This window comes from Alsobacter sp. SYSU BS001988 (assembly GCF_054796215.1).
Genome location: NZ_JBTAMK010000006.1, coordinates 1 through 57671, shown reverse-complemented (window position 1 = coordinate 57671; position 57671 = coordinate 1). Strand labels below are relative to the sequence as shown.

Genomic DNA, 57671 nt, shown 5'->3' with positions numbered 1-57671 from the left:
TGCGCTCCTCCCCGGTCCGCCGCCTCGGCAGCCGGCGCAGCGTGTAGCAGAGCTCGCCGGCGCTCCGGCCGTCGCTGGCGGGAGAGTAGAGCGGCCTCACCGGCGCTTTCTCCGAGCCTCCCGCATAATGGGCATAGACGTCCAGGATCCGGTGCGGCTCGAAATCGAGGTAGCGGCTCCGGTCCGGGATGACCTGGAACTCGTACTGGCTCGCCTTTACGGGGATCCGGTCGGTCGTCATCTCGAACAGGTTGACCGCCGGGGCGGCGTAAAGGGCGAACATGTCGGGCTGCACGGCCGCCGACAGCCGCGCATGGACCTCGTCGAAGCCGAAGATCACGTCGACCTGCCTCACCGGCAGCCTGCACAGGACCTCGTCCAGCTTGCCGAGGGTGAAACCGAGGAACTTGCGGGGAAAGACGAAGAACTCGTTCAAGAGATCGAAGCCGCGAAACACGCGGTTGTCCGTCGGCAGCAGCGAATCCGCTTCGTCGAAGCCCACGCTGTCCAGGGAGCCCTGCGGCGCAGGCGTGACGACCGGATTGCCGAACGCATCGGCGTAGCGGAACCACACGCCCCGGCAGTGCCCCAAGATCTGCTCGCACAGGGCGTCGCAGTCGGGCTCGGCCCCCGTGAGGTGGATCGGCAACTCGCGCGCGCCGCAACCGGCGAACCAGTGGTCCGGGCGCGTCGCGGCCTCGGCGGCCGACGCCTCGTCCTCGACCCGTCCCGTGGTGCGGACCGTGAGCGACAGCCGAAGCCCCGCGATCACGCCTCGCCCGCCCGGAACGCCTGCGGCCTGCACGGCGCTGGGCGAGGATAAGTACTCCGCCCCGGTGAGCTCGAACGGCCACAGCGTGACGGGCGCGGTCGTCCGGAACCGGCACGAGACCCGGCGTTCGAGTTCGACATAGGCCGCGTCCAGCGCGGACCGCCGCGGGATCGTGCGCCCCTCGCGCAAGGCCGGGTCGCCGTAGGGCGGAGCGACGGCGACCAGCATCGCGGATGGAGTCGGGGCCAGGAAATGCGGGACCAGCTGCTCGAGAAGGTTGTTGGTGAACTCCGGGAACTCGTGCTTGAGCTTCAGCTGCACCCGCGCCGCCAGGAACGCGGAGCCTTCGAGCAAGCCCGCCACCATCGGGTCCGTCCTGTCCCGCAGGATGCCCCCGAGCCGCCCGGCGATGCCGGGATACTCCTCGGAAAATTCGGCCGCATGCTCGTAGAGCAGCTCGAGCTCGCGGTTGTAGAGGTCGAGGAACTCCCGATCCATGGGCCTATAACCGGTCGATCTGGATCTTGCCGGTCGTCAGGTCGACGTCGGCGACGAATTCCAGCGGGAGGTTGAGGGGCTCGCATTGAAGGTCGCTCTGGACGATGTAGCGGATCTTCAGCTCGTCCTCGTCGACGGACTTGTCGCGCGTCACCCTCAGGCTCGCGGTGAGCAGGCGCGGCTCGAACAGGCGCAGGATGCGCTCGATCTCCACGTCGAGGTCGGAGGCCGCCAGTTCGTCGATCGTGCGATGCGCGATGTCCGGGAAGCCGTAGTTCAGCACCGACCGCCTCACGGCCGGGAAGTCGGAAAGGTCGATGGTGGATTCCATCGCCACGCAGTTCAGCAGGGTCTCCAGGTCGCGCGAGACCTCCCGCCGCAGGTCGCGCTCGGTGATGGCCACCCTCTGCGACATGCGCGAGCGCGCCGCGTTCAGCCGTCCCTTGGCCGAGGCCTTGGCGTCCCGGGCGGCGTGAGCCGCCCTGAACACGAACATCAAGGGAGGGCTGAGCCGGTTCTTGCGTGTGGCGTCGACCATGTCAGCGCTCCTGGCCAGGTCTCGGGAAGGCCCCCGACCCCGGCGGCGAAGTTCAACGGTTCGAGTCGAGTTCGTCGCTGAACATGACCGCGCCGGCCCCGCCGCCGCTGCGATGCTGCTCCGTGTATTCGACGTCGATCTTGCGGAAATTGATGGAGAACTCGTCACGGGGGATCGTCCCGAACTCGTCGTCCAGTTCTTCGCCGCAAATCTTGTAGGATGAGATATAGGCGTCCGACAGGATGAGCCTGTAGTAGATCAGGGGCTTTCCGTCGGCGTCCTTGTCGCCCGCCTTCTCCACGGTGAGCGTCGCCTTCTTGATCTTGCCGTTGGTGGCCAGCAATTGCTGGATCGACGGGCTGGACCGGTCGACCAGCTTGGTGAAGGTGACGTCCGTATAGCGCCGGCGCTGCGACGCCTGCCCGGAGGCTCCGTCGCGCGCGACCTCGACGCCGAACTCGAAGGAGCGGACCTCGATCTGGTCCGTCTTCCCGTCGCGCTTCATCTCGCCGCGGACGCTTTCGATGGTCAGTTGGTAATTCGTCTGCGTCATGTCGCGACCTGCCTGAAGCGCGCCCGCCCGGCATGGGCGGACCGGCCCCGCGGAGGAGGCCGGAATGAGCTCAACCCGTTTGAGGGGGCGCGGCCGCGTGGCCGCCAGCCCCCCTCGACGGCGATCAGACCTTCTCGTTCTTCTTCACGTCCCAGCCGACGCGGCCGGCCGTCTCGCCCGTGCCGTCCTTCTTCTGCTCGAAATATTCCTGCTCGAACTTGGCGAAGTTCAACGCCAGCGTCTCCATCGCCTTGTCGTCGTGCCCGGAGCCGGCGTAGTTGACGGCGCTGACGAGGACGTCCGTCAGCTTGATCTTCAAATACTCGAGCGGCTTGTCGCCGGCCTTGCGGAGCGTGATGTAGCCGTTGGGAATGTGCTTCCCGCTGCAGCAGTTGTAGAAGAGGTCGGCCGAAGCGCGGTCCACATGTTTGGTGATGTGGATGTCCTGGATATGGACCTTGCCGCTGCCGCCGCCGCCGCCCGTTCCGTGTGACCCGATCTGCTGGGCGCCCCACGTCACGGAATGTATGTCGATCTCGCCCGGATGCTTGCTGTCATGGCTCTCGCCCTTGATGCCATCAAGCTTCAGGAACATGTCTACGGCCATTTTCCACTCCTGTCTTGCGGCTGAGCCGCTGTCCGGTGCGACCAAGAAGGTCATCTTGATCATTCAGGAATTCGACTGGGGAAGCTGTGCGAGCCCACACAATCAACTTGCAGGCGCAGGAAGTCGCGAGACCAGGCGCAGCCCGATATCCATCCCCTCCAGCTGGAAGTGCGGCCGGAGATTGAAGGTGGCCGAGTAGTAGCCGGGATTTTCCTCGTTCGGCACGATGGTGATCTCGGCCCCGGCGAGCGGCCTCCGCGCTTTCGTCTCCTCCGACGACAGCGCGGGGTTCCCGTCCACATAGTCCTGGATCCAGTTGTGCAGCCAGCGCTGCAGCTCGTCCTGCTCCTTGTAGGACCCGACCTTGTCGCGGACCATGCACTTCAAGTAATGGGCGAAACGGCACACCGCGAACATGTAGGGCAGCCGGGCCGACAGGTTGCTGGACGCCGTCGCTTCAGGATTGTTCTGGTAGGCCTTGGGCCGGAAGACCGACTGCGCGCCGATGAAGGCCGCCTTGTCGGTGTTCTTGCGATGGATCAGCGGGATCAGCCCGGACTTGGCGAGTTCGGCCTCCCGGCGATCGCTGATGGCGATTTCGGTCGGGCATTTCAGGTCGACGCCGCCGTCGTCGGTCGGGAAGGTGTGCGTCGGCAGGTTCTGGACTTCCCCGCCCGACTGCACGCCCCGGATGCGGGAGCACCAGCCATACTCTTTAAAGGCCCGGTTGATGTTCGCCGCCATCGCGTAGGCGGCGTTCATCCAGGCGTATTTGTCGCCCTTGTGCCCGTCCGTATCCTCCTCGAAGGCGAACTCCTCCACCGGGTCGGACTTCGCCCCGTAGGGCAGCCGCGACAGAACGCGCGGCAGGCATAGCCCCAGATATTTGGCGTCGTCGGAATCCCGCAGGCTCTTCCAGGCCGCATAGTCAGGCGTGTCGAACAGCTTGGAGAGGTCCCGGGGGTTGGCGAGCTCGGTCCAGCTGTCCATGCCCATCAGGATCGGGTCGGCCGCGGCGAAGAACGGAGCGTGGGCCGCCGCGGCGATCTTGCTGAGGTCGCGCATCAGCTGCACGTCGGTCGCGCGGTGGCTGAAATAGTAGTCGCCGATGAGGCAGCCATAGGGTTGTCCGCCGAGCTGGCCGAACTCTTCTTCATAGATGCGCTTGAACAGCGGGCTCTGGTCCCAGGCCGCGTTCGGATACTGGCGCAGGTGGCGGTGGAGCTCGGATTTCGACGCGTTGAGGAAGCGGATCTTCAGCTGCGCGTCGGTCTCGGAGTTGTAGACCAGGTAATGGAGGCCGCGCCAAGCGCTTTCCAGCTGCTGGAATTCCTTGGCGTGGACGATCTCATTCATCTGGTCCGACAATTTCTTGTCGATCTGGGCGATCATCTCGGTGATCGTGTCCAGGACGTCGTCCTTGATGAGGGTCGTGTCGGCGAGAGCCTGTTGGACGAGCGTCGTGACGGCGTTCTCGACTTCCGTCGCGGCGCGTTCGGTTCTGGGCTTGAAGCTCTGCTTCAGCACGGAGGCGAATTCATCCGCGGTCGTCGTTTCGACGGCCGGCGCCTTGTCCTGCTGGATTCGATGTTGTGCCACGGCAGCCTCGCTTGTCGTGAAGGGGCGGCGATAAGGGGTGGATGCGGCGCGCCGGGCGCCGAGGCCTATGTCTCGGGCTCGGTCTCCGGCGCCTTGTCGCGCAGCGCGGCCATCAGGGCGGGATCGCTGAGCAGCTTCTTGAGCTGGCTTTCGGCTGCGACCTTGCCGTCCATGTAGCGCATCAGGTTCGCCAGCTGGGTGCGGGCTTCCAGAAGCTTGTTCAGCGCCGGAACCTGCTTGGCGATGCTGGCGGGGCTGAAGTCGTCCATCTTCTCGAAGCGGAGAGTGACGCCCAGTTGCTCGCCCTCCTGGTCGCCCAGCTTGTTGGCCACGCGGAACGTCACGCCCGGCGCGATCGCGGCCATCCGCTTGTCGAAGTTGTCCATGTCGAGATCGAGGAGCTTGCGGTTGGCGATCTCCTCCTTCTCCACCCCGGGAGAATTGCCGGACAGGTCCGCCATCACGCCCATCACGAAGGGAAGCTCGATCTTCTCTTCCGCGTTGGTTGGGTTTTCGTAAGTAATATGAACGCGCGGAGGCCGGTTTCGGCGGATGAAGCGTTGTCCACTGTCTGACGCCATGGCTGCCCAACTCCTGTTCGAAGTCTAGTCCGCCGCCGCGGTCAAGATTAGAGACCCCCGCGTTGGCGGCGTCAATCGAGATCAGCTCCCCTGATCAAGGTCGCTCAGCGCATCGGGCGGCAGAACCGCCCGCAACACGCTGAGAAAGTCTCGCCCGGCGAGAGCGCTCGCGCGCTCGATCAGCCAGGGAACCGGGCTGGAGGGTTCCTGCGCCCGCATCCAGGCGGCGACCTGGTCCAGCGCGGCCAGCGCCTGCGCGCGCGTCCCGATCGCCGCGCCGTCGCGCGCCGCCGGAACGCCCGGCGCGCCGCCATGGGCCACGCCCGGGCCGCCGTCGGCCTCGCTCTCGGCGGATGTCTCGCCCCAGCCCTCGTCGGCGGCCTCCGAGGCGGGCGAGAGGTCCGCGAGACGGCCCACCGGAAGCGGAAAGACGTGGCGGCCGCCGATCTGGTAGGCGGCCGAGCCCACATGGTCCGGCAGCAGGATCTGGAGCACCTCGATGAAGGACTTGCCCAGGAGCGCCTGGGCCTGGGCCAGCAGGGGCAGGACGGGGCTCGAAGGCTCGCAGGCCTGGAAATAGGAGTAGGCCCCCTGGAGGGCCGCGGCCGCCTGCGCGCCGGAGCCGACGCCGCCCTGCGGCGCGGACGCGGTCTCCGCCTCGAGCGAGGGCGCCGCGCCGGGCTCGGAGGCGGCCGCCGTCTCGGGAGGGAGCGCCAGGTCAATGAGGGCGAGGATGCGCGTCAGGACGGCGCGAATGTTCGACAGCCTCGGCGCCGTGAGGATGTCGGCGCGCTCGGCCCAGAGGGCGCCGATCCTGTCGAGCGCGGCCCGCGTCGCCTCCACGGCGGCGCGGCTCGCGGCCGTCTGCTCGGCGGCGTCCCGCAGCGTCTGCAGGATCGTCGACTCGGTGGGCGTCTCCTCGCCCGGCCGGGGCTCGGCCTCGCGACGGGCGTAGAGAAAGGAGCGCAGGTTCACCGGGCCGGCGCGCCGGCTCTCGCACAGGCGAACATATTGAAGCGAGAACGCCACCGTGGATTCGTCCAGCGTTCCGAGGGTCGCGGCGCGCATCGCCAGCGACCCGTTCTCCGCGCGGGGATGGGTCTCGTCCCAGAAGAGCTCCAGCATGCGCGCGCCCGCCACGACGGAGCGGCTGAACTCGGCCAGGTTCCCGTTCAGGATGGAGAGCCTCGCCAGCAGCATGACGAGCCGCAGGTCGCGGGTTCTGGACAGCAGGGCGCCGATCTTGGCGACCAGTTCGTCGACGTCGACGATCGAGGGATCGAAAGCAAAGGGCTGCCCGTCCACGAAGAACGTGGCCGGCATGACGCCTTCCTGCACGGCGAAGAAATTCAAGTAATCGTCATCGCCCTCAAGATCCAGGTCCGGACCACACGGATCGCCTGGCTTCAGAGGTTGTTCCAGCGCTCTGTAGTCGATCGGGGTCACAGCCAACCAGCCGGGCAAGAAAAAACGATACGATATTCACCGTAACGACCGGCGGAGACTCATATTGTGCGCTGACGCACAAGTTCGCATGTCAAAGCGGCCTAGGTTTCATCGGTGAACCGCCTACCGCCGAGCTTCTCGACTATGTGCGTCACATAAGTTAACGTCAAGAAGAGTTGGATGATGTGTCTGACTGCGAGGTCGCCATGACTGACGAGCTGGCGCAGGACGAGCGGGTCGCGTCCCTTCAGACCCCGCTCGGTCGAAACAAGCTCGCCATCGCGCGCTTCGAGGCGCATGAGGCCCTCAGCGAGCTTTTCGAGTTCAGCATCGACGCGCTGAGCCGCGACCCCGACATCGACTTCGACAAGGCGCTCGGGCGCTCCTGTTGCGTGACCATCGCGGCCTATGCCGGCCCCAAGCGTCATTTCGACGGCGTCCTGGTCGAGGCCCAGGCGCTCGGCATGGTGCACGACCTCTATTCCTACCGGCTGATCCTGCGCCCGTCGCTCTGGCTGCTGTCGCGCACCGCCAATTGCCGCATCTGGCACGACATGACCGCCCTTGCGATCATCAAGGAGGTCCTTGGGCAGCGGGGCGTGCAGTACAAGACGGCCACCACGCGCGAATGCCGCAAGCGCGAATACTGCGTGCAGTATCGCGAGACGGACCTCGCCTTCGTTTCACGCCTGATGGAAGAGGAAGGAATCTACTACTTCTTCCAGCATGCGGACGGCGAACACACGCTGTATCTCGCCGACGCCCCGTCGTCCCACAAGCCCGTCCCGGGCCATTCCAGGGTGCCGTTCAGCAAGGTCGCCGCCTCCGGCCATGTCCGCGAGGAGGCTCTGTTCGACTGGACTTCCGAGCGCCGCTTCAGGACGGGCAAGTTCGAGCTGCGCGATTACAACTTCAAGACGCCCGGCAACAAGCTGATCGGCCCCGCCAAGGCCAGCGCCCGCTACGCGAAGTCCGATCTCGAAGTCTACGACTATCCCGGCAAATACGATCAGGAGAGCGAAGGAAAACGCTACGCCGAGATCAGGCGCGACGCCGAGCAGGCCTTCGACAAGCGGCGCTACGCCAGCGGCGAGGCCCCGTCCCTCTTCCCCGGCGGGTGCTTCACGCTCGCCGATCATCCCAAGTCGTCCGAGAACAAGTCCTTCCTCGTGCTCCGGGCGCGACACCAGTTCAGCGCCCAGACCTTCCGCTCGGGCGGCGCGGGCCTCGGCTCCGGCGAGAACTATCGCGGCGACTACGAGATGTTGCCCGCGGACCAGCAGTTCCACGCCCCCATGGTGACGCCGAAGCCGATCGTCCACGGGCCGCAGACCGCCCGCGTCGTGGCGCGGCCTGGAACGAGCGGCGAAGAGATCGACGTCGACGACCATGGGCGCATCCGCGTCCGGTTCCATTGGGACCGCGACGACAAGCGCTCCTGCTGGCTTCGCGTGGCCCAGATGTGGGCGGGCTCCCGATGGGGCGGCCAGTTCATCCCGCGCATCGACATGGAGGTCGTCGTCGAGTTCCTGGAGGGCGATCCCGACCGGCCGCTCGTCGTGGGCAGCGTCTACAACGCCGACAACCGCTACCCCTGGACCCTCCCGGCCAACAAGACCCAGTCCGGCGTGAAGACGGATTCGTCCAAAGGGCACAACGGGCACAATCAGGTCCGCTTCGAGGACAAGAAGGGATCCGAGGAGATCAACGTCCGCGCCGAGAAGGACCTCAACACGGAGATCCTGCACGCGGAGACCCGCAAGATCGGCGAGCGCTTCCAGCCGCCGATGGGCTCGCCGTCGCGTGAGACCACGCTCCTGATGGGCGACGACAAGCTGACCGTGGCGTCCGGCCACCGGCAGGCCACGGTCGCCATGAACGACACGCTGACGGTGGGCATGAGCCGGCAGGATACGGTGGGCCTGAACCGGAGCGCGTCGATCGGCGTGTCCGACAGCGTCGTCGTCGGGGCCAGCCAGAGCGTCACGGTGGGCGCGGCGCAGAGCACCACGGTGGGCGGAGCCCAGAGCACGACCGTGGGCGCGGCCCAGACCGACGCCGTGGGCGCCGTCGTCACCGTCACGGCCGGGGGCGTGGTGTCGATCACGGCCGGCGGCGCGATCATGCTGACGGCCGGCGGCGGCGTGCACGTCAACGGCGTGCTCTTCGTGCACGGCGCGATCATCCCGCTTTGAGGTCCAAGGCATGCACCGGCTTCGCTTCACGACCGCCTCGGCCCTGTTCGAAGCCTTCCCGACGGCCGTGGCGGATGTCGGCGGGCCCGTCGTGGAGCAGGAGAGCCTGGCCTATGCGGCCGAACTGGCCGGATCCGGAAACGTCATGGGCGCGCTCTCCTTCGTCGCCTACCTGCTGCCGCGCCGCGAGGCCGTGCACTGGGCCTGCCAGAGCGTGCGCAGCCTCCCGGGCTCGCCCGACGACGGAGAGACGGCCTGCCTGGAGGCGGCGGAGCGATGGGTGAGGACCCCCGACGAGGATCTCCGCTTCGCCGCAGCGCGGACGGCGCTCGGCGCGCAGCAGACCTCCCCCGCGACCTTCGCCGCCTACGGGGCGGGCTACGCCGGGCGCACGCTCGCGCCGCCGGATCTGGGCCCGGCTCCCGCCGCGCCTCACCTCACGGCCCGGTCCGTGCGCTGCGTGTTCCTGCTCGCCGGCCTGCGGGTGGCGCAAGACCGCCAGACCGCATGGCGCCGCACGGCGCTCGAGGCCGGCGTCCGGTTGGCGACATGAGCGAGGCACGATGGCGCTGACCTTGACCATCGAGAACGTCGAGAGCCTGCCGGATGGCGGGCCGCTGAGCATCGGCGTCGCCGGCCGGCGCGGCATCGACATCGGCCGGGACCCCTACCTCGACTGGACCTTGCCCGACCCGAGCCGAACCATCTCCGGCAAGCATTGCGAGGTGCGCTACCAGGACGGCGGCTACCTGCTCTACGACGTCTCCACCAACGGCACCTATCTCAACGGATCCCAGCACAGGGTCCAGTCGCCCCACCGGCTTCGCACCGGCGACAGCCTGGCGATCGGCCAGTACATCATCCGCGTCGAGGTCCAGGACGAGCAGGACGCGAAGCCCGGCGCCGGGGGGAGCGCCGCGCCGCAGCCTGAGGATCTCTGGACGATGGACGGCGAGGTCGCCTCGCCGATGGACCCGCGGGAGCTGCGCGGGGGGCGCCAGGCCCGCCCAATCCACAGCGACTTCCTCGAACAGGCCATGGGGAGCCCCGCGCTCTACGACGTCCCGGCCGCCGGCGAGGACGTAGCGCGCCGGGCGGAGGCGCCGGACTGGAGCCGGACGGACCCGTCGCTCGCCTGGGCGCCCCCCGCGCCGCGGGCGTCGGATCCCGTCGAGCCTGCGCCGGTCCCCCCAGCGCCGCGTCGCCCGACATCCCCCGCCCCTGCGGTCTGGGACGATGCCCCGGCCCCTGCCCCGCAGCCGGCGCCGGCGGCCGCGGCCAGCCCGAATCCGTCGGCCGGCGAGACGCCCGCCGCCTCCCAGGACCTCGCGGCGGCCTTCGCCGCCAGGTTCGCGCAGGGCGCGGGATTGTCTCCGGACAAGTTCGCGGACCGGGACGCCTTGCTGTTGGCGCAGCTCGCCGGCGAACTGATCCACGACGTCGTGGTCGACCTGATGCAGCTGCTGGGCGCCCGCAACGAGGCCAAGAGGCTCTCGCGCAGCGTCACCCAGACGGTGATCCAGCCGCTCGACAACAATCCCCTGAAGTTCTCGCCGACGCCCGAAGACGCGCTGAACGTCATGCTCGGGCCGCCGACGAAGAGCTACCTCGACGCGCGCAGGGCGCTGGCCCAGGGCTTCGCCGACCTCAAGTCGCACCAGCTGCGGACCTACTCGGCCATGCAGGCCGCGGTCCGGGCGCTCGCGGCCGATCTCGATCCGGACGCGATCGCCGCCTCCGTCCCGGCGTCGGGCGGCCTCTCGGAGATGATCGGCTCCCGCAAGGCGCGGCTGTGGGACGCCTACGTCACCCGTTGGAAGGCCAAGACGCAGCAGCACGAGGACGGCCTGGTGGACGTCTTCATGCTGGAGTTTGCAGACATCTATGATCGCGGCCCGGACAGCAAAGGCTAGGTCGCGCCACGCCGAACGAATGATAGGAATGCGATGTCCTGGCACAGCAAGGTGGTGTGGAGAGAGGGGCTGTTCCTGCGGCCGCAGCATCTGCAGCAGAACGACCGGTACCATGAGCGGCTCGTCGAGAGCCGGACCCGGCACATCTCGCCCTACCCTTGGGGCTTCTCGCATCTGGAGATCGATCGGGATCTCGCGCAGCAGAGCAAATTCGCGCTCCGCCGGGCCGTCGGCGTCATGCCGGACGGCGCCCCCTTCGACGTCCCGGGCGGCAGCCCGCCGCCCGCCCCCATCGACGTGCCGGACAACGCCGCCGGCCAGATCGTCTGGCTGACCATGCCGGCCGCCTCGTCCAACACGCGCGAGGTGGACCATCGGCCGGCCGGAAGCGCCAGCCGCTACACCGAAGGGGCGGAGACGGTCATCGATTCCACCTCCGAGTTGCGCAGCGAGGAGGAGATCGACGTCGCCTATCCGCGCCTGGCCTTTGACCTGCGCAAGACGCCGCGTCCGGAATACCTTAACCTCGCGGTCGCCCGCATCGTCGAGATCCGCGACAAGCTGATCATCTTCGACGAGAAGTTCGCGCCGCCCATCCTGGTCTGCTCGGCCCATCCGGTGGTCAATGGCTGGCTCGACCGGGTGATCGGCTGGATCGACAACAAGCTGGAGGAGCTCGCCCGCTACGCGGCTGACCCGACGGCCGGCGGCGGGCTGCAGAGCGTCGATTACTTCGTGCTCCAGCTGCTGAACCGCACCATCCCGGTGCTGAAGCACTACCGCTCCTCCGTCTACGTGCATCCGGAACGGCTGTTCACCGCGCTCGTGTCCCTGGCCGGAGAACTGGCGACCTTCGCCACCACGGAGCGAAGGGCCCGGCTCTATCCGGCCTATGACCACGACGAGCTCGAAAAGGTCTTCGATCCCGTCATGCGCGACCTGCAGGACTTCCTCAGCGCCCGGCTGGGGCGCCGCGCCATCCGGCTGGAGATCATCGAGCGAGCCCAGAACGCGTTCCTGTCGCCGATCCGCGACCGCACGCTGTTCCGCAACGCCACGCTCGTGCTGGAGGTCGCCGCGCGCCGGCCCCTGGGCGAGATCCAGGGCCAGTTCCCGCACCTCTTCAAGGTCGGGCCGAACACCAAGATGAACGAGATCGTGCACGCCCACCTGCCGGGCGTCCCGCTCGTGCACCTGCCGACCCCGCCGCCGCAGATCCGCGCCATCACCGACCACGTCTATTTCTACCTGGACCGGACCTCTCCCCTCTGGCCCGAATTCAGCACCGCGGCGTCGATCGGCATGCATTTTTCCGGTGAGTGGCCCGAGCTCGAGCTCGACCTCTGGGCCGTGCTGGAGGATCGGCGATGAGCGACAAGGACAACCCGTTCGGCCTGGGCGGCGGGGAGCGGACCGTCATCCGGCCCAACCCCGGACAGCGCCTGCCGGCGGCCCCCGTCGCGCCCTTGAACCCGTCCCGCTCGCCGTCGGCGTCGACCGTCCGGCCCGCGCCGACGCCGAGGGCCGCCGGCAAGGAGGGGGCGGACGAGTGGATCTCCAGCTCCCGGGGGCCGGAGCCCCAATCCGCGACGCCCCGCGCCGAGGATCTTCGCTTCGACGACCTCGCCGCGCCTCATCCCAACCCCATCATGCGCGCGGCGGGCCCGCTGCTGCTGCTGCTCGGGCGGCTGCGGGTCGCCATGGTGCGCGCCTCCTTCGCCAGCCTGATGGAGCAGGTCGCGGCCGCCATCGCCTTCTTCGACAAGGACATCCGCGCCGCCGGCGTCCCGCCCGAGCAGGCCAACGTCGCAAAATACCTCGTCTGCGCCACGGCCGACGACATCGTGCAGAACATCCCCACGGAGGACCGGCACGTCTGGACGCAGTACAGCATGCTCAGCCGCTTCTTCGGCGAGCGCACCGGCGGCGTGCGCTTCTTCGAGGAGCTGGACAGGCTCAAGAACGAGCCCGCCGCCAACTACAACGTGCTGGAACTCCAGCACGCCTGCCTGGCGCTCGGCTTCCAGGGCCTGCACCGGACGACCGGCGGCGGCGCCGTCCAGCTGCAGACGATCCAGCGCAACCTCTACGAAACGCTGCGCCGCATCCGCCCCAAGATCCCTCGCGAACTCTCGCTTCGCTGGCGCGGCCAGGAGCTCGGCGCCCGCGGCTCGCGCCTGCGCGTGCCCGTCTGGGCCGTGGCGGGCGTGGCGGCGCTGAGCCTGTTCGCGCTCTTCGTCGCCTTGCGGGCGACGCTCGCGGACGCCAGCGAGCGCGTCGCCGAAGCCAATCTCGCCTTGCTGCCCAGCACGCCGGTCTCGCTGCAGCGCAGGCTGCCGGCTTCGCCGCCCACTCCGCCGGCCCAGTCGCTGACCCAGCTTCAGCGCATCCGCGCCGGGCTGGGGCCGGGCGTCGACGGATGCGCGCTCGGCGCGGACATCCTCGGCCGCTGGATCGCGATCCGGGTCTGCAGCGGCATCATGTTCGAGTCCGGGCAGGCCAGCGTGCTCGCGCAGTTCAAGCCGGTGGCCATGCGGATCGCCCAGACCATCGAGAAGGAGGCCGGGCCGGTGATGATCGTCGGCCACACGGACAACCAGCCCCTCTCGCCGACGAACCGCTTCAAGAACAATCAGCAACTGTCCGTGGAGCGCGCCAGGGCGGCGGCCGCCCTGATCGCGCCGACTTTCGCCGACCCGTCGCGGATCACCACCGAGGGCCGCGGGCCCGACGATCCCGTGGCGGACAACAAGACGGCCGAGGGCCGCGCCCGAAACAGGCGAGTCGAGTTCCTCGTCACCCGCATCGATTGATCGAGGCTCCAGCCGCGTCCCGGACGCATTCAGGACAGAGGTCGATGTTCAACAAGGACGCCCTCGGAAAAGACGTCTTCCGGATCATCCTCTACGGGGTCGGGCTGGGCTCGATCTCGGCCATGATCTACCTGGCCGGCCCCTATGTGGAGTTCGGCGGCTGGCGTCCGCTCGAAAACCACATCGTGCGCGAGATCGTCATCGTCGTCCTCGTGGCGGCCTTCGCGGCGTTTTCGGGAGTGAAGCTCTGGCGGCGCAAGGCCAACGCCGCGGCGCTGGGCGAAGGCATCGCCGGCGAGGCGGTGGAGGACGACGCGGAGGAGCTTTCCGGACGCATGAAGGACGCGCTGGCCACGCTCAAGCAGGCCAGCGGGGGCAAGGCCGACTTCCTCTACGAGCTCCCCTGGTACGTCATCATCGGCCCGCCGGGCTCGGGCAAGACCACCGCGCTGGTCAATTCCGGGCTGAAATTTCCGCTCGCCGGGAAGTCCACGCCCTCCGCCGTCGCGGGCGTCGGCGGCACGCGCTACTGCGACTGGTGGTTCACCGAGGACGCCGTGCTGATCGACACCGCCGGCCGCTACACCACGCAGGACTCAGACGCCCGGTCCGACAAGCAGAGCTGGCTCGCCTTCCTCGACATCCTCAAGAAGAACCGCCCGCGGCAGCCGATCAACGGCGTCATCGTGGCGATCAGCCTGCACGACGTCCTGAGCCTCGATCCCGAGGAGCTCGCGGCCCACGCCAAGGCCATCCGCGCGCGCCTTCTCGAACTGCACGACCGGCTCAAGGTGGATTTTCCCGTCTACGCCCTCTTCACGAAATGCGACCTCGTCGCCGGTTTCACCGAGTATTTCGGCGACCTCGGCGAGCAGGCCCGCCGCCAGGTCTGGGGCGCGACCTTCCAGACGAACGACAAGACCAAGAACCTCGTCAGCAACGTCCCGGACGAGTACGACGCACTCATCGAGCGGCTGAATCTCGACATGCCGGACCGGCTCCAGGACGAGCCCGCGCCCGCGACGCGGGCCGCGCTCTACGGCTTCCCGGCCCAGATGGCCGCCCTGAAGCGCCCCGTCTACGCCTTCCTGAACGCCGTCTTCGAACCCACCCGCTACCACGTCAACGCCACCCTGCGCGGCTTCTACTTCACCTCCGGCACCCAGCAGGGCACCCCCATCGACCAGCTGATCGTGGCGCTCAGCAAGAATTTCGGCGCGCAGGAGATCGCCGGGAACGCGTTCTCGGGCCTGGGCAAGAGCTATTTCCTGTCGGACCTCATCCAGAACGTGATCATCGGCGAGGCCGCATGGGTGTCGACCGACCCGCGCGCCGTGCGCCGGGCGAGGATCCTGAAGGCCATGGCCTTCGCCGCCATCGCGCTCGTCGCCGCCACGGCCGCGGGCGCATGGTGGGTGAGTTGGAACCGAAACGTCGCGCTCATCGCCGCCACCGACGGGGCCGGCAAGGAGTTCGCCGCGGCCGGCGGCCCCATCCCGCGAGAAGACGTCGTCGCCGACCGCGACTTCAGCAAGGTCCTGCCCCTGCTGCAGAAGCTGCGCCACATGCCGACCGGCTTCGCCCAGAAGGACGCGCCCGTGCCGGTTGCGGCGACCTTCGGCCTCAGCCAGTGGGAGCGGCTCGAATCCTCGTCCGTGAGCGCCTATCGGCTGGCGCTCGAGCGGATGCTGCGGCCCCGGCTGCTTTACCGTCTCGAGGAGGTCCTGGAGCAACGGGCCGGCGATCCCGGCTATGTGTACGAAGCCCTCAAGGTCTACATGATGCTTGGCGGACTGCACGCGGCCGACCGCGAGCTCATCCTGTCCTGGGAGCGGCAGGATTGGGCGGACTCCCTCTATCCCGGACCGGCGCAGGCGGAGGGACGCAAGGCGCTGGAAGACCATCTCAACGCCATGCTCGACCTCGAGCCAGGCCACCAGCCGCTGGTCCAGGTCAGCGGCGCGGTGGTCGCGGAGAGCCAGCGAACCCTGGCCCGGCTGAGCGTCGCGCAGCGCGCCTACGAGCTCCTAAAATCCCAGGCCCGGTCCCTCAGCATCCCGGACTGGAGCGCCGCCAGGGCCGGCGGACCCGATTTCGAGCGCGTCTTCGAAGCCGCCGGCGGAGCGCCCGTCGAGACGCTGCGCACGCCGGGCTTCTTCACCTATGCGGGCTTCCAGCGCGCCTTCATGGCCCGGCTTCCGGACATCGCGGACCGGATCAACAAGGAGCGCTGGGTGCTGGGCGAACTCGGCGAGCAGTCCTCCGTCGCCGACCAGTACAAGACGCTGCCGAACGATCTCCTGGCGCTCTACGGCAAGGAGTTCGTGGCGACGTGGCGGGCCGTGCTCGCCAGGATCACGATCCGGCGCCTCACGGCGGACAAGCCCCGCTACCTCGCCCTGACGGCCGCGGCCGCCGCCAACTCGCCCCTCAAGGCGCTGTTTGAATCCATCCGCGACGAGACCGCCCTGACCCGGGAGCGCCCGGGGGCCAAGCCGGCCGACGCCGGCGCCGCGCAGCCCGCCGCCGCCAGCCTGGTCACGGGCCAGGACCAGCCGCCCGGTGCGGCCATCGAGGCCCAGTTCAGGCCGTTCCACGCCTGGGTCGAGGCGGTGGGCTCGCGCCGGCAGATCGACGAGCTGGTGGCGCAGCTCAGCGACATCCGCGACAACCTGATCACCTCGGCCAACGTGCCCGGGCAGTCTCCCCAGGCCAATGCGGCCCTGCAGTCCCAGGTGCAGCGCTTCCGGTCGAGCGCCAACCAGCTGCCCGATCCCTTCAAGGACCAGCTGATGCGCGTCGCGTCAGCCTTCCAGACCGACGTCGTGAACTCCGAGCTGGGCCAGCTCGCCCGGGCGCTCGGCGACCAGGTCACCGGCGCCTGCCAGCAGGTCGTGAACGGCCGTTACCCGTTCGCGCGCGGCGTGGCGAACGAGATCGCCCTCTCCGATTTCGGCCGCGTCTTCGGCCAGGGCGGCGTGATGGACCGGTTCTTCCAGACCTACCTTCAAAAATACGCCGACACCTCGAAGCCGACATGGACATGGCGGGCGGACCAGCCGCTCACCGGCAGCCTGTCTCCCGGCCTCCTGCGCGAGTTCCAGCGCGCGCAGCAGATCCGCGAGACGTTCTTCAGCGGCGGACCCCAGCCGCAGATCGCCATGACGGTCTATCCGCCGATCCTGAGCGGCAGCGGCGTGACGGCGAAGTTCGAGATGAACGGCCAGGTCGTGACCGCCCAGGCCGGCGTCGCCGGCTCGCCGCAGGCGATGATCTGGCCGGCCGGGGGCGGCCGCGCCGCGGTGCTGCTGTCCTACGACGCGCCGGCCTCCGCCCTGCTCGGCGGCGCGCAGCCCGCGCCCTCCGCTCCGGCCGTTCTGGAGCGCTCGGGCGCCTGGTCGCTGTTCCGGCTCCTGGACGCCGGCGCGCCCGTGCAGAAGGGCGAGAGGCTCGTCGCGAGCTTCATCGTGGGCGGCCGCGAGTTGCAATACCAGTTCAGCTTCGGGTCGCGGCAGAACCCTTATTCCCTCGCCGCCTTGCGCGAGTTTCGCTGCCCCGCGGGGATCTGACATGCGCTTCGGGCTGTTCGGGAAGCTGCAATCCAAGCGCGACTTCATCGCGATCGGGACGCCGCGCGTCTTCCTGTCGGTCTGGGACCCCTGGATCCAGGCCAGCATGGCGTCGAGCCGCCTCCTCCTCGCCGAGGGCTGGCGCGACGCGTTCCTCACCTCCCCGATCTGGCGCTTCTGGCTCGGCGCGGATCTGTGCGGCGCGACCGTCTCCGGCGCGCTGATGCCCTCCATGGACGGGGTGGGCCGCTATTTCCCGCTCGCCGTGCTGGCGATCGCCGAGGATGGGGAAGCGCAGCCTCCTCCCGAGCTCGACGACGCCGCCGGATGGCATGACCGTCTGGAGGAGTTCCTCGTCGGGACGCTGGAGAGCGCCGCACCGTTCGACGCCACCATCGCCGGCCTGGCGGCCCTCCCCTTTCCGCCGTCGGCTCGCCCCGAAGACGTCTCGTCCGGCTCCCTCGGGATCGCGGGCCGCGTCGACGCAGGCTTCCCGGATTTCTTCGCCAGGAGCCGCATCGCAGGGTCCCGCGACGTCTATGCGGGCATGACGTTCTGGTGGACCACGGGCGGGCGCGACTACCCGCCCGCCGCCCTGGCGGTCCGGGGCATGCCGGACCCGGTCCGCTACGCCGCAATGCTGACGGGGCGCTTCGGCGAGCCCGGTCCAGAAGCGGACGACGACCAATGACAGGCCTGCAGGACCTTCGCTTCGAGACCGGGGCCGCGACCCATGTCGGCAAGGTGCGCGCGCAGAACGAGGACAATCTCCTGACGCGGCCGGAGATCGGCCTCTGGTGCGTCGCGGACGGGATGGGCGGCCACGAAGCGGGCGGACTGGCGAGCGCCGCCATCGTCGAGGCGCTTCGGCATGTGAGGCCGCCGGCCACGGCCGCCGGCCTGCTCGCGGCCAGCCGCCAGAGCCTCGTCGACGCCAATGCGGCGATCCGGGCGATCGCGAAGGCCCGCGGCTTCGCCCTCGTGGGCGCGACGGTGGTCGTCCTGCTCGCGTCCGGGCGCCATTTCGCCTGCCTGTGGGCGGGCGACAGCCGGCTCTACCGCATCCGCGCCGGAGCCGCCGCGCAGCTCACGAGGGACCATAGCGAGGTCCAGGACATGGTCGACAAGGGTCTCCTGTCCGACGACGAGGCGAGGACCTGGCCCGGCCGCAACGTCATCACCCGCGCGATCGGAGCATCCCCCGCCCCCGACCTGGACATGCTCCAGGGCGACATCGAGCCGGGAGACGTCTTCCTGTTGTGCAGCGACGGGCTGACCACCCATGTGGCGGACGACGAGATCGCCGCCCGGGCGACGGCGCGGGCGCCCCAGGACGCCTGCGCGGCGCTGGTGGACCTCACGCTCGAGCGCGGCGGCGCCGACAACGTCACGGTGGTGATCGTGCGCAGCTCCGCCGTGGAGCGGACGATCGTCGCCGCCGGCCAGCCACGGCCCGCGCCACGGGATCGGTCATGACGGACCCCACGCGGATCCAGCTCGCTCCCGGCTTCCTGCCCGCCGGCACGCGGCTCAGCGGCATCTACGAGATCGACGCCCCTCTCGCACAGGGCGGCATGGGCGAGGTCTATCGCGGGCGCGCCATCGAGACCGGAGACGCCGTCGCCATCAAGGTGGTCCGCGCCGACATGGCCCGGGACGAGGCGGTGCTGGCCCTGTTCCGGCGCGAGGCGTCGGCGCTCGGCCGGCTGCATCACGAGGCCATCGTCCGCTATTTCGTGTTCACGCTGGACCCTGCGCTGCAGCGCCACTACCTGGCGATGGAGCTGGTCGAAGGGGTCTCGCTTTCGGAGCTCCTGGAGCGCGGCCCGCTCGGCGCGGACGAAGCCTGCCGCCTGCTGCGCAGGGTGGCGCTGGGCCTGCAGGCGGCGCATGAGCGCGGCGTCGTTCACCGCGACGTCTCGCCCGACAACATCATCATCGAGGACGGCGATGTCGGGCACGCCCGGATCATCGACTTCGGGATCGCCCGCTCCACCCGCCTCGGCGACGCCACCGTGATCGGCAGCGGTTTCGCCGGCAAGTACAACTACGTCTCGCCCGAGCAGCTCGGCCTCGCCGGCGGCGAGGTCACGGGGCGATCGGACATCTACAGCCTGGGGCTCGTGATCGTGCAGTGCCTCCGCGGCAAGCCGATCGACATGGGCGGAAGCCAGGCCGACATCGTCGACAAGCGCCGGCGCCTCCCCGATCTCTCCGACGTCGACCCGCGCCTGCGCGGGCTGCTCGAGCGCATGCTGCAGCCCCATCCGCAGGACCGGCCCGCCACCATGGCGGAGGTCGCCGCCTGCGCCTCGCCGGCGCCCGCTCCCTCCGTCCGGCCCCCCTCCGAGGACCCGGAGCCCGCCCCTCGCCGCAGGGCCGCCTTCCCCTCATCCGTCTCGCTAAAGCCTCCCCGCGTCCGGCGCCGCTGGCCCTGGGCGGCCGCGGCGGTAGCGCTCGCGGTCCTCGCCGTCGGCGGGCTCGTGGTCTTCCAGGCGAACGATCCCTGGACATTCCCGACCCCGCCGCCCGCGCCGACCCTCGGAAGCCCCGACGTCGGCGCGCCGCCCGTCGGGTCCGACGATGTGCGACGCATCGCCGACTTCATCCGCGACTATGACGGCGGACGCTGCTTCCTGGCGCTGCCGACCGCCCTGACGGCCAGCTCGGCCGACATCGAGGCTTTCGCCCGGGACGAGCGCCCCTTCCACGATCTCGACCGCGCCTTCAAGGCCGCGAACGGGTTCGAGGCCGCCATCGAGGGCGGGCAGGTCGCCGCCGGGCAATGCGCGGCGCTCGGCTTCATCCAGGAGCTGCGCCGCAAGGCCGGCGCGGAAGTGGCGCGGCTCTCGATCGCCCGCACGCGCGTCAGCCAGGGAGGACTGCTGGAAGGCAGGCTCGCCGGCGGGCCGGCCCATGTGGCGCTCCTCGTCGTCGACGACGCGGGCGGGGTCAGCGACGTCACGGATCGCCTCGTCGGCGAGGCCGACAGGAGCTTCTCCATGCAGCTCAGCCGTGAGAGCGGAAAGGGCGCCAGCCCGATGCTCCTGGTCTCGCTCGGCGGGACGCAGCCGGTGTCGGGACTCGTCTCGGCCCTCCAGGCGACGCGGGACGGACCCGCCGCGTCGGACGGCAAGGCGGCCCAGGCGCCGCCCGGACGGATCGAAGTGGGCGTCAAATACTTCAAGCTGGACTGATGTACGATTTGTCACCCCGCACCGCCGCGCGGCATGGCACGATGCTCCTGGCGGACCACCGGAGAGGGGGCGGCCCACGCCGATGCATTTCGCCATGAGAGTCGCGACCGCGTTCCTCTTCGCCTTCGGCCTGGCCCTCGTCACCACGGCGGGGCGCGACCATGCGCAAGCCGCCGAGATCCGCGGGCTGCTGATCGGGGTCGACGCCTATCGCAACCTGCCGCGCCTGACGGGGTCCGCAGCCGACGCGCGCGACCTCGAGGCGAGCCTGCGCTCGATCGGCGCGCGCGACCTCCGCGTCCTTCTCGACGAGAGCGCCACGCGAGGCTCCATCCTGGTCGCCTTCCAGGATCTCGTGACCCGGACGCAGGCCGGCGACACCGTCTTCATCACCCTGTCCGGCCACGGCGCCCAGGAGCCGGAGCGGGTCAAGGGTTCCGAGCCGGACGGCATGGACGAGGTGTTCCTGCTGCCGGCGTTCGACCCGAAGGACCGTCTCCAGAATGGCGAGAAGATCCTCGACAAGGAGTTCAAACACGTCATCAAGCTGATCGAGGACAAAGGCGGCCGCGTCGTCTTCGTCGCCGACACGTGCTCCGGGGGAGGCCTGGCGCGGGAGGTCGATCCGCGCGGCCCCGGGATGGTCTACCGCAGCGTCAAATACACCCCCATCGTCGACGACCTCCAGCCCATCTCGACCAGGGCCGACGCGCTGATGTCGCCGGCGGACTTCAAGTCGTCGACCTTCCTGGCCGCCGTCGACAAGCAGTCCAAGGTCCCGGAGATCCGGATTCCCGGCGTCGGTCAGCGCGGCGCCCTGAGCTACGCCGTGGCGCGCGGCCTCCAGGGCGCGGCCGACCTGGATGGCGACGGCGCGATCACCGCGGCCGAGCTCTCCGAATATGCGCGGCGGGTGACGTATCAGCTCTCGGACCAGCGCCAGCGCATCGTCGCCGTGGATGCGCCCCCTCCCCCGGCCCCCGCCAAGGTGATCGTGCGCGGCATCGCGGTGAGGCCCGTGGCGGCCGAGGGGACGGCGCCGGAGCCCGCCGCCAAGCGGCCCGCCGTCCCGCCGCCGCAGGCCGACGCCGCCGTCAGGCCCGCGTCCGCCGCCAAGGCGCCGCAGGGCGCCGTCCTGATCGCGTCGCTGGACGGCAGGGCCGAGCGTTTCGCCGGCCTGTCGATCCAGACGGCCTTCCAGGTCGTCGAGCCCGGCGCGAGCCCCGACCTCGTCTGGGATCCTGCGAGCCGGGACGTGCTGGCGGGGGGCGACGTGATCGCCCGCACCGTCGACCGCAACGATCTCCCCAGCATCGTGGAGCGCGCCGCCCTTCTGCGCTGGCTGAAGCAGCGCGCGCCGAACGCCCCGCAATCCATCAGGATCGTTCCGGACGACCGTCTCCACCGCAAGGGAAGCCGCGTCGAGGTGGAGATCGGCGACGTCGGCGCGAGGGGCCTCGTGATCTTCAACGTCGCCGGAGACGGGACCGTCCAGCTGCTCTACCCGATCGGGTCCGATCCGCCGGTCAGGAGCGACGCCCAGTATCGCCTGCAGCTGCAGGTGCGCGAGCCCTTCGGGGCGGATCAGATCGTGGTCGTCAGTTCGCCCCGGCGCCTGCCCGACCTGGAGCAGGCGCTGCGGCAGTTGGACCGCAGGCGTTCCCCGATGAAGGTCATGGAAGCGCTGAACCAGGCGGCCGGCACGGACAGCAGGATCGGTTCGGCGGGGCTGTTCACCGCGCCCTGACGCGACCCCACGCAACCCGCCTACGGAGAGGGAGGTTCACGATGCTGCTGGCGACACGGTCCGCCCTGATCCTGGTCCTTCTCCCGGCCGTCTTCGCGGCCGCAGGCGGCGTCCTGGACGCCGCCGAGGCGATCCGCAACCGATCCGTCCGGATCATCGAGGGCGACGCCGCCGCGGGCGCCGGTCCCGCCGCCGCGACCGCGACGGCGCCGGCCGAAGCGCCGCCCGACCTGCCGCAAGGCGGATCGCGCGTCGGCAATCCGGCCGGCCTGCGCATCGAGCTCATCCCCGCCGCCGACGTGGCGCTCGGGACCGAACTGGCGGTGCGCGTCACCGCCGACAAGCCCGGCTATCTCGTGGTCGTCGACGTGGACTCGGCCGGCAGGCTCACCCAGATCTACCCGAACACCCATTCGCTGGCGCAGGCCAGGGGCGTGGCCCCAAAAGCGAACTTCCTGGCGCCGGGACGCCCGCGCACCATCCCGGACAAGGACGACGCGGCCCAATTCAAGTTCGTGGCCGCCGAGCCGACCGGCGTCGGCATGGTGGTGGCGATCCATAGCGACAAGCCCGTGCAGGTGATCGACCTTCCAGACGTGCCGGCGATGCTGGCCGGGCGCATCCGCGCCCTCCAGTATCTGCGCGAGAGCGCCCAGGACCTCAAGATCCTCCCGGTCGCCGAAGCCGAGAAGATCCAGGATCCCACCTGGTCCTTCGCAGCCAAGTTCTACGTCATCCGATGATCCGTTCGGGGCCGCCACGCATGAGGAAGCGCATCCGCCACGGGCTCGCCATGGCGGCCACCGTCTGGGGGCTGTCCGTGGGCCAGGCGGCCGCGGCCGAATCCGTCACTGAACTGCGCCTGGCCGCGCTCGCGCTTCCCGCCGACGAGACCCGCATCAGACTGGACGCCGCCGACATCGCGATCGGGCCGGAGGCCGTGGTGGCGCGCTACCGGCTGGTGAACCACTCGGAGGCCGCCGTCAGCGTCACCCTGGCCTTTCCGATGCCGAACCTCGACTTCTCGGATCCCGACGTCTCGCTGGCGATCCCCGGCCCGGATCCCCTAAACTTCCTCGGCCTGACCGCCCGGATCGACGGCAAGCCAGCCGATGTCCGCTTCTCGCAGTCGGCGCAGCTGAACGGCAGGGACGTCACCGCCACGCTGAGGCAGTCCGGCCTCGCGCTGGCGCCCGTCGGGCCCTTCCAGGCGCAGCTCGCCGCCATGCCGCAGCCCCTGCGCGACAAGCTCACCGACGGCGGCGTGCTGGCCATCCTGGGAGCGGACGTCCAGGGCGCGCCCATCTACGCGCCGAAATGGACCGTCCGGACGCTCGCGACACGGCGCCTCGCCTTCGCGCCCGGTCAGGCGATGGACGTCGAGATCCGTCACCGGACGAGCCTGGGCGCCAGTCCCGACACCATGCTGCGCAACCCGCTGCGGGACGCGCCGGGCCTCAGCGCCGAAGTCCACCGCTACAAGGCCGAGTACTGCATCGACGACGCGTTCTTCGCCGCGCTGGACCGCATGACGACGGCCGGCGACGCGAATGTCAGCGGCCTGCGCGAAAGGCGCATCCTCTACGCCCTCGAGGGCGCGGCGGCGGCCGGTCCGATCAAGGATTTTCGGCTGGTCGTCGACAAGGGCAGGCCCGACCGCCTCGTCAGCTTCTGCCTCGACAATCTGAAGAGAATCTCGCCGACGAGGTTCGAGATGCGGGCCACCGACTACCGCCCGACCCGGGGCCTGAAGGTGCTGCTGATCGAGCGCAACGGATGACCATCCAGCACGAGGAGGCTCGCCCATGTCCCCGACGCCGCCCGACCCGAACGCCCTCGCGGACGCATTGGCCCGGACCGGCCGGACCTATGACGCGGTCCCCTACACGTCGATCCCCTTCCCGCGCCTGCAGCCGGCCCGGCTGGCCGCGAACGCGCGCCTGCTCGGCCTGGACGCTCCGGAGCCCTCCCGGGCCCGCACGCTGGAGATCGGCTGCGCCTCCGGAGGGCACATCGTGCCGCTGGCGGCCGCCTTTCCGCAGGCGCAGTTCGTCGGGGTGGACATCTCGGCGGGGCAGGTCGCATCCGGCCGCGAGCGCATCGAGGCGCTCGGACTGCGCAACGTCGAACTCCACGCCTGCAGCGTCACCGAGATCGGCGCGGACTGGGGCGACTTCGACTACGTCATCTGCCATGGCGTCTATTCGTGGGTGCCGGACGCGGTGCGCGAGGACATCCTTCGCGTCTGCGCCGAGCGCCTCTCGCCCGATGGGATCGCGGCGATCAGCTTCAACGTGCTGCCGGGCTGGCGCATGTTCCAGGTGGTCCGCGACAGCATGATCCTGCACGCCGGGGCCGAGGCCGACCACCGGACCCGCTCGCTGCGCACCCGCCAGCTCTTCGACCTCATGGCCCAGCACTCCCCCGAGACGAGCTCCTACGGCTCGATCTGGCGCAAGGAGGCCAGGCGCATGGTCGAGCAACCGGACGCCTATCTGGCCCACGAGATCTTCGAGGACGACAACGCGCCCTGCACGTTCGCCGCCTTCGCCGACGCAGCCGCCCGGCGCGGCCTCGCCTATCTGTCCGAGACGCGGCTGCGCGAGAACTTTCCCGAGAGCGGCCAGGCCGAACGCGCCGGGGTCATCCGATCCCTGGCGGCGGGAGACCGGACGGCCACCGAGCAATATATCGACATTCTGACCGGCCGCACCTTCCGGGAATCGCTGCTGGTGCGCGCGGGGCGCGAGGCCCGCCTCTCGCGCGGTCTCGATCCGGAGAGGCTCGCCGGCCTGCACCTGATCGCGCCGCTCGACCTTCGGGCCGACCCGCCCCCGCGCCCGGGCGAGTTCGTGCTGGCGGACGGCGACGGCATGGTGGCGACGACGCAGGACCAGGCGGTCGCGGCCGCGCTCGACCTCATGTTGAAGCGCCAGCCCGCCTCGGCAGCGGTCGACGATCTTTCCGCCTGCGCCGAAACCGACGCCGGCCGGGAACGCATCCAGGCCGCCCTGCTGCGCCTGGTCCTCGACGGCGCCCTGGACGTCTCGGCCGAACCGGTGCGCTGCGCCTTCCGCGCCGGGGCCGCGCCGAAGGTCTGGCCGCTGCTGGCGCAGGACGTCATGCGCGGCGCGGACCGCTCCGCGACGCTGCGCCACGCGACCGTGTCGATCGACCCGATGATGCGCTTTCTCGCGCCGCTGCTGGACGGCCGGCGCGACGCGGCCGGGATCGCGGACGCGCTGCTGCGGCTCGCCCGGGAGGGACTGGTCACGATCTCCGACGAGAGCGGCGCCATCGCCGAGCCTGACCGCCTCGCGGCGGCCTGCCGCACGCAGATCGACCGCCGCATCGACGCCCTAGCCCGGATGGGAGCGCTGGTCGACGACCCGCCCGCGCCGGGGCGAAACTGAGCCGCCGCAGGAGCGCCGGATGCCGAGCTATTCGGACCTCGAATTCATCGTCTCCACCACCGCGCCGGAAGACGCGCCGGCGCTGTTCCAGCTCACGGTCGTGCCGGCCCTGGTGGAGCGCTGGCTGGACGACTACGACGCGCGGCTGCAGGGCCTGTTCCGCCAGCGGCATGGGCGCGGCCGGAGCGGCGGCGGCGTGGTCCACGCCACGATCGAGGGCTTCTCCTATCTGTTCGATCTGGATTTCGAACGTCTCATCGCCGCCTGGGGAATATCGCGCGGCCGAAACCCCAATCCCAGGGATCCCGGCCGGATGGCGGGCCATCCCCAGAGCGCGGGCCCCCTCCACCATCGCGGACACGCCATCGCGCATTCGCTGGGCGGCGGGGCCGACATCAACATCGTCCCGCAATGGGCCCGCCACAATGTCGGCGGCTTCCGCAGCCTGGAGATCGCCGCGGTCGATACGCCGGGAGCCCTGTATTTCACCTACTGGATCTATGGCGTCCGCCAGCTCCAGACGCCGATCCGGGTGGAGCAGGGCCTGCTCGTCGCCGACCAGGGCGCAAGGCCGTCGCGGACGGGCGTGAGGCGGTTCTGAGGGACAGGCCGGCGCGCGGCGGCGACGACGATGCTGGTGGGCGGTGACGGGCTCGAACCGCCGACCCTCTCGGTGTAAACGACTTTGGCAGAACTCACATGGACCACGATGGACATTCCTTGACCTCCGGAAATAAGGTCATGTGAACCAATTTCCACTGGATCGAGGGACCAAAGCCAGCCATGTTGGTCCATGCAGGTCCGTGTATTTTGGACCCCCAGTGAACCCCCAAAGGATTTTTCAATGCCTGCGACCGCTTTGACGGACCGCTTTCTCGCATCCCTCTCCGGGAATGGAGAGCGACAGGAATTTCAAGACACCAAGGTCCGGGGGCTTGTAATGAGGGTTGCCCAGTCCGGATCTCCAAAGAGCTGGTCGTATGTCTATCGACGCCACTGCGACGGTAAAAGGCAGCGGGTCACTATCGGCTCCTATCCCGCGCTTACTCTCGCTAATGCACGCAACGCGGCACAATCACTCGCCGGCGAAATTGCAAGAGGCGAAGAGCCGGCTGCGAAACGTCGGAATGAAGCGTCAAAATCGCTTACAGTGGCGAATCTCATCGAACAGTATGTCGCGAGACGAACTGCGACCCTTCGTTCCGCGGATGGAGTGCGGTGGCGACTAGATAAGTTCGTCCGACATGAGCTCGCTACAACCCAGGTGTCCGACCTGCATCGGCGTGAGGTCGCACTCCTGCTAGATCGATTAGCTCACCCCTCCGAGGTGAGCGGAAAGACACGACGGGGTACACCCGCGTTAGCTAATCGCGTCTACGACGACGTTCGCGCAATGAGCGCGTGGGCGGTCAGCGTCGGGTACTTAGAAGCGGATCCGCTCTCCGCATTGAAGCGGCCGGCAGAAAAAAGGAGCCGTGATCGGGTCCTTTCTTCGACAGAAATCAAGGTCATCTTCGAGCGCCTTGACACGGCGAAAATGAGTAACGCGCTTCGGAGAATGATACGGCTGCTATGGGTTACCGGATGCCGAGCGTCCGAGATCGCCGAGTTGCGGAAGGCGGAGATCGATCTCGCGTCCAGGTGCATCACCTTACCGCCAGAACGCGTCAAGAATGGGAGAAAATTCGTTATTCCGCTAGTCGCGGAGGCAGTAAGCGTGCTCACCGAAGCGCTAGCCGATGTTGGGCCAGAGGAGGCGGCCGTGTTCCCCTCCCCTACTGGCGGCTCATCGATAGAGGGCCACGCTCTTTCGGTTGCGGTTCGCCGGAACCTAGCGCATTTCGGAGCGGGCCAGTGGACCCCTCACGATATCCGGCGTTCTTTCGCAACACACATTGGCGACCTCGGAGTTCAACCGCATGTGATCGAAGTGGCGCTGAACCATGTGTCCGGATTTCGGCGGAATGTAACAAATAGCGTCTACAACCGCGCAACCTATCAGCGTGAGCACAGGCAGGCGCTTGAGCTATGGGTTGCTCACCTTGCGACAATAAGGGCCGGTCAAGGCGAGGCAATCCCGTCTGAAATCATTGTGCCATGTTGAAACCCTATGAGGATCTCCGCTTAATTTGGGAGCGCGACAGGGAGGAAGAACGCGAGAAAATACTGGCGGCAGTTCAACTCCTTAAAAATACGCCGGCAGACACGGACAAAATAGAATCGAACTCGCCAGATCTTGACGCGGTATTAACGATGTTGATCAGGCAAGCGTCAAAGCGTGACCTTGTCGACTTGCGGAAGATATTTCCTGAATTTGTCGATATTAAGCTTTCGCCAACCCCGCCCGGCTGGCCATTGGGGCGAGTCAAGTCTACAGCACGTGATTTGCTAGCGGATCTCAGACGGTTATTTATGGCAACGCAAGACGAAAGGTTCTTGAACGCGGTGGTCGCACTAAAACAGAGCGGAGCTGTTGATATTGACAAAATGAAATTCAAACAAAATTTCAAACCAGACAGCGAGATCAGGAAGAACGAGAGTTTGATCCAGGAAGTACTACGCCGATTCGAAGCCGGCCAGGATATGCGAATTTCTGCTGCACAAGTTGCTGTCGAGCACAAAGTCACTGGTCAGAGCTTCGACGCCGTCGTCAATAGGCTCCGAAAGGCCGCCGCCGCGGTTGGCAGACAGAGGGCACCCAAAACACCAACGACACCCAGCCCGGAGTTGGAGGAATAGTTGAGCTTCCAAGCCAATGGAGGCCATCGATGTCCATAGAGCGTCTCGGTCCGTTTGATCGCCTAGTTTCATTCAAAGAAACGCCCGCCGTTATCTCGTTAGGTCTGACGTCGATCAAGCGCGCCTGGATCCGACTTTCCCGAACTCATAATTATCAGCCAAGGCAGGAAAGCCTTTCTACTCTCTGATTTACTGGCGTGGCTTGAGCGACGTGTAAACGCGGCTCGTTCGGCGTGACGGCCCCATCGGCATCTTGCTCTGCTGCTCTTCCAGCCACCGAGCAAGCACCCGCCGTCAGCCAAGCTCAAAGAGAATCCATGGTGAGCGTGGTGCCCCGGCCGCCGGCTAGCGGTGGCGGTTGCATCGACGGGTCACCTTCGCTTGTGGACGACAGGAAGCTGGCGGGATGAGGAAACCCATTCCCGCCCTGAGACTTGGCGAGTTAGGCAAGCTGATCAAACACAGGCACATGAAAGCTGTCCCGGCGACTGAAGACGCAATCCTTTACTTGGAGTTTGCAGCCCACAACCTTGCCCACATGCCCGGAAGGGACCTGCTGCGAAAGCTCCAGAGTTGGAGCGCGCTGTGGACGCCCTCGATAGCCACAGAGAACATCGAGGAAGTCGCCGCATCGGTCGGACGGAGGCCCCGGATACTCGACGCAGACCGAGCAGCGCGCGCGCTCGGTGTCACAGTCGCGGAACGTGACGAATTGGGGGTCCGCACAATTGGCGCAATCGGCACGACCAAAGCTGAACGGGAAGCTCGCGCAAAGGCTCGCAGGCTCATCAGGGACGCGGCTCAAAAGGCCAAGAAGCGGCACTCGGCCGGCGCCCTCGCACGAGAAGCATACGAAGCTTTATCGGTCACCAGAGCTAAGCCGTGGGAGCGCCTCGGGATCTCACGATCGAAGTGGTATCGCGATCAAAATGCTGAGCAAATTCGTGAGACAAGTGTGTCGCCCCATAATAGCCCTTCATACCCGACGCATCTGGATTCAGGACTGGACGGCATCGGCAAGGCTGTAGCAGCGCCATCGGTAATCACCCCGACGGCGACGAGCACGGCCATTTAGTCGCGCACAAAATCGCTCTTTGGCGGATTGTTTCCTCTCCCGCGCCCCGCTGATGGAGGCAGGACGCTCCGGTGCTTTGTAGACCCTACGGTGACACGCCAGTCGATCCGAGACTTTCTCGGCGTTGAAGCACCTCTTGGCGATCGGACCTCCGGCGAGTGGGACTACAGCTGGGATTTTTTCATTTCCCAATATAAAAAAATGACCCGCCCCGCCGGTCCTCTGTATACGCGCGGGCGCGTTAAGCGCATAGGCCCACCCCTGGAGCAAGTGTTCAGATATCGGCATCACCTATCAGCAGAGGGCGAAGCAACATGACCTGACACGGCGCGCTTACATGCGAAGTTTTATTTTGCAGCGGAGTTTTTGTACTTGTGTTGCGAATGTTTCTTGTGAAACGAATGGCCGGGGCGAGTTGCCGACTCGCCTTCGTCCGGAACTGACCGGGCGCAATGATGAGTGGACCGCCCCTCTCCTGCTTCGGAACTGACCGGACCGGGAGAGGGGAGCCCCCGGAGACCAGCACGGTGCAGAAGCTTGACGCCATGATCGCTTCCGGGAGGGCCGCACTTGCTGCGGGCCGCTTCCGTGCTGCGGTCCAGGCGTTCGGCCGTGCGCTGGCGATGGCGAACCGTGACGCCTGGAGTGCTCGCGGCCGCATCCTCGCGGCTCTGTCATTCGCCCGTCGCGGCCTGGCCAGCATGGCGGACCGTGCCGCCCGTGCGGTTCCGGCTCTCCGGCCCGTCCAGGTCGCGCCCGCAAGGTTCCGGCCCGTCCAGGCTGAGCAGCCCGTGCCGGCCCTCTCCGCCCTGGCCAGCTTCCAGCCCGTGCCCGCGACCAGCCCGTCCGCCCTGGCCAACGGCGCCGCCCTGGCGGTCCGCATCCTGCGCAACGCTTGCCCCGCGATGGCGGCCCGGATCTCCCGGACCGCTTTCGGGTCGCAAGGCGCGGCCCTCCTGCCCGGAACCGACTGGGCGCAACCTGGAGCAAACCACCATGGCGATTGCAGCCGACACCACGGCGCCCCGCAAGATCCGGCGCCGCGAATTGGAGGCGAGCCGGAAGGCGTTCCGCGCCAGCCGTCGCGTCCGCATCGCGTCCAAGCGCGCGCTCCTGGAGGGCTGAAACGATGCGTTCCTCCTTCAATCGATCGCCCCGCGCGCGGGTTCAGCATGACGCGCGGTCCGACCGCGCCCAGTTGGTCACCTTGGCCATCATCATTCTGTGCGCCCTGGGCGCCGTGGCGATCGCTTTCGACGGCGTCGCGCCGTGACTGACCTCGCCATCATCCTCGCGGGCGTTCGCCACGTCGCGCCCGTGATCAACGCCTCGACCCGACGCGTCGGCGGTATCCGGTTTTTCCGGCTCGGCCGGTTCCGGCTCTCGTTCTGCATCGCGCGCCGCTAGCAACGGCTCCGCCCTCTCCGGGCTTTCTGGAGAGGGCGCGGCGGACTGCTAGTCCGAACCCGCCCGGAACGTCCGGGCGCAACCTGGAGCACGCCCACCATGATTCATTCACCCGTCCGGAACCTACTCTCCACCCGCGCCATGCTCGCGGGCGTCCGCATCTCGCAATGGTCCGCCCGCAAGCTGGACCGGAAAGTCACGGACGAGGTGAACACAGCGCACGGCGCGTCCGCCGACGCGGGCCGGTTCAACAAGGCGCTGTTGGACAAGGCGTCGATGGCGGCCGTGGTGAAAGCCGCAAGCGAGGCGCGGACGTTCCACTATGCGCGGACCCTGCCCTGGCTGGACGATGGCGTCCGCATCCTCCCGGCGGCCGCGTTCGCGGACTATTCAAACGCCATGCGCCGCATCAAAGCGGACTTCGAGTCGGCCGTTGACGAATTCGTCCTCGACTACGCCCGCGCCGTCGAGGCGGCCCGCATCCGGCTCAACGGCATGTTCAACGCGGCGGATTATCCGCCCGAATCCGAGATCCGGGCCCGCTTCACCTTCTCAACCCGCATCCTGCCCGTCCCGGATGCGACGGATTTTCGCGTGGATCTCGCCGACGCGCAGGCCGCCGACATCCGCGACGCGATCGAGGCCAGCGCGCAAGAGGCGCTGGAATTCGCCATGGCGGACGTCCGGGACAGGATGCTGCGGACCGTCGGCGCGATGGCGGAGAAGCTGGCGGCCTATCGTCCTGGAACCGACCGTGAGCGGGCGGAGGGCATCTTCCGCGACTCTCTGGTCGAGAACGTCCGCGACCTTGCGGCGATCCTTCCTGGGATGAACCTCACAAACGACCCGCGCCTCTCCGCCATCGCGGACCGCATTAAGACGGACCTTTGCGCCCATGACGCGGACGATCTGCGCGAGTCCGACCGGCTGCGGAAGGAAACCGCCAAAGCGGCGGCCGCCATCCTGGCCGACGTGCAGGACTTCATTGCGTAGCGACTAGCAGCCCGCGTCCGCGCGCCCTGGCCAGTTGGGGCGCGCGTGGCGGACTGCATGTCGCGGGCCTGGTCCGGACTGTCCGGACCCAACTCTGAGGAACTGAGATCATGGCAACCATCACTCATGCCCGCGCGGATCTCCTGGCGTACCTGGCAGAGAACACGCCGACCTTCCTGTGGGGCGCGCCGGGCGTCGGCAAGTCCGATCTGGTCGCGGACGTGTCGGCGGAACTGGGCGGAGGCTTCATTGATTGGCGCGCCTCGCTGCACGACTCCGTGGACATCGGCGGACTCCCGACCGTGGCGGACGGGCGCACGGTCTGGACCATCCCGGACGTGTTCCCGGACGCCCGGCGCGACGGGCCGCGCGGCGTGCTGTTCCTGGACGAATTGAACGCGGCCGCGCCGTCCGTCCAAGCCGCGTGCTTCGGACTCGTGCTCAACCGTCGCGTGAAAAATTACGTTCTCCCGGACGGCTGGCGCATCGTGGCCGCTGGCAATCGACAGTCCGACAAGGCGGCTGCCCAGCGCATGCCTTCCGCTCTGGCGAACCGGTTCGCTCATATCGACGTCGACGCGGACGCGGACGCCTGGAAGGACTGGGCCGCCGGCGCCGGGCTTGATCCGGCTCTAGTCGCATTCATTGGGTTCCGGCCGGCGCTCCTCCACAAGATGACGGGCGCGGCGGACGAACGGGCGTTCCCGTCGCCGCGTTCATGGGCGCAGGCTTCCAAATACGTCCGGATTTCGGACGCGGCCGCCCGGATGCGCCGCATCTCCGGCCTTGTCGGACCCGGTGCGGCGGCTGAATTCGAAGCGTTCTATCGGGCGTGGTCCAGCATGCCGGACGTTGGCTTGATCCTCCGCGACCCGCACGGCGCGCCCGTCCCGTCCGACCCGTCGACTCTTTATGCCCTGGCGTCCTTCCTGGGCCGCAAGGCGGACCGGCGCAACCTGGAAGCGATCATGACGTATGCCGGGCGGCTGGCGCGCGATTATGAGGTGGCAATCATGGCGGACGCGACCCGCCGCGATCCGGATCTCAAGGTGTCGGCGGCCTATGTTGACTGGACGGTCCGCAATCAGGACGTGGTGCTCTAATGGCTGCGCCTGTGAACAAGGCCGCCGCATTGCGCGTCACGCGCGCTCGCTCCGCCCTCATTGCTCACCACGCGTTCTACGCGTCCCTGGCGCTCCAGATGCGGATGGTGGAGCGGTCCGATATTGAGACCATGGCGACGGACGGCCGCGCGATCTACTACAACCCTGAATTCGTGCTGGCAAATTCGGAGCCCGAGACCATCGGCACCATCGTGCACGAGGTCGAGCATTGCGCCCGGCTTCACCACGTCCGGCGCGGCCGCCGCGATCTGGCGCGGTGGAACGAAGCCTGTGATTACGCCATCAACCCGGACTTGATGCGCGGCGGGTTCGTCCTTTGGAAAGGCGCCTACAACGAACCGCGCTTTTACGGGATGTCGGCGGAGGAGATTTATCGCGCCCTGACTCCGCCGGAGCCGGACCGCAAGCCGGAGGACAAGGCGAAAGCTGGCCAGCCCGGCGCGCCCGGCCCCGGCGCTCCTGGCGCTCCTGGCGGCCCTGGCAAGCCGGCGGACGCTGGCCAGCCCGGACAAGGCGCGCCCGGCGCTCCTGGTGGCCCGGCGGACGCTGGCGGCCCTCCTAGCGGCCCTGGCGCGGCGCCTGGCGCTCCTGGCGGCGGCCCTGGCAAGCCGGACCGCGTGACCGGCGTGCCCGACCCTGGACGGTGCGGCGGAATTATCGATGCGGCTCCGGACTTCGATGCGGCCGCCATGGAAGCGGAAGCGCAGGAGTGGACGGCGCGCGTGAGGCAGGCCGCCATGGTGGCGCGCGCGGCTGGCGCCGGGAACCTGCCCGGTTATGTCCAGGAGATCATTGCGGACCTGGACACGGCGGCCGCCCGCGTCGACTGGCGCGCAGAGTTGCGCCGCTTCGCGGACGAGTCGACCGTCCGGGACACCAGCTGGTCGCGCCCGAACCGGCGCTTTGCGTGGCAAGGCGTCACGCTTCCGGGATCGGTGGCGATCGCGCCGTCGCATCTGGTCGCGGTCGTGGACACGTCCGGCTCTATGGATCGGGCGGCCTTGCGTGCGATCGCGGCGGAGCTCCAAAGCATCCTGGACGAAGGCGCGGCGGAACGTGTCACCATCATCGATTGCGACACGCGCGTGAACGCAGCCGAGACGTTCGCCACGGGCGACACCATCCGGGCGGACTTCAAGGGGCGCGGCGGGACTAAGTTTTCTCCGGCCTTTGCGTGGATTGAGGAGCATGCGCCGGACGCCTCCGCGATCCTCTATCTGACGGATCTCGATTGCCGGGACTTCGGACCCGAGCCGGCGGCGCCCGTCCTATGGGCCCAAACGGACGCGGCCGCCCGGTCCGTTCCGTTTGGTGACATCATCCGAGTCGATCCCAACGCCTGATAGCCCGCCGGGCGCGCCACATGCGCCCGGCGCCGCTCCCGGCCCGCCGCGTCCGTGCCCTGGCCATAGGGGCGCGCGCCCGTCCGACGGGGCGGCCCTCGAAACCGCGCCAGCATGGTTCCGGCGCTAACCTGGAGTCTCGACTGGACTTCGGCATGGACTCTTAGTTTCTCGGCGGCCCTGACCCGTTCCCGCCGGAGTCGGTCGAGATCCGGCGCGCGGCGGACGTGACCACGGCCCTGGACGCCTATGCCGAGCGGGTCCGCGACACGGGCACGCGCGCCCGCGATTCCGGCATGCTGGCGCGGGGCGCCCGTGCGCCGGCCGGCTTCCGTCAGCTGCGCCTGAAGCGGTTCCTATACCCTCCACAGATCTCTCACCGTTAAACGTCCAGATAAACCGTTGCTGGACGTTCAAAATAATCTCAACGACTCGGATTGACTCAGAAAAACAGGCCGCTCATCTTCAAATCTCTTCCGAACACTCGGAAAAAAACCCGAAGGATACTTTCATGCTGCAAGCCATGATCTCCCGCGCCACGTTCAACGCCGCGCTTACCTTCGCCAAGCGTGTGACGGACCGGCGGACCCATATTCCCGTCCTAGCGAACGCCCGGCTTCGCGCCATGAACGGCGCCGTCCAACTGATCACGACCGACCTTGACCGCGAGATCCGCGTCACCCTGGACGGCGCTTCGGCGGACGCGGGCTTTGACGTCACGCTCCCGACCCATCAGCTGGCGGACATGGTGAAGAAAACCGCGTCCGAATTCGTGGCCATCGACTTCCAGGCGAACGCCGAAAGAGCGGCGCTGGACTTCGAGGGCGCCCGCGTTTCGCTGCACACTCTCCCGGTCGCAAATTTTCCGGAGTTTCCCGGACTTTCTGCGCCGGATATGACCACGTTTTCGATGATGTCGGACGTTCTGGGCGATGCGTTCGGCCGGACCGAATGGGCCGTCTCGACTGAGGCAACCCGCTGGTATCCCAACGGAATTTATGTTCACACCATAAACGTGAACGGCGCACGCATGCTCCGCATGGTGACGACCGATGGCCACCGTATGGCCGTCTGGACGGGCGATTTGCCTGCCGAATTGGCCGATTATGGGGACGGTTTCCCGGGCTTTATCGTGCCCGCCGCGACCGTGAAGGATGTCCTGGCGCTCATGGGCAAGCGCAAGCCGCCCGTGCTCGTGACGGTCACCCTAAGCCGCGGCACGGCCGACAAGCCGGCTTATGTGACCTTCGCCTGCGGCAATGTCGAGATCCGCTCGAAACTGATCGACGGGACGTTTCCGGACTACCAGCGAGTCATGCCGTCGACGTTCGACAAGAGGCTCCGCGTCAACCGTGAAGCATTCGCGTCGTTGGTCGAGCGGGTGTCTGTGATCTCTTCCGAGCGTGGCCGCGCCGTGAAGCTGGACCTGGAGGCGGACGGTGACGGCTCCGGCTCGATTGTGACGGCTTCCGTGACGCATTCCCAGAATGGCTCCGCGTCGGACTCCATGCTGGCGATTGCCGTGACCTGGGGCGGCTCCAGTGCGCTCCAGATCGGCTTCAATGCGGGCTACCTCCTCGGAATCATGAAGCAGTTTTCGAGCGATGACGTCGAGCTGCACTTAAATGATCCGGGCTCGCCCATCCGCGTCGACACGCCCACAAGCGCGCACCTGGTCGTGGTTGTGACGCCGATGCGAGTCTGAGGCTTTATCGCCCGCCTGGCCGCGGCTGGTGCGGGCGGGAGAAAAATCAAGCCCACAAGGAAAAGGCAGGCTATGAACGAGAGCGACGCAGTACTGGCCGTCAAAGGGTGGATGGACGGTACCGAGCGGAACGCCGGAACGCCCGACGCCATCGCCCAGATCATGGCGAAGCCCGGCTACCAAATTAGGGATCTCGACGAAGTCGATCGCAGGGAAGCCTGAACTCCTCTGCCCTCGCCCGGAACGTCCGGGCCCAACCTGGAGCATGCACCATGGCACGCAAGTGCCTGACGATGACCGTCACCATCACCGTCCCAGAGGAGATGACCGCCGCCAAGGCGCGCCGCGAGTGGGACGACCGGTGGTCCGAAACCGGCATCCACGCCCGCGTTGTGCATCCGGCCGGCGCGGCGCCGGAGATCACGGAGAGCCGGGCGGCCCTCCGCACCTGCCTGGAGAAGCTCGCCGGCTATGCCTGCTTCCATGACCTCGTGCAGGCTCGCAGGTCCGCATGGTTCTCGGCCGCCTTCCGCGGGCCAATCACCCTGCTGGACCGCCTCGAATACTGACGCCATCCCGCCACCACGCCCGGAACAATCCGAGGCGAACCCTGGACACAGCCCATGCCGAACCTTCGTCCCTCCGACCTCGAGCCCCCGCTTAGTGCGTTCCTCACGCTGAGCACCGATCGCCTGAGCGATGCAACCCACCCTTGGCTTTCAGGGCTGAACTGGCCGACGGAAGGCCGCGCCGGCCGCCCCCCTAGAGGCACGGAGTATCTGACATGCGCTGAACTGCCCGGGATTGACCGGGCCCAAATTGGAGGATTGAGAATGATGCTGGTTGAGATTCCCCCGGAGCTGTCCGACGTGACACCGAGCGACCTGAAGGCAATGCGCCTGCGCCTGGGCATGGACCCGGCGGAGCTGGCCACCCTCCTGGGCATGCCGGGCCGCCGCGACATTGTGGAAAACCTGGAGAAGGCCCGGACCTGGACCATGTTTGAGCGTCACCAGGATGCCTTAGTCGACCTGGAAGAGGCGGTGGAAAATATCGCACGCAGGATCTTGGAGGCCCCCCGACCAGCGGTGCTCATTGGCTACCCCAATGATGGCGTGTTCCGCGAGTTCGCCCCCGAAATAGCCAAGCTCCTCGGCTTCAACAGCGTGCACCGCATGATGCTGGCGAAGATCCAGAGCAGTCTGTCCGACCATCCGGATGACCTGATCCCCATCGTGGAGATCATTCCCTCACGCTACGCCGAATGGTTGGGAGCGAGTCTGGACACCCCGGACACTCGCGTCGAATGGGCGCTGCAGCATATCGAAGTATATCGGACGAAGCCTGGCCTTCCAGTGGCCGGCCAGCCAGAGTCGTGATCATGACGAACGCGGTTCGGTATTACGAAGATCCCAGCATCGCGAAGTGTTGCGCGGTGGAATACGACCGGCTTTGGAGCATAATCGAGGCCGGCACCATCCGAGACAGCTTCTACATAGCGCGGGAGAAAGTGCTGGCTTACGAAATTCCGCGTATCTCGCGATTATACGGGCCCGTGGTCGCTCACCGGGTAAGCAAGGCGATACAGTGGCGGTCGCCGGACAGTGTCTCCGAGGCTTGTAAAGAAGCGCTTTCAGCAAAATCAAAGGCGTGGGCCGACGCTCATCAGGCACAAAAACTGGAGGCGGAGTTAGCGAAGCGCGGCGGTAAGCTGCTGTGGGTCGACCGTTTATGGATCCGCATCCTCGGCTATCCGTTCACTTTTTAAAGTGACCTTCAAGCATAAAGCTTAACCAGGTTGGCCCTGCTATCCGGCTCGGAAGATTTGCTATGCCGAATGCCGCCGCTCCGTCATCGGGCAAATGGACGTCAGCACCGCCGAGCGTCTGCAACCGCCATCGCCCAAACGGCCGGCGCTGCGGAAGTCACGATCGACCGGGCCGAGATCCCGGCCGTGCGGTGGGGCGTGGAGGACAGCGACGGTTGACGAAGCACTCGGCCCATGGTGTCTCTCTGGCGCGAACGGTCCGATTGCGGCTCAAGGGGTTCGGCAAATGTTGACAACGCTAATCTAGCGCCAGCATCGCCATGCGGTATAAAAACACCGTCTGTTCCTGGGAGGAATCGACCTCCAAGACACCGCCGTGAGCACGAGCAATTTCCTGGGCAATGAATAAGCCCAGGCCGAGGCCCTGTTGATGAGGTCTTACTCGCGCACGGGTGAATGGCTCGAACAGTCCATCCTGCGCACTAGCCGGAATGGGATCTCCGGAGTTTGTCACTGCGATGCTAAGGATGTTCGCGTCGGCGCGCGCCACCACAAGAACGGGGTCGGTTTGGGAGCCGTGCAGCAGGGCATTGGCTATAAGGTTCGAAAGCATCTGAGCCAGTCGGTCGCTATCGCAGTTCACCCTGAGCGGGAGGATCAGGTCAGATCGGATCTCGCGCCCCGGCCACGCTTCTCGCAGTTCATCAATAACCTGCTGGAGTTTGGGTCCAAGGTTTTGGTTCGGCTTTCTATCGAGACTAAGGCCCCCTCCAAGCCGCGAGCGTGCAAAGTCCAGAACATTGTCGATCAGACCCGCCATCCGCGCGATGCTGTTGTCGATTAGGCGAACCATGCGGTCCTGATCCGCAGGTTTCAGCGTCGTGATACGCCTCACGCCGGCGCTGATCGAAGACAACGGATTCCGCAGATCGTGCCCAAGCACGGCAATGAACTGCTCCCGCAGCTCCGCCGCTTGCCGCTCATTGAGAAGCATCGCTTCTGTCGCGGTTAGCCGGTCAACCGTCGTGAGGTGAAAGGCGATCAGATCCGCGAACAGCTTGAACATGCCCACCACTTCCGGGGTGTTCAGCTTGGCCGGTTCCGGGTCGATGGCGCAGAGAGTCCCGAAAAACGAGCCATCGGGTAGAATAATTGGCTGTGAAATGTAGCTCTGGAAACCGTAGAGCCGCGGTGTTGGATGTTCGCAATATGCTTCGTCTAAGGCGACATGATCGATCACGACAGCCCGCGAGGCGTCGCGTACTTCTTTGCAGATTGTGGTCTCGACATCGAGCTCACCACCGCGCTTAAGTCCAAACTCGATGTCGTCGCGAACCTGACAAGCAACCCAGCGATCGTCAGTAACGCGGGCGATCGCTGCAAAGCGCATGTGGGTGACGCGACAGACCACGTCCAGAATGAGCGGAACGGCCGAGATCTGGCCGATTTTGTCTAGGTCAGCTTGGAAATCATGCACGCGATGTGCCTCCCACGGTTGGCCCGCGACACGACTCTAGCGTACGACATTCCCCCGTTGAGAGCCTAGGCGGGAACGCGGCCCGGCGAAATCCAGAACGGCGGCCTCCAGTCGTGCTGCTCAGGACGTCAGCCAATCGGGTGAGCAACATCGGTTTGGGCTGATAAGGCCGGAGAGGACCAACGTAGTGGATCCGCGACCCGCGGCGTCCCTACATCACGCCGAGTTGATCCTTCTTCCGCAGATGTTCGGAAACGCGCTGCTCTTTGCGGTCGTACTCGGATGTGGGCCCCAGATTGAGGGCCATCAGGGAGACCCACGATGACCTCGCTTATTCGCCCTCAAGCCTGCGCCGCCCTTGCGCTCGCCGCATCGCTGACGCTGTCGGGCTCGGCTCTGGCCAGAACGGTAATGGTCGGCGGCGCCCCCATGTATCCGACCAAGACCATCGTTGAGAATGCCGTGAACTCAAAGGATCACACGACGCTGGTGGCGGCGGTCAAGGCGGCTGGCCTCGTCGACACCCTCGCCAGTCCCGGCCCATTCACGGTGTTCGCTCCGACCAATGGTGCATTTTCAAAGCTGCCGACCGGTACGGTCGACAACCTCGTGCAACCGCAGAACAAGGGCACACTGACAAAGGTGCTGACCTACCACGTGGTGGCGGGCAACTACTCAGCGCAGGACCTGATGAGGATGGTGAAGCAAGGCGGAGGAAGGACCACTCTCAAGACCGTTCAAGGTGAGCCGCTGACCGTCCTTCCTGGTAAGAGCGGGAAGTCACTGTTTGTCGAGGACGCTAAAGGCAACACGGCTCGCGTAACCATTTCGAATGTGATGCAGTCGAACGGCGTGATCCACGTTGTGGATGCGGTTCTGATGCCGTAGCTGACCAGCGCTGGGCCCAGGCAAAATCCTGGGCTCATCGCTCAGCGGAAAGTGGAAGGAGAGCTGGCCCAGTCGGGCCGTGCGATTCAAACTAGCTCAGAAACGGGAGATTGAGACGGAAGGACTGCCCGTCAGCTGGGCAGTCCTCCACGGCGTCTCGGGCCTTATTGCTTCGCGGGTGCGGGCCCCTTGATCGCGCCGGTGGCGCCCGCAGAGAAGGCATCCTTGAGATCGGCCGCCGCAAGCTCTTGCGCCTTCTTTGCGTCTTTCACCACCGCGTCCATGCCAAAGAACTCGTGTGTGACCCCCGCGAAGCTCTCGTACTTCACCTTCGATCCACCCTGCTTCAGTTTGTCCGCCAGGGCCTTGCCCTCCGACATCAGTGGGTCGATCTCGGCGGTGATCAAGGTGGCGTCAGGCAGACCCTTTAGATTGGCCTTGCCCACCAGGTCGAGACGCGGGTCGTTCCGATCAGCGTCCTTCGACACGGTGTTCTGGAAGAACCATTCCATAGCCGGCTTGCTCAGCGGCATGGCGTGGGCGTTCTTCTGGTAGGACGGCGTATCGGTGTTGGTGCCCGACACGGGGTAGACGAGGACGATATGTAGGGGCGCCTCGACCTTTTGGTCACGAGCCATGATCGCCACGTTGGTGGCCAGATTGCCGCCGGCGGACTCGCCCATGAGGGCCAAGCGCTGGGGGTCGCCGCCAAACTGACCGGCGTTTTTCACGACCCATTGGTAGGCCGCGAAGGCGTCCTCGTGCGCGGCCGGGAACTTGTTCTCCGGCGCGTGGCGATATTCGACGCTGGCCACGATCGCCCCGGTCTTATGGGCCATAGCCATGGCGGACGACTCGTAGGTGTCGAGGTCGGCGATGACCCATCCGCCGCCATGGTAGTAGACAACCACCGGCTTGGGCTGACCACCCGAACCCTCGGGCGTGTAGATGCGGATCGTCTGCTGGCTACCCCCCGTCGGATAGGTCATGTCCTTCTTGGCCACCTTGAGTTTGGCCATCAAGGCGGCTGCATCTTTCCCTTCATCCTTCAGGACGGCTTTGACCGCGTCGGCGGGCGTCGGACCTTTTCGGGTCTCCTCGACCGATTGCGTGCCGATGGGCTTTGCGCCGAGTGCGTGGAGCTTCTCCAGGACGCGGCGCATATCCTTGTCGGACCGTTGCATCGTTCCGCTGTCATCCGACATGGAGGGCGACGCTGGTGTTGCAGTCTGCGCCATGGCCGAAACGCTAAACGACGCGGTCAACGCTGCAAGGGAGATCGTGGCCCAGAGCGCGGGCTTGAAAATGGTCATGAACATGGTCCTTAGGTAAACAGGGACGAACGAAAGGGTTCGCACGATCGTCGGCAATCACTCGGGCAACCACATGTTCCTGGCCCGGCGTTCACGATGGCTTGAGCCAGCTACTCTACGTGCGCGCATCGAGATCTCGCTTCACCCAAGATCGCGGCTGACTTTGACATGAACCCGGGTCGGATTAGCGAGATAAATACGGGGAAACGGTTCGCCGAAGTCCCGCCGGCTGCGTAGCGGATCTAAACGGGGAGGCGCCAGGCAACCCGCACTTTCCCATACAGGGAACCGTGAGGGACTTGCGTGAATCGAGTCCGGATGCGTCCGCCCATGGTATCCAGAATGTTTCTACCTGATCCAGCCGCCCTAACCACGCTCACCTTCGACTGCTACGGCACCTTGGTTGACTGGGAGACGGGCGCGATTGAAGCCCTGCGACCCCTGTTGGCCCGGCACGGGGTCCTGCTGTCGGACGACGACATCGTCGCTGCCTTCCAGGACATCGACGGCGCACTATGCGAGCCCCCTTGAAAGCCATACCGGGAGGTGCTTGCCGAGGTGGTCCAGCAGTTCGGGCGGCGGTTCGGCTTCCCAGTGGGCGCAGCAGATCACCAGGTGCTGGTGTCGTCAGTTGCCTACTGGCGGCCCTTTCTCGATACGGTGGACGTGCTTCAGCAGCTCAGCACGCGATATAGGCTGGCGATCATCTCGAACATCGATGACGACCTGTTCGTCGCGACAGCTCAGAGGCTTGGCGTGAGGTTCGCGGACGTCATCACTCCGAGCAGACCCGGAGCTACAAGCTGGATTCAGTCATTTTCGAGAGAGCGCTTCGCCGTCTTGCCGTCGAGCCGCACCAGGTTGCGCACATCGCCGAGGGTGTCACTGAGGTGCCTACCGCGAGGCAGCTCGGCTGCGCCACGGTGTGGGTTCGCCGACACGGGCGATCGGCCCTAGCACCGGACCTCGAGGTGCCTGACCTGATCTCTTCTGACCTACGTTACGTCACAGCCTACGTGTCCGTGACGCTGGCGTGCACGCTGGATGCGAGAGAGGGTACTGCTGCATCTCCCAGACTCAGCTTCATGCGATCTTTCAGACCAGGATGGAACCGCGTCAGGCGATGTCCCGGCATTCCACCGGAGGCTCCGGACTCCTCCAGGCTTCATTGCGCCGTGTTTCGCCTGTCGGGCCGAGCGTGTTCCATCCGGCCCGCTCTGAATCCACCAGCCCAAGCACGACGGAGTTCGGATGATCTGCCGCCGCGAAGGGCTGCAAGCGCGGCTGGAGCCGCAACGCCCTCAACTGGACCCAGCGCCTGCCGAGGATCTTTGGCGGCCTCCTGGAGCTTCCCTGTAGCTCATGTGTGATTGATGGCGAGGCGGTCGTTCAGCTCCCCGATGGTCGCGACGACTTCCACGCGCTGCGGTCGAAGGCCGGCGCCCAGCACGCCATCCTGATGGCGTCCGATATTCTCGAACTGGACGGGAAAGATCTGCGCCCCTGGCCCTTGGCATTGCGCCGGACTGTGCTGCGGTACCAGGTGCACGACGAGCCCGTTTGACGGGGTCGCCTATGTCGACGAGACCGCCGACGACGGCGAGGCCCTGTTCCGTCACGACTGCGCTTTGGGTTTGAAGGGCATCATCTCGAAGCGTTGGGACAGCCCGTATCGGTCGGGCCGGTCGCGGCGCTGGCTGAAGTCGAAGTGTCCAAACTAGTTGCGGCACGGATAAACCCGCGTGCGTGCACGAGGGCGTCTAGGGGTGGAAGAAACTCAGGGCCCTACGGGGCAGGTGCCCCGATGCGCTGCTATTCCTCAAGCTCGAGCAACCGGCGAAGATGCCGGGCGCCTTCATCAGTGATCTGAAAAGCCATGAAATCGCCCGACGCGAACTGTTTGACCCAACCGTTGCGCTCCAGCGCTTCCGCGAAAGGGCCCATGAACTTTGCGGCATGCGAGCCGACTTCGTATCTGAGGCGTCCCTTTTCGGCCAGGATGAGCAACCGCCGGTGAAGTCTCGTCATCCGTAATCCCGGTACGCTTTTCCATGAAGTCGTCGGTGAGCTTGCTTCCCCTCCCGGCGGGCCAGCTCACAAAGCAGCATCAGGATCTTCGGCGGCAGCGGCTCGTCAACGACCTCGTGCCAGTACTCCCAGAGGGCCTGCTCGAGCAAGACGGTGTGCTGCTCGCCGTCCATCACCTCGTCGTCCGGTTCCATCCGCTCCGCCTTGTCAGCAGCCTCCCCTGACTAACTGCACTAATGTTCTCCTAAAAGTAGGGGTGAAGCGTGCGCCATCCCGCCTAGTTCAGGGCTCGCTAGGGCGGCAGCGCTACGGTCTGGTAGGTTTCCACTGTTATCGAAAGCACAAACGTTTGAATCTATAACCGGCCCTCGACACCTAAAACCATGACCCGCCGCTTCCCGCCGCCCTGGACCGTCCACGCCATGCCGGCCGGCTTTCGCGTTGCCGACGCCAGTGGCACCTGGCTCGCCTACTGCTACGGCGACGCCGCTGGTTATCGGAGCACGGGCCCTCAACGAAGACCGGTCCCTGCGTCCCGGGCGGGAATGCCGCCGATCCGACGCCGACATGAGATCAGGCATGCTGGCGATCATCTCCGCCAACGCCCTTGCCTGGTCGGGCGAATCATCACGGTGAAGTCCGCCTCGCGAGCGCCCCATGCATCGGGTGTGAGGCTCGTCCCCAAGGGCGGCGTCCGCTTCCGCGAGGCCCCCTTTTTGACGTTGGCGGCATGCTGATGCACGCGCACCGACGAAGAGTCGATCATCTGCAAGTCGCCGTCATAGCCAGCGGAAACGGCGTGGAAGATCCGCTCCCACACCCCAAGTTTCCGCCACCGAACAAAGCGGTTGTAGCAGGTCGTCGCCGGGCCGTAGCGCTCGGGGATGTCGGCCCAGGGCGAGCCCGTCCGCAGGCGCCAGTAGATCCCATTCAGCACCTTGCGATCATCTGCCCGGGGAACGCCGCGCGGCTTGTTCGGCAGCAAAGGCTCGATGATCGACCACTCAAAGTCGGTCAGTTCGTAACGGCGCTGGCTCATTCGGGCTCCTCCAAGGAGCTTGAATCAGCATTCACCGCTGAATGGAATCCCTTTTATGAGTTTACGACCTAGGTCGAGGGACTGGATCTTGGGCATGACCTGATCGACGGTGGCGAAGTGGCCAAATGTCCAGGGAAAGAAACGCAATGGACCGCGTGTTTGTTCAGTAGCTGCGATGGCTTAGACCTGCACGCGCTGGTCGCTGGCGGATGCCGAACGCCTCAGTCCAACCGCGTGGCGGACTGCCTGGGCAAGAGCTCCCGGTGCCGCAGGCTTTTCCAGCCATACCGTCGCGGCTATCTTCACTGGTGCAGTCTTTTTCTCGAAGCCGCTGAGGACGATGACCGGGATACCCAGGCGGTTTAACTCGGCAGCTAGAGACGCGCTGTCGCCGTCTAGCAGCCGAAAGTCGAGCACGGCGCAATCGGGTTGTTTTTAGCCACTCCTCAGCATCGCAGCAGAGGGCGAACGGACCAGCTATCTGGTAGCCGGCGTTTTCCAGTTCCTCGCTGACGGCGAAGGCGATCATCGAGTTATCCTCGGCCACGAGGATTGTCGGTTCGTGCGAGAGCATGAGACAAAGCCCCCAACGCAAGGTCACTGCCTCACAGGCCGCCTGCAACGTATTGAGCAAGAGTCTACATCAGGCTTTGCCCAAGTGCATGATGCCCGTCGCCGCTGCGCACTGGGCCGCAAGCTCTGGAACAACCCGCTCGCAACTCTGTTCGCCTTCGGGCACTCAGGGGATCATCATGCCGAGGTTTCATATCAACATCTGGCACGGCTCCACCTCCATGCTCGACGTTCGCGGGAAAGAGTTCGGGTCCGAAGACGAGGCCCGGCGCTACGCTCTCGCGGAGTGCGCGTCCCTTGCACAAGACAGCATGACGGCTCCAGATCGGGAGCGATAGAGTGTCGAGTTGACCGACGCGGTCTCTAGGCGAGTGAAGGTCCTGCCCTTGCCCGAGTGCGAGTGACCCCGACGAGCACGAAGTCAGCCATCGCCTCGGTTCCTCCGAGCACGCGCACCGCAAGCCCCCCCTCAGCCCCGTCCCACCAGGGCTTGTTTTTGTGCGGTCGACCTTGCCGGTCCAGATACCTAAAGCGATGCGGCCGAGGTCACGGTGCGGACAGAAGCGGCCAGAGCCCCCGATAAGGCCGGCTTTTCCAACCACACGGTTGCGGCGATCGGCACGGGACACGCGTGCGCCTGGAAGCCGGAGAACACGACGACCGGGATGTGGCGGCGGATCAGCTCGGTGTCCAGAATCGTGCAGTCGCCGTCCAGCAGCCTGATGTAGAGAACTGCGCAGTCGGGGCTGGCGTTCTGAAGCCACTTCTCCGCGTCGCGGCATCGGTCGAACGGTCCGGCGACCTCGAACCCGGCATCTTCAAGCTCGTCTGCGAGCGTGGTCCCGATGATGAAAACGTCCTCGGGTTAGTAGGACGAGCATCTTATTGGACGGCATGGGAGCCTCCTGGGCTCAAGATCCCAGGCGCGACGATGTCGCTGCGTCCAGAAAGCGGCCGCAGCGTCGTGCGGTGCCGGTGAGAGAATGCGCCTCTCGCCACGAAGTTCAACAGGGTCTCCCCTGGTGGCGGCCTTGGGTCACGGTGCGGATGGCCGAGGCCAGCGCTTTGCGCGCCGCCGGCTACTCCAACCAGAAGGCTGCGGCGATCTGGACGGGGGAGGTTTCGCGCTGAAAGGCCGAAACCACGATGACCGGGATGCCGCGCCGGACCAGCTCTTCCGCCAGGGCGCCCGTGTCGGCGCCATCCCCCAACCGGATGTCGAGCACGGCGCAGTCGGGCCGCGCGCCCCTGAGCCATTCCTCCGCGTCGCGAGAGCGGGCGAATGGCCCGACCACGGCGAAGCCGTCCAGCATCAGCTCGTCGCGCATCGCGAGCGCAATGTTCGCCTCGTCCTCGACCACGAGGACGGTTGGATTGTGGGGTGGCATGTTCGTATCCCGGGCGCGAAAAGCATCCCGGGCGCGACAGAAGCGCGGCGTCCAGAAGACGGTCCCCCGGCGGAGGCGACAGACCGATGCAAGACTACGCCCGAGAGCTTGCGCCGGTTTCGTCGATCGCCGTTGCGCGCTGTTCTGCACGAGCCAATGCACTCCCCTAGGTCACCGACTCATAAACCTCATCCAAATTTTGACTGCGGCGAGCTTCACGAGGGCGAGGTAGTTGGCGTCGTGTTTTTCGAAGCGGGTCGCCACAGCGCGAAAGTGTTTGATCTTGTTGAAGAACCGCTCAACGAGATTGCGGTAGCAATTGAGGAAGCGGCTGAACGCGGGGACGTTCTTGCGGTTTGGCATTGGCTTGACGTTGGCCCAAGCGCCGCGCTCGACTAACGAGCGCCGGAGTCCGTCGCTGTCGTATCCGCGATCCGCAAGCAGGATCTGGCCTTCTCCCATTCCGTCCAGCATGCCGACGGCGCTTCGCCCGTCGTGAGCTTGGCCCTCCGTCAATTTCAGCTGGATCGGCAGGCCATTGGCGTCGACCAGGGCATGGATTTTCGTGGTCAGTCCGCCTCGCGAGCGCCCCATGCATCGGGTGTGAGGCTCGTCCCCAAGGGCGGCGTCCGCTTCCGCGAGGCCCCCTTTTTGACGTTGGCGGCATGCTGATGCACGCGCACCGACGAAGAGTCGATCATCTGCAAGTCGCCATCATAGCCAGCGGAAACGGCGTGGAAGATCCGCTCCCCACCCCAAGTTTCCGCCACCGAACCAAGCGGTTGTAGCAGGTCGTCGCCGGGCCGTAGCGCTCGGGGATGTCGGCCCAGGGCGAGCCCTTCCGCAGGCGCCAGTAGATCCCATTCAGCACCTTGCGATCATCCGCCCGGGGAACGGCGCGCGGCTTGTTCGGCAGCAAAGGCTCGATGATCGACCACTCAAAGTCGGTCAGTTCGTAACGGCGCTGGCTCATTCGGGCCCTCCAAGGAGCTTGAATCAGCATTCACCGCTGAATGGAATCCCTTTTATGAGTTTGCGACCTAAACCAGTCATGATGCTCTCCGAGGTTCTGCAATCAGGGGCGGTCAGCGATCAATCGGCTCCATGCCATGCTCGGTCTTTGCCTTTGCTGCCTCCTTGGATGAGAGAACCGTTCCCAAGGCTCTTGCGGCTTCCGTCGCGTTCGAATTCTTTGAGATCGCAACCGAGTAGATCGTGACCTGCTGGAGGCTCTGCGGCAGCGGCCCCACGTACGATATGCCCGGATGATGGATTAGCTCGCTGACCTGCTGAAAACCCACGTCCGCGTCACCAGCAGCCAATACCTGTCCGACCGTTTGGCCGGAGGGCACTTTGATCAATTTGGGTTTGATCTGGTCCCAAATCCCCATCTGTTTGAAGATGTTCTCAAGATGTACGCCGCTGCTGCCTGTCGAGTATCCGACTGCCTTGGCGGAGAGCATCAGGTTTTTTAGATCATCCGGCGTCTGGATCACAGGCTTGGTCGCTCCCTCACGCACTGCAAAGCCAATCGAAGATCGCATCAGATCGACCTTGCTGCCCCCCAGCACGACGCCCTTCTCGGCGAAGTCGTTGATGTCTTTATCTGTTGTCAGGATAAGATCGTAGGATTCACCTGCTAGTATGCGCTTCTTTAGGTCAACTGAGCCGGTCCACGTGACCACGACCTTGTTTCCAGTCTGGTGTTCGAATTGAGGGGCCAGATCAGCAAGCATCTCTTTAGCTGGAAGAACGGAGATAAGCCTAATCTCCGCCGCTAGCGAGCAAGATGTCCAGAGTGCAAGGACAAGGGTAGCAGCGGTAACCGTATAGCTGCGCATCGTGTTCTCCAGAATTCCAGAGTCCCAAAGTTCAGTTCGTCGTGACTGCTCCTTGAGTCGTGACTTCTTTGCCTTCACGTGCAAGGCCGATCACAGCTTCGGCGTTCATTGCTCGTCCTCATCGGCTCGCGACAGAGAAGATCATTTGTACAGGCGCGATCGTCCCCGCTCGGATAGCTGAAATCATGTTGGCCATTTTTTGCAGTACAGTTGGCCCCAACAGATTGTGCAGGCCGAGCGGCTGCGGCGCTGCTCCCGCAGCTTGTGCTTGTATCTGCGCGAAGAACCCCAAGGCGATCTCGCGCCGGTTTGACTCTGAATCGAGGGCAAACCCAGCGTTTTCGGCCGCCTCGCGATATGCCTCCGGTGACGCCAATGCTGACACATCAGGTGCTTCCGCCCATGGAACCGGGAAAGAGAGTTCGCCATCACCAGTTCGCATCACGTCATAGACTGCGAACCTGCCGCGATCCCGGAGGACGCGGCGGGCTTCACGGAACAAGGCTGCCTTGTCCGGCACGTTCATGCCGACATGGAGAAGTAGGGCGAGGTCGAAGGAAGCGTCATTGAGCGGCAGCGCAAGGGCGCTCCCAATTTCGAAGCGCACTCGATCTCCCATGCCGCACATGCGGCTCAGGGCGCGAGCGGTTTCCACGAAATGCGGGGTCAGGTCCACCCCTGTGACCCGGCACCCATAAAGAGTGGCGATCATGCGTGCAGGACCGCCTATGCCCGACCCAATATCAAGCACGTCCATCTCGGGTCGAATTTCAGCCTTCTCCAGCAGCGCCGCCGTGGCCTCTGCGCCGCCGATATGGAATTCATCTACCGGCTTAAGTGTCTCGGGCGAAATTTTATCAGGATCATGCCCCATCGCGACGAGCCCGCTCCGAATTCGGGCGAGTACGTCATAAGCTCCGTAATGTTGCGCTACACCGGCTTCGATCTCACCCATCGCTGTTCTCCCAATTTGGCTGTTCGGCTACGTTCCAAACTGGACATCGGTCGTTCAGGCCGCTGGTCCACACGCCTTCTATCCAGCGTTTCGCGCTAATACAGTACGGAGGGCATGTAGGCTCCTTGCGGCCGCTTGTACTCGCCGACCGCCATCAGGGTCATTGGCTTGATGGTGCGCATGCCCCGCGAAAGGCACCAGCGCAGCAATTGGGAGGCCCGCATAGGGAGGAGAAAAGAGGGCGGCCCCTCTGCAAGGCGGGCTGCTCCGAGAATGAGCGCCTGCATGTCCTCTTCACTTTGGGCAACGCCGTGGTTTCCGAGCCAGGTTGTCGGCACGGCCATATAGGCTCGAACTTTGCCATTCCGAAGTGCGACGATCGGTGAGCCTGTCGCGAGTGTCTCGCGGAGTTCATTCGTTCGGGTGAAGCCGTGGACCGTCTGGTGAAGAGCCTCGCATGCCTCCAAGTCGGACTCGACCATCGAACGGACATCCCAACCCGCCAGAGGTGCGCTCGCTGGTAGGCCAGTGACGACCATGCAAAGCTCTTTGGCGTCGAAACCGAGCGAGGCATAGAGCGCCAAGGACGACATATTGAACGTATCCTGCATGAGGCGCACGCCACGTGCTCCTTCGGCGCGTTCCAGGGCGGCTTCCATCAAGCGCCTCCCCACGCCTTGGCTTTGGACGGCAGGATCGATGGCGACAGGCCCGACCGCTCGCATCGGGTCGCGTTCGCTTACAAACGCGAAGCCGACGATCTGATCGTCTTGGTCGGAAGCAGCGACCAGCCCGAAGACGGCAGGGTGTCGGATTAAGGCGGTGACGCGACCGGTGGCGGCCTCAAGTGAATGAAATGGGGACGGAAAGCCATGACGTTCGCTCACCACTCTGAACGCGTCGAAGCAGATACGACCACATGCTTCCGCGTCGTTGGCATGGGCTGACCGAACGACAAGAGTCATTGCCTGATCCCTTTGATCGTCCAAGCCCGTAGCCAAAACGGCTCAGATCGCGCTTTCACATCAGCCCCGGATTTCTGGGCAGGTAACGATCCCAGGCTCGTGGAAGACTGTCGGCCATCAACAGCATGGGGAGCGTGATACGCATGCCGAGGCTCAAAGCGCGATCAAGCACAGTCGGGCTTGATCCTGGCACGAACGCCGAGACCTGACTGGTCGGCATGTTTCGCGCCAAAGTCACGGCCGCAGCAAAGGCATCCGCCGCATGATCCGCAGATGTCACGGCCACTGGCCCGATATGACCGTCTCGCCCCACATAGGCGTAGCCGACGCAGATTTCCTCAGCCCAAAGCGACACACCTGTCAGTCCACCTTCCGTTAGCATGTAGCCGTGGTGCTTTGCACGCGACGCGCCCAAGGCGGTTTTGTCGATCATGGAAAGGCGCTCGATCGACGCCGCCGAAGGCTCAAGCTGTTCGGCTCTCAAGCGGGCCAAGGCCAATTGGCTCGCAACGGCATTCTGGCCGACGCTCATCATGTACAGGGGCGTGATCGGATAGAGCCCATGGCGCATGTAGAGACCTTGGGATGCGCGATTGAACGCGAAGGTGATGAGGGCCTTTGCGCTCGCCCCTTGTTTCTCAGCATGAGCCAGTGTCTTCGCGAGGAGGTCGCGCCCAACCCCACTCGCTTGGAGGTCAGGCTCTACGAAGAGCTGGGCGAGAAACCAGAGCCCGTCGCTGAACCAGGAGAACGCAAAGCCGAGCAGTTCGCCGTCCTGCTCAGCCACCCAGAGACCCTCGGGATCGTCTGCGAGTGAGAAGCGCTGGAGCCGGGGTGGGCTGGGCGTCGCGATTGGTCCAAAGCCATGGCGAACGGTCAGGTCGTTGATGCTGGCGACGACCAGCGCGTCGGCGGCTTCAAGATCGTCGGGTTTCGCAGGTCTGATCGTGGTCGCCATTGCACCACTGTCCGCACGAAATTCGCCAACATCAGACTAGCACATTCGATTTGCGATCGCTGGGTCGGAGCACCCCGAAGGGCGTCAGCCTCTCGGATTGCATACGCAGTCGGATCGCCCCACGACGGCATTTAGAAGCGAAGCGGGGTGCGTCATAGTCATCTGACGATCCCAGTGCTAGGGCGATCACATGAGCAAACGCCTGGAGCCAGAGACCCGTTACGCCCAGAGCGGCGAGTTCCACATCGCCTATCAGGTGTTCGGACGTGGACCTGTCGATCTCGTCATCGTTCCTGGATTCATTTCCAACGTGGAAGAAAGTTGGGAGTACCCGGATGCAGCACGTTGGCTAGAGCGGCTGTCGAAATTCGCTCGCGTGATCGCCTTCGATAAACGCGGAACAGGCTTATCGGATCGCGCGGCCGCACTGCCCGGCATGGACGAGAGAATGGATGACGCCAGGGCCGTCATGGACGCCGCTGGGTCGCAGCGCGCAGTGATGCTCGGCATCTCGGAAGGTGGGTCACTCGCCTGCCTCTTTGCAGCTACATACCCCGACCGGTGCATATCCCTGGTTTTGTACGGAGCGTTCGCTCACTTCTCCAGTTGGTACCCAACCCAGGAAAAACTCGCGTCCTTTCGCGACTATGTGGCCCATCAGTGGGGGACGGGAGAAAGCGCAGCCAAATACGCCCCGTCCATGGCGGGAGAGCTTGCCTTCAAGAAGGCTTGGGCTCGCCATGAGCGCGCAGGCGCAAGTCCGTCCTCCGCTCTCGCCCTGATGAGGATGAACAGCGAAATCGACATCTCGGGTGTGCTCAGCGCGATCCGCGTACCAACTCTCGTCCTCCACAGGACCAACGATGCAGCAGTGAGTGTCGAGGGAGGCCGAACTCTCGCCCGAAATATTCCCGGTGCGCAGCTAGTCGAATTTTCGGGCTCCGACCATCTCCCCTATATCGGAGACAACTCGATGGACATGGCCGATCTCGTCGAGGAGTTCGTGACCGGCGTCCGACCCGTATCGGATACAGATCGAATCCTGGCGACTGTCATGTTCACCGACATCGTGGACTCTACTCGGCGCGCGTCTGCACTCGGCGATAGGGCATGGCGATCGCTGTTGGACCAACATCATGACATCGTTCGCCGCGAGCTTGTCTGGGCACGTGGAAGAGAAGTGAAGACGCTGGGCGACGGGTTTCTGGCGGTCTTCGACGGGCCTGCTCGCGCCGTGCGCTGTGCGTCGGCCATCACCACGCACGTTCGCGCGCTCGGCTTGGAGGTCCGAACTGGCCTTCATACGGGTGAGATCGAAATCAGTGGTGACGACATCGCCGGGATCGGAGTTCACATCGCCGCTCGTATTGCCTCTGTGGCCCAGGGCGGTCAGGTGCTCGTGTCGAGCACTGTTCGAGACCTCGTAGCCGGATCGGGACTGAACTTCCGTGCCCTGGCCAGTCACGACTTCAAGGGGCTGAATGAGACGATGCGCATTTTCGAAGCTGCTGAAGATGGCGATTCCTACTTTCCGTATCATTGAGCGACTTTGCCGAGCCTCAGCCGACTGATGCTATGACCAAACAAGCCGGCACTGACGGGCAGCTTCGCGCCGGTTTGCTGTATGCGGCCAAGGCGACCGCATCTGGCCTCCACCAAAGGAGCAGGCAGAACCTGACTAGCGGCTCAGAGATGCAGCAAACGCTTGAATTGGCCTTCGAAAAGCGCCCCCGTGAATAGGCCAAAGTAAGCGAGCGCTCGTCAGTATTACGGCTCCACTTTGCGCTCCCTTCGCATTTCGCTGAGAATCCCGAGGGCGCAAGCAATCGAAAATTTGCGAGCTGAATGTGAGAATGCGGCTTGGTTGCTAGGCATCATATAACCGTGATGGACTCTTGGAAGAATGTGAACCTTGAGATTCTTAGTACGAATTGCAAGCTTGATGAACTTGTCGAGCACCTCCGGAGGCGCCCGGTTGTCCCGGTCGCCCCAGAGTAGACGTATCGGCTTGCTGCCCTCTTCTAGTTCTTCAATGTAGTCCAGCATATCACTTCCGTGGCAGGAGAGACCTGCGGAGTAGCCGAGACGCCCTGGTCCAATAATCGCGTATGGTCCGCCGTAGCAAAAGCCCATCGCCATTGCGCGTCCATTGCACTCAGGCAGGTTGGCGACGAACGACAAAGTGTCTGACATATCTGCTTCGCCGATTGTGATCCTGAGCCTGCGCGGCTGCGCTCGTTCGGCCGCACGCCCACTCCCGCGTTGAAGCGGACCTGGAATCGATCGCCAGAACAGATCGGGAGCCGCCGCCACGTAGCCATTGTCTGCAAATTCGTCGGCGATCGCACGTATGTCTTCATTGACGCCGAGGATCGAGGACGCGAGCACAACGGCGGGACTTGGGTTGCCAGCTATTGGACTTGCCAAGTAGCAGCCAAATTGGCCTCCGCCCGTGGATGGAATTTGAAATGCTCGACCAGGCATTCTCCCTCCGGCTGCTTGCACGACACCCAAACGAGGTTTCCATCTCGCTGACGTGGTGATACCGGCTTCGTTAGTTTGACCTCAGCCCTGCTGCTTGGACAACGAAGGCCCATTTACTAGTTTCACTCGCGATGAGACGGCCGAAGTCCGCGGGTGATCCGGCGAGGGGCACGCCGTCGAGATCGGCGAGCCGCGCTTTGATCTCGGGATTGTCCAGTCCTGCATTGATCTCACTGTTCAGCTCGTTGATGACATCGACAGGGGTGCCTCTCGGCGCACCAAAGCCGAACCAGGAACTCACTTCGAACCCCTCTACGAATTCCGCCACGGCTGGGATGTCAGGAAACGCCTGGGAGCGCGTTGCGGTGCTGATTGCAAGCGCTCGCAGCTGCTCCGCTTTTACGAACTCGATTGTCTGGCCGGGATTTGCGAACAAGACCTGGATATACCCGCCAAGTAGATCAATCAAAGCGGGAGCAATGCCTCGGTATGGGACATGAACCATATCGATACCGGTCTTCAACTTGAAGAGTTCCGGGGTCATATGCGAAATCCCGCCGCTCCCGCCCGATCCATAGGCGAGCTTGCCTGGATTCGCCTTCGCGTAGGCGATGAACTCCGGGAATGAGCGCACCGGGACGGAGGAATGCACCACCAACAAGAGCCCACCTCGAAACACGCCGGCTACAGGCGCAATGTCGCGCATGAAGTCGAAATGAAGGTTTTGGTAAAGAGATGCATTGATCGCGTTCGGGGTGCCCGCGAGCAGAAGCTGATAACCATCTGGGGGTGCCCGGACGACGGCCTCTGTCGCGAGATTGCCCCCCGCTCCTGCGCGATTCTCAACCACAAATGGCTGACCGAGCCTGTCTGCCATCCATTGCCCCAGTAACCGCGCGATGATGTCGTTGGGCCCGCCAGCAGCAAAGCCCACGTTGATGTGAACCGGTCGCGAAGGATAGCTCTGGCCCCATGCGTAGCGTGTCGTGAGTGAAAGGCTAGCAGCTGCTGTGCTGAGGTGAAGAAACTCGCGCCGTGAACGGGACATCGCGCCCTCCGCTGGCACCTTCCAACCGGGGAATTGAGAACTCTCCCCCACATCGCGGAAAGCTAGCGCGATGCTCCATGCGCGTAGCATGCTAAGTTCTGATCCAGGCATACCATTCGTGTGATGGAGCCGCGTCCATGGATTCAAGCGAGCGGATAGGACTTCGGATCAAACTGCATGAACTGCACGTGCTGCTCGTTGTCATTGAGGCAGGCAGCATGAGCAAAGCCGCCAGGCTCCTCAACACCACGCAGCCCGGTGTATCCCGATCAATTGGGGAGTTGGAGAACATCGTCGGTGTCCGGCTTTTAGACCGCCACCAGAAAGGGATCGAACCGACGGCGGCCGGCAAGGCTTTGCTCGAGGGAGGAATAGCCGTTTTCGACGATCTGCGTCGGGCAGTAAACAACGTCAGGAATCTCTCTGATCCCGCCGCCGGCGAAGTACGAATTGGATGCACCCCGATTCTTGCGGCAGGTTTCGTTTCGACGGTGGTTGGCCGGCTCGCGCAACGACATCCGCGGATGGTGTTTCACGTTATAACCGAATATCTTGAGCCGCTGCGCCGTCAATTGTGCGACCGCTCGGTTGATCTGCTTATCGTGCGCAGCTTCTCACCGAGGGCGGACGAGCCGCTGGACTTCGAGTTCCTGTCGCACGACCGATACGTCGTGGCAGTTGGGCGGCGAACCCCCCTTGCTCTTAAAGGTAAGGTTGATCTCAACGAACTTGCGACGGAAGCCTGGACATTGCCTCCCCCCGAAAGCGTCATCGGCGCGCTTGCGCGGAAGGCTTTTCGTGAAAGAGGCGTCGAACCGCCATCGCCGACGGTCATCGCAAACTCCCCAGAGGTGCGGATCAGCCTTTTAGCAGCAGGTCGCTTAGTCACGATCTTTCCAGCTTCGATTCTGCAACGTGCCGACGTGCGGTCGGAAATCAAAGTGCTTCCAGTTGATCTGCCGTCAAGCGGCGCGGAGAACGTTCTCGTCACTCTTAGAGGCCGATCGCTCAGCAAAGTAGCGGAGATCTTTCTGGAAAGCGCGCGTCACGAGGCACACGGTGACTGAGGACTCGTGCAGTGATCGGGTGCCTTCAGCGGCTGCCGAACATGCTGGGTCAAAGATTGCTCGCAAACGGGCCAGGGTCAACGCCATGCTCCTGCATCTCAGGGGGCATATATCTGTCGCAGTTCGTGCGTCGGCGCTGGCTGGTTCTCGGTACGGGGGAAGGAAGGGCTGGCGCTACGGCCACAGCGGCCTATCTCTGCTCCATGTGCAATCGCTTTCGATCAGTCAGCGAATGGTCTGAAATCCCGCGGCGCCTGCATAGCGGGCCGCGTCTGAATTTCGATTTCAATCCGAACGTCGCGCCGACGGAGCTTGTCCCAGCGTTGCTCGCCAGACCCGAAGTGCGCCCGACCACCGTCCTGGCCCGCTTCGGCATCACCATGACCGGCACGGATGGCAAGCCGCGCCCGCCGCTGCTCAACGCTCGCACCGACGGTATGAAGCGGGGTCAGTTTCGCGGCCACCTGAAACAGCGGCGCTGTGTCATCCCACGCCAAGGCTTCTATGAATGGCGCGAGGAGGACGGCAAACAGCCTTACTATTTCAGCCGCCAGGACGGCCTCCCGCTGATGCTGGCGGGCATTTGGGAGGAGTGCGACTACAAGGGCGACAGGCGCGTGGCGTTCGCCATTTTGACAAACGAGCCGAACGCCTTGGTCGCCCCTTACCATGACCGGATGCCGCTCGTCCTGGCGTACGACCAGGTGAACGCACGGCTCGATCTGTCGCAAGAGGCGATCCTGGATCAGCCGCTTCTGCTCGCCCTCGACGCGTTCGTGGTCCGACCGATGAACCGCGCCATGAACAATGCTCGGCAGAAGGATTACGCGGCCATCGATCCGTTGGCCGCTTAAGTCTCAGCGCACGGAGCTCGTGCACTCAGAAGGCATTCCTGGCTCAGATTGCATTTGCTCTGGGCAATCGGACGGGCTTGAGTTCACCTCAGGCCGACAATTCGCGGTTCAGGGCTGGGCGGTTGAGGACTGATTAGGGCACATCCGAATCCGCTCTTGGAGCTCGCGTGCTCTCTGGCGTATCGCCCCAAAATCTGCGCGCGCCGGTGCGTATCGCAGTCTGTGTCCTGAGTCAGCGCGACTGCCGCCTTGAGCTCGAAGAGACAGTAGCCTCGCTCGGCGGCGGCCTCGCGTGGATCGAGTTCGTCCCAAAATTCCGCCCAAAACGCATGTTCGTTGGCGGCCTCTAAGCGGCGGTCCACCTGGGGCAAGTCGCAGGCGAGCGCTGCGCCGAAGGTCAAGCTGCCTAACATGGCTGCCAGCACTGCCCGGCGGGTCACGGCATAGGGCTCTCATCCCGCCGGGATAGCGCCTGTTCATGCCGTGACAGAAGCTGTCTCAGCACGGCGCCACAATGCTCATCCTGGACAGCGAGGCTGCCACACGCTTGGCTCACGCTGTCCTGAACAAATTGTGCGTAGTTGGCCAAGGACGCGTGCTGAAGGCGCGCTCCTTCGATAAGACACACGCCAACAATACCGCCTAGAGCAGCCAATCCCAAGGCGGCCATCAGCCTCGGCCCGAAACGAACGGGTGTGGGCCTGAAATCGATGCTGCTCAAGTGGCCCTCCAGGTGAACGGGCGAGTGGCGCAGCGGGTGATCTGGCCTTTTTACAACCTTTCTGTCGCTCGTACGATGGCCTGAATGGCCTAAGACGCCAGTCGCTGTAGGTCCCTTGGCCCCAAGTTGGCGCCCTCCTCGCCAACGCGACCGCACGGGTGCTCACATTGGCGGGATCCCGGAGAGCCCGAGTCCGTTGAGGACCCAACCGGTGCTGCCGCGTGCAGGGGTACGGGGTCCTAAGCTCGAAAGGTTGAAATAATGAGGAATGCATTTTGGGCGGCGTTGGCCGTCGGTTGCGCCATCTCGGCCGCGGGCGCGAGAGCCGCGGAGTCAGACCGTAGCGCACCACCCACTGTTGCGGTCCAGTGGTACGGCGAGCCGGAATGGGGCCGCCCGCGCTGGGACGAAGACCGCCGACGCGAAGAATGGCGGCGCCACCATTGGCGCGAAGAGCAACTGAGACGTGAAGAGGCC

Annotated in this window: 49 protein-coding genes and 3 pseudogenes (1 of these 52 running past the window's edge); 32 read left to right on the top strand and 20 right to left on the bottom strand. The window is 65.4% G+C overall.

What is annotated here, in order from left to right; all coding sequences use genetic code 11:
* The 7 genes from tssF to ACYVO7_RS13470 all read right to left on the bottom strand — a co-directional run.
* Window positions 1-1270: the 5' portion of a type VI secretion system baseplate subunit TssF gene (gene tssF / locus ACYVO7_RS13500; RefSeq protein WP_460450347.1), read on the bottom strand. 692 nt of this gene lie to the left of the window's left edge; the window shows 1270 of its 1962 coding nt (coding positions 1-1270); its start codon is at window positions 1268-1270; its stop codon lies off the left edge, out of view.
* Window positions 1271-1274: 4 nt separating this feature from the next.
* Window positions 1275-1808 (bottom strand): type VI secretion system baseplate subunit TssE, encoded by a 534-nt coding sequence (gene tssE, locus ACYVO7_RS13495; protein ID WP_460450346.1) that lies wholly within the window; start codon window positions 1806-1808, stop codon window positions 1275-1277.
* A 52-nt stretch (window positions 1809-1860) separates the two neighbouring features.
* The gene (locus tag ACYVO7_RS13490) at window positions 1861-2361 is read right to left on the bottom strand and encodes an Hcp family type VI secretion system effector (RefSeq protein ID WP_460450345.1); all 501 of its coding nucleotides are present in this window, start codon (window positions 2359-2361) and stop codon (window positions 1861-1863) included.
* Between the two features lie 124 nt (window positions 2362-2485).
* Window positions 2486-2968, bottom strand: coding sequence for an Hcp family type VI secretion system effector (locus ACYVO7_RS13485; RefSeq protein ID WP_460450344.1), 483 nt, complete (start codon window positions 2966-2968; stop codon window positions 2486-2488).
* 102 nt (window positions 2969-3070) lie between these two features.
* Window positions 3071-4567: a type VI secretion system contractile sheath large subunit gene (tssC, locus tag ACYVO7_RS13480; protein ID WP_460450343.1), complete on the bottom strand. Its 1497-nt coding sequence runs from the start codon at window positions 4565-4567 to the stop codon at window positions 3071-3073.
* A 65-nt stretch (window positions 4568-4632) separates the two neighbouring features.
* A complete protein-coding gene (gene tssB / locus ACYVO7_RS13475; RefSeq protein ID WP_460450342.1) occupies window positions 4633-5148 on the bottom strand; it encodes a type VI secretion system contractile sheath small subunit in 516 nt (171 codons plus the stop codon).
* A gap of 81 nt (window positions 5149-5229) precedes the next feature.
* Entirely contained in the window at window positions 5230-6594 is a 1365-nt protein-coding gene (locus ACYVO7_RS13470; RefSeq protein ID WP_460450341.1) for a type VI secretion system protein TssA, read from the bottom strand.
* A 206-nt stretch (window positions 6595-6800) separates the two neighbouring features.
* On the opposite strand from ACYVO7_RS13470, the gene ACYVO7_RS13465 reads away from it, so the two are divergent.
* From ACYVO7_RS13465 to ACYVO7_RS13335, 27 genes are all read left to right on the top strand, one after another.
* The gene (locus ACYVO7_RS13465) at window positions 6801-8789 is read left to right on the top strand and encodes a type VI secretion system Vgr family protein (RefSeq protein WP_460450340.1); all 1989 of its coding nucleotides are present in this window, start codon (window positions 6801-6803) and stop codon (window positions 8787-8789) included.
* A gap of 10 nt (window positions 8790-8799) precedes the next feature.
* Complete coding sequence (locus ACYVO7_RS13460; RefSeq protein WP_460450339.1) at window positions 8800-9342, top strand: DUF6931 family protein; 543 nt, start codon at window positions 8800-8802, stop codon at window positions 9340-9342.
* Window positions 9343-9352: 10 nt separating this feature from the next.
* On the top strand, window positions 9353-10702 hold the full coding sequence (gene tagH, locus ACYVO7_RS13455; protein WP_460450338.1) for a type VI secretion system-associated FHA domain protein TagH: 1350 nt from the start codon (window positions 9353-9355) through the stop codon (window positions 10700-10702).
* A gap of 33 nt (window positions 10703-10735) precedes the next feature.
* Window positions 10736-12073, top strand: a complete 1338-nt coding sequence (gene tssK / locus ACYVO7_RS13450; protein ID WP_460450337.1) for a type VI secretion system baseplate subunit TssK — start codon at window positions 10736-10738, stop codon at window positions 12071-12073.
* On the top strand, window positions 12070-13515 hold the full coding sequence (gene icmH, locus ACYVO7_RS13445; RefSeq protein WP_460450336.1) for a type IVB secretion system protein IcmH/DotU: 1446 nt from the start codon (window positions 12070-12072) through the stop codon (window positions 13513-13515). Before tssK ends, icmH begins: the two co-directional genes overlap by 4 nt.
* Before the next feature lie 44 nt (window positions 13516-13559).
* Window positions 13560-17084: a type VI secretion system membrane subunit TssM gene (tssM, locus tag ACYVO7_RS13440; RefSeq protein ID WP_460450335.1), complete on the top strand. Its 3525-nt coding sequence runs from the start codon at window positions 13560-13562 to the stop codon at window positions 17082-17084.
* A gap of 1 nt (window position 17085) precedes the next feature.
* The gene (gene tagF, locus ACYVO7_RS13435; RefSeq protein ID WP_460450334.1) at window positions 17086-17775 is read left to right on the top strand and encodes a type VI secretion system-associated protein TagF; all 690 of its coding nucleotides are present in this window, start codon (window positions 17086-17088) and stop codon (window positions 17773-17775) included.
* A complete protein-coding gene (locus ACYVO7_RS13430) occupies window positions 17772-18560 on the top strand; it encodes a PP2C family protein-serine/threonine phosphatase (RefSeq protein ID WP_460450333.1) in 789 nt (262 codons plus the stop codon). The genes tagF and ACYVO7_RS13430 overlap by 4 nt, the downstream gene beginning before the upstream one ends.
* Window positions 18557-20281: a serine/threonine-protein kinase gene (locus ACYVO7_RS13425; protein ID WP_460450332.1), complete on the top strand. Its 1725-nt coding sequence runs from the start codon at window positions 18557-18559 to the stop codon at window positions 20279-20281. The genes ACYVO7_RS13430 and ACYVO7_RS13425 overlap by 4 nt, the downstream gene beginning before the upstream one ends.
* A gap of 94 nt (window positions 20282-20375) precedes the next feature.
* Window positions 20376-22028, top strand: a complete 1653-nt coding sequence (locus ACYVO7_RS13420; protein WP_460450331.1) for a caspase family protein — start codon at window positions 20376-20378, stop codon at window positions 22026-22028.
* Window positions 22029-22069: 41 nt separating this feature from the next.
* The gene (locus ACYVO7_RS13415; RefSeq protein ID WP_460450330.1) at window positions 22070-22771 is read left to right on the top strand and encodes a DUF4384 domain-containing protein; all 702 of its coding nucleotides are present in this window, start codon (window positions 22070-22072) and stop codon (window positions 22769-22771) included.
* A 20-nt stretch (window positions 22772-22791) separates the two neighbouring features.
* On the top strand, window positions 22792-23808 hold the full coding sequence (locus ACYVO7_RS13410; RefSeq protein ID WP_460450329.1) for a DUF4424 family protein: 1017 nt from the start codon (window positions 22792-22794) through the stop codon (window positions 23806-23808).
* A 25-nt stretch (window positions 23809-23833) separates the two neighbouring features.
* A complete protein-coding gene (locus ACYVO7_RS13405) occupies window positions 23834-25441 on the top strand; it encodes a methyltransferase regulatory domain-containing protein (RefSeq protein ID WP_460450328.1) in 1608 nt (535 codons plus the stop codon).
* 19 nt (window positions 25442-25460) lie between these two features.
* Entirely contained in the window at window positions 25461-26042 is a 582-nt protein-coding gene (locus tag ACYVO7_RS13400; RefSeq protein WP_460450327.1) for a DNA/RNA non-specific endonuclease, read from the top strand.
* Between the two features lie 192 nt (window positions 26043-26234).
* Entirely contained in the window at window positions 26235-27545 is a 1311-nt protein-coding gene (locus ACYVO7_RS13395; RefSeq protein WP_460450326.1) for a tyrosine-type recombinase/integrase, read from the top strand.
* Window positions 27539-28180 carry a hypothetical protein gene (locus tag ACYVO7_RS13390; RefSeq protein WP_460450325.1) on the top strand — a complete coding sequence of 214 codons (642 nt, stop codon included), beginning with the start codon at window positions 27539-27541 and terminating at the stop codon, window positions 28178-28180. Before ACYVO7_RS13395 ends, ACYVO7_RS13390 begins: the two co-directional genes overlap by 7 nt.
* Window positions 28181-30251: 2071 nt before the next feature.
* Window positions 30252-30380 (top strand): hypothetical protein, encoded by a 129-nt coding sequence (locus ACYVO7_RS13385; protein ID WP_460450324.1) that lies wholly within the window; start codon window positions 30252-30254, stop codon window positions 30378-30380.
* A 4-nt stretch (window positions 30381-30384) separates the two neighbouring features.
* The gene (locus tag ACYVO7_RS13380) at window positions 30385-30528 is read left to right on the top strand and encodes a hypothetical protein (protein ID WP_460450323.1); all 144 of its coding nucleotides are present in this window, start codon (window positions 30385-30387) and stop codon (window positions 30526-30528) included.
* Window positions 30525-30662 carry a hypothetical protein gene (locus tag ACYVO7_RS13375; RefSeq protein ID WP_460450322.1) on the top strand — a complete coding sequence of 46 codons (138 nt, stop codon included), beginning with the start codon at window positions 30525-30527 and terminating at the stop codon, window positions 30660-30662. Before ACYVO7_RS13380 ends, ACYVO7_RS13375 begins: the two co-directional genes overlap by 4 nt.
* Before the next feature lie 99 nt (window positions 30663-30761).
* Window positions 30762-31655 carry a DUF3150 domain-containing protein gene (locus ACYVO7_RS13370; protein WP_460450321.1) on the top strand — a complete coding sequence of 298 codons (894 nt, stop codon included), beginning with the start codon at window positions 30762-30764 and terminating at the stop codon, window positions 31653-31655.
* Between the two features lie 110 nt (window positions 31656-31765).
* Complete coding sequence (locus ACYVO7_RS13365; RefSeq protein WP_460450320.1) at window positions 31766-32758, top strand: AAA family ATPase; 993 nt, start codon at window positions 31766-31768, stop codon at window positions 32756-32758.
* Window positions 32758-34122, top strand: coding sequence for a vWA domain-containing protein (locus tag ACYVO7_RS13360; protein WP_460450319.1), 1365 nt, complete (start codon window positions 32758-32760; stop codon window positions 34120-34122). Before ACYVO7_RS13365 ends, ACYVO7_RS13360 begins: the two co-directional genes overlap by 1 nt.
* A 511-nt stretch (window positions 34123-34633) precedes the next feature.
* On the top strand, window positions 34634-35827 hold the full coding sequence (gene dnaN, locus ACYVO7_RS13355; protein ID WP_460450318.1) for a DNA polymerase III subunit beta: 1194 nt from the start codon (window positions 34634-34636) through the stop codon (window positions 35825-35827).
* 72 nt (window positions 35828-35899) lie between these two features.
* Entirely contained in the window at window positions 35900-36049 is a 150-nt protein-coding gene (locus tag ACYVO7_RS13350) for a hypothetical protein (protein WP_460450317.1), read from the top strand.
* A gap of 50 nt (window positions 36050-36099) precedes the next feature.
* The gene (locus ACYVO7_RS13345) at window positions 36100-36396 is read left to right on the top strand and encodes a hypothetical protein (RefSeq protein WP_460450316.1); all 297 of its coding nucleotides are present in this window, start codon (window positions 36100-36102) and stop codon (window positions 36394-36396) included.
* Between the two features lie 264 nt (window positions 36397-36660).
* Entirely contained in the window at window positions 36661-37206 is a 546-nt protein-coding gene (locus ACYVO7_RS13340; RefSeq protein ID WP_460450315.1) for a helix-turn-helix domain-containing protein, read from the top strand.
* 2 nt (window positions 37207-37208) lie between these two features.
* Window positions 37209-37595: a hypothetical protein gene (locus ACYVO7_RS13335; protein ID WP_460450314.1), complete on the top strand. Its 387-nt coding sequence runs from the start codon at window positions 37209-37211 to the stop codon at window positions 37593-37595.
* A gap of 298 nt (window positions 37596-37893) precedes the next feature.
* Here the strand turns inward: ACYVO7_RS13335 and ACYVO7_RS13330 are convergent, their stop codons facing one another.
* On the bottom strand, window positions 37894-39072 hold the full coding sequence (locus ACYVO7_RS13330) for a GAF domain-containing sensor histidine kinase (protein WP_460450313.1): 1179 nt from the start codon (window positions 39070-39072) through the stop codon (window positions 37894-37896).
* 321 nt (window positions 39073-39393) lie between these two features.
* On the opposite strand from ACYVO7_RS13330, the gene ACYVO7_RS13325 reads away from it, so the two are divergent.
* Window positions 39394-39960: a fasciclin domain-containing protein gene (locus ACYVO7_RS13325; RefSeq protein ID WP_460450312.1), complete on the top strand. Its 567-nt coding sequence runs from the start codon at window positions 39394-39396 to the stop codon at window positions 39958-39960.
* A 164-nt stretch (window positions 39961-40124) separates the two neighbouring features.
* On the opposite strand, the gene ACYVO7_RS13320 is transcribed toward ACYVO7_RS13325, so the two are convergent.
* Window positions 40125-41273, bottom strand: coding sequence for an alpha/beta hydrolase (locus ACYVO7_RS13320; RefSeq protein ID WP_460450311.1), 1149 nt, complete (start codon window positions 41271-41273; stop codon window positions 40125-40127).
* Window positions 41274-42570: 1297 nt separating this feature from the next.
* Between ACYVO7_RS13320 and ACYVO7_RS13315 the strand changes: the two are divergent.
* Window positions 42571-42837, top strand: a pseudogene (locus ACYVO7_RS13315) (DNA ligase-like domain-containing protein); the annotation flags it as partial.
* Between the two features lie 248 nt (window positions 42838-43085).
* On the opposite strand, the gene ACYVO7_RS13310 reads toward ACYVO7_RS13315, so the two are convergent.
* The 9 genes and pseudogenes from ACYVO7_RS13310 to ACYVO7_RS13270 form a co-directional block, all read right to left on the bottom strand.
* Entirely contained in the window at window positions 43086-43301 is a 216-nt protein-coding gene (locus ACYVO7_RS13310; RefSeq protein WP_460450310.1) for a hypothetical protein, read from the bottom strand.
* Entirely contained in the window at window positions 43298-43495 is a 198-nt protein-coding gene (locus tag ACYVO7_RS13305) for a hypothetical protein (RefSeq protein ID WP_460450309.1), read from the bottom strand. The genes ACYVO7_RS13310 and ACYVO7_RS13305 overlap by 4 nt, the downstream gene beginning before the upstream one ends.
* Before the next feature lie 515 nt (window positions 43496-44010).
* A pseudogene (locus tag ACYVO7_RS13300) lies at window positions 44011-44340 on the bottom strand (IS5 family transposase); the annotation flags it as partial.
* A 1652-nt stretch (window positions 44341-45992) separates the two neighbouring features.
* Window positions 45993-46301 carry a response regulator gene (locus ACYVO7_RS13295; protein ID WP_460450308.1) on the bottom strand — a complete coding sequence of 103 codons (309 nt, stop codon included), beginning with the start codon at window positions 46299-46301 and terminating at the stop codon, window positions 45993-45995.
* Window positions 46302-46472: 171 nt separating this feature from the next.
* A pseudogene (locus tag ACYVO7_RS13290) lies at window positions 46473-47274 on the bottom strand (IS5 family transposase).
* Between the two features lie 112 nt (window positions 47275-47386).
* Window positions 47387-48142 (bottom strand): substrate-binding domain-containing protein, encoded by a 756-nt coding sequence (locus ACYVO7_RS13285; protein ID WP_460450307.1) that lies wholly within the window; start codon window positions 48140-48142, stop codon window positions 47387-47389.
* 118 nt (window positions 48143-48260) lie between these two features.
* Window positions 48261-49097 (bottom strand): class I SAM-dependent methyltransferase, encoded by an 837-nt coding sequence (locus ACYVO7_RS13280; protein WP_460450306.1) that lies wholly within the window; start codon window positions 49095-49097, stop codon window positions 48261-48263.
* 95 nt (window positions 49098-49192) lie between these two features.
* Window positions 49193-50062 (bottom strand): GNAT family N-acetyltransferase, encoded by an 870-nt coding sequence (locus ACYVO7_RS13275; RefSeq protein WP_460450305.1) that lies wholly within the window; start codon window positions 50060-50062, stop codon window positions 49193-49195.
* Between the two features lie 55 nt (window positions 50063-50117).
* Window positions 50118-51020: a GNAT family N-acetyltransferase gene (locus tag ACYVO7_RS13270; RefSeq protein ID WP_460450304.1), complete on the bottom strand. Its 903-nt coding sequence runs from the start codon at window positions 51018-51020 to the stop codon at window positions 50118-50120.
* A 190-nt stretch (window positions 51021-51210) separates the two neighbouring features.
* Here ACYVO7_RS13270 and ACYVO7_RS13265 point away from each other — a divergent pair, with 190 nt between their 5' ends.
* Window positions 51211-52563, top strand: coding sequence for an adenylate/guanylate cyclase domain-containing protein (locus ACYVO7_RS13265; RefSeq protein ID WP_460450303.1), 1353 nt, complete (start codon window positions 51211-51213; stop codon window positions 52561-52563).
* Between the two features lie 224 nt (window positions 52564-52787).
* On the opposite strand, the gene ACYVO7_RS13260 is transcribed toward ACYVO7_RS13265, so the two are convergent.
* Together ACYVO7_RS13260 and ACYVO7_RS13255 are read right to left on the bottom strand one after the other, a co-directional pair.
* Entirely contained in the window at window positions 52788-53504 is a 717-nt protein-coding gene (locus ACYVO7_RS13260) for a dienelactone hydrolase family protein (RefSeq protein WP_460450302.1), read from the bottom strand.
* A gap of 70 nt (window positions 53505-53574) precedes the next feature.
* The gene (locus tag ACYVO7_RS13255; RefSeq protein WP_460450301.1) at window positions 53575-54552 is read right to left on the bottom strand and encodes a Bug family tripartite tricarboxylate transporter substrate binding protein; all 978 of its coding nucleotides are present in this window, start codon (window positions 54550-54552) and stop codon (window positions 53575-53577) included.
* A 137-nt stretch (window positions 54553-54689) separates the two neighbouring features.
* Between ACYVO7_RS13255 and ACYVO7_RS13250 the strand changes: the two genes are divergently transcribed.
* Together ACYVO7_RS13250 and ACYVO7_RS13245 are read left to right on the top strand one after the other, a co-directional pair.
* Window positions 54690-55619: a LysR family transcriptional regulator gene (locus ACYVO7_RS13250; RefSeq protein WP_460450300.1), complete on the top strand. Its 930-nt coding sequence runs from the start codon at window positions 54690-54692 to the stop codon at window positions 55617-55619.
* Window positions 55620-55822: 203 nt separating this feature from the next.
* Window positions 55823-56473, top strand: coding sequence for an SOS response-associated peptidase (locus ACYVO7_RS13245; RefSeq protein WP_460450299.1), 651 nt, complete (start codon window positions 55823-55825; stop codon window positions 56471-56473).
* The last annotated feature ends 1198 nt before the right edge of the window (window positions 56474-57671 follow it).

Coding starts and splice junctions, on each gene's coding strand:
- tssE (WP_460450346.1), bottom strand. CDS start 1,808: ATGGTCGACGCCACACGCAAGAACCGGCTCAGCCCTCCCTTGATGTTC.
- ACYVO7_RS13490 (WP_460450345.1), bottom strand. CDS start 2,361: ATGACGCAGACGAATTACCAACTGACCATCGAAAGCGTCCGCGGCGAG.
- ACYVO7_RS13485 (WP_460450344.1), bottom strand. CDS start 2,968: ATGGCCGTAGACATGTTCCTGAAGCTTGATGGCATCAAGGGCGAGAGC.
- tssB (WP_460450342.1), bottom strand. CDS start 5,148: ATGGCGTCAGACAGTGGACAACGCTTCATCCGCCGAAACCGGCCTCCG.
- ACYVO7_RS13465 (WP_460450340.1), top strand. CDS start 6,801: ATGACTGACGAGCTGGCGCAGGACGAGCGGGTCGCGTCCCTTCAGACC.
- ACYVO7_RS13460 (WP_460450339.1), top strand. CDS start 8,800: ATGCACCGGCTTCGCTTCACGACCGCCTCGGCCCTGTTCGAAGCCTTC.
- tagH (WP_460450338.1), top strand. CDS start 9,353: ATGGCGCTGACCTTGACCATCGAGAACGTCGAGAGCCTGCCGGATGGC.
- tssK (WP_460450337.1), top strand. CDS start 10,736: ATGTCCTGGCACAGCAAGGTGGTGTGGAGAGAGGGGCTGTTCCTGCGG.
- icmH (WP_460450336.1), top strand. CDS start 12,070: ATGAGCGACAAGGACAACCCGTTCGGCCTGGGCGGCGGGGAGCGGACC.
- tssM (WP_460450335.1), top strand. CDS start 13,560: ATGTTCAACAAGGACGCCCTCGGAAAAGACGTCTTCCGGATCATCCTC.
- tagF (WP_460450334.1), top strand. CDS start 17,086: ATGCGCTTCGGGCTGTTCGGGAAGCTGCAATCCAAGCGCGACTTCATC.
- ACYVO7_RS13430 (WP_460450333.1), top strand. CDS start 17,772: ATGACAGGCCTGCAGGACCTTCGCTTCGAGACCGGGGCCGCGACCCAT.
- ACYVO7_RS13425 (WP_460450332.1), top strand. CDS start 18,557: ATGACGGACCCCACGCGGATCCAGCTCGCTCCCGGCTTCCTGCCCGCC.
- ACYVO7_RS13420 (WP_460450331.1), top strand. CDS start 20,376: ATGAGAGTCGCGACCGCGTTCCTCTTCGCCTTCGGCCTGGCCCTCGTC.
- ACYVO7_RS13415 (WP_460450330.1), top strand. CDS start 22,070: ATGCTGCTGGCGACACGGTCCGCCCTGATCCTGGTCCTTCTCCCGGCC.
- ACYVO7_RS13410 (WP_460450329.1), top strand. CDS start 22,792: ATGAGGAAGCGCATCCGCCACGGGCTCGCCATGGCGGCCACCGTCTGG.
- ACYVO7_RS13405 (WP_460450328.1), top strand. CDS start 23,834: ATGTCCCCGACGCCGCCCGACCCGAACGCCCTCGCGGACGCATTGGCC.
- ACYVO7_RS13400 (WP_460450327.1), top strand. CDS start 25,461: ATGCCGAGCTATTCGGACCTCGAATTCATCGTCTCCACCACCGCGCCG.
- ACYVO7_RS13395 (WP_460450326.1), top strand. CDS start 26,235: ATGCAGGTCCGTGTATTTTGGACCCCCAGTGAACCCCCAAAGGATTTT.
- ACYVO7_RS13390 (WP_460450325.1), top strand. CDS start 27,539: ATGTTGAAACCCTATGAGGATCTCCGCTTAATTTGGGAGCGCGACAGG.
- ACYVO7_RS13385 (WP_460450324.1), top strand. CDS start 30,252: ATGGCGATTGCAGCCGACACCACGGCGCCCCGCAAGATCCGGCGCCGC.
- ACYVO7_RS13380 (WP_460450323.1), top strand. CDS start 30,385: ATGCGTTCCTCCTTCAATCGATCGCCCCGCGCGCGGGTTCAGCATGAC.
- ACYVO7_RS13370 (WP_460450321.1), top strand. CDS start 30,762: ATGATTCATTCACCCGTCCGGAACCTACTCTCCACCCGCGCCATGCTC.
- ACYVO7_RS13365 (WP_460450320.1), top strand. CDS start 31,766: ATGGCAACCATCACTCATGCCCGCGCGGATCTCCTGGCGTACCTGGCA.
- ACYVO7_RS13360 (WP_460450319.1), top strand. CDS start 32,758: ATGGCTGCGCCTGTGAACAAGGCCGCCGCATTGCGCGTCACGCGCGCT.
- dnaN (WP_460450318.1), top strand. CDS start 34,634: ATGCTGCAAGCCATGATCTCCCGCGCCACGTTCAACGCCGCGCTTACC.
- ACYVO7_RS13350 (WP_460450317.1), top strand. CDS start 35,900: ATGAACGAGAGCGACGCAGTACTGGCCGTCAAAGGGTGGATGGACGGT.
- ACYVO7_RS13345 (WP_460450316.1), top strand. CDS start 36,100: ATGGCACGCAAGTGCCTGACGATGACCGTCACCATCACCGTCCCAGAG.
- ACYVO7_RS13340 (WP_460450315.1), top strand. CDS start 36,661: ATGATGCTGGTTGAGATTCCCCCGGAGCTGTCCGACGTGACACCGAGC.
- ACYVO7_RS13335 (WP_460450314.1), top strand. CDS start 37,209: ATGACGAACGCGGTTCGGTATTACGAAGATCCCAGCATCGCGAAGTGT.
- ACYVO7_RS13325 (WP_460450312.1), top strand. CDS start 39,394: ATGACCTCGCTTATTCGCCCTCAAGCCTGCGCCGCCCTTGCGCTCGCC.
- ACYVO7_RS13320 (WP_460450311.1), bottom strand. CDS start 41,273: ATGACCATTTTCAAGCCCGCGCTCTGGGCCACGATCTCCCTTGCAGCG.
- ACYVO7_RS13310 (WP_460450310.1), bottom strand. CDS start 43,301: ATGACGAGACTTCACCGGCGGTTGCTCATCCTGGCCGAAAAGGGACGC.
- ACYVO7_RS13305 (WP_460450309.1), bottom strand. CDS start 43,495: ATGGAACCGGACGACGAGGTGATGGACGGCGAGCAGCACACCGTCTTG.
- ACYVO7_RS13295 (WP_460450308.1), bottom strand. CDS start 46,301: ATGCCACCCCACAATCCAACCGTCCTCGTGGTCGAGGACGAGGCGAAC.
- ACYVO7_RS13285 (WP_460450307.1), bottom strand. CDS start 48,142: ATGCGCAGCTATACGGTTACCGCTGCTACCCTTGTCCTTGCACTCTGG.
- ACYVO7_RS13280 (WP_460450306.1), bottom strand. CDS start 49,097: ATGGGTGAGATCGAAGCCGGTGTAGCGCAACATTACGGAGCTTATGAC.
- ACYVO7_RS13275 (WP_460450305.1), bottom strand. CDS start 50,062: ATGACTCTTGTCGTTCGGTCAGCCCATGCCAACGACGCGGAAGCATGT.
- ACYVO7_RS13270 (WP_460450304.1), bottom strand. CDS start 51,020: ATGGCGACCACGATCAGACCTGCGAAACCCGACGATCTTGAAGCCGCC.
- ACYVO7_RS13265 (WP_460450303.1), top strand. CDS start 51,211: ATGAGCAAACGCCTGGAGCCAGAGACCCGTTACGCCCAGAGCGGCGAG.
- ACYVO7_RS13260 (WP_460450302.1), bottom strand. CDS start 53,504: ATGCCTGGTCGAGCATTTCAAATTCCATCCACGGGCGGAGGCCAATTT.
- ACYVO7_RS13255 (WP_460450301.1), bottom strand. CDS start 54,552: ATGTCCCGTTCACGGCGCGAGTTTCTTCACCTCAGCACAGCAGCTGCT.
- ACYVO7_RS13250 (WP_460450300.1), top strand. CDS start 54,690: ATGGATTCAAGCGAGCGGATAGGACTTCGGATCAAACTGCATGAACTG.
- ACYVO7_RS13245 (WP_460450299.1), top strand. CDS start 55,823: ATGTGCAATCGCTTTCGATCAGTCAGCGAATGGTCTGAAATCCCGCGG.